This is a genomic window from Pseudoalteromonas sp. Z1A2 (genome assembly GCF_011378755.1).
Lineage (GTDB): Bacteria > Pseudomonadota > Gammaproteobacteria > Enterobacterales > Alteromonadaceae > Pseudoalteromonas > Pseudoalteromonas distincta.
In genome coordinates this window covers 57,672-115,342 of record NZ_WTKX01000013.1, presented here as the reverse complement: position 1 = coordinate 115,342, position 57,671 = coordinate 57,672, and the positions used below count along the sequence as shown (strand labels likewise).

Genomic DNA, 57,671 nt, shown 5'->3' with positions numbered 1-57,671 from the left:
TTCCACAGTTTTGATGTTACCCATAATTCTTCGCGAGTACATAAACCATCGTTTATTGCTTGGGCTATGCCATCGCCTACTTGTTCTTCGTTACCGTAGTCTGATGCGCAATCAAGATGGCGGTAACCTGCCTTAATGGCTTGGTATACCGTTTGCGCACAATCTTCTTGTGCTACTTTCCATAAACCGAACCCTACTGGAGGGATATTATTTAATGAACTCATTGGGAATTCCTGTTAAAAATGCATAATGACTTGGGTCTTGTATAAGACATAAGTTATTATACGAATCAAACAGTGTCAATACTGTGTTAACAGCAAAGTAGTAAATGGGTGGGTTAAAAAACCTACAGGCAGCAAAAAGGCAGCGTTTGCTGCCTTTAAAAAATATTTAATTATTATGCGCTAAAGTGAGTTTTTAGCACTAAACACGCTTTTAATTAATCAAGTTCAATTTGATAGTGGTAATGATCGCTACGGCATTTGCTTTGGCGGTATTCAATTAGCTTACCTTCGATTGATTCGGTAATTCGTGATACCAACAGCAGTGGGTCGCCAGCTTTAATAGCAAGCATTTTGGCATCATCAGCTGTAGCAAGTACAGCTTTAATACTGTCTTGGGTTTTGTGTACAGTTTGGTTAAATTTGGTTTGATAGTAATGGTACAATGTATGCGGAATATCACTACTTTGATGTATATCAGGAAAGTAGCTTTGTGGTAGGTATATAGTTTCGCTCATGCAAAATTCGTTATTAAGAATGCGCCTACGAACAAGCTTGGTAACTTTGTCTTTTTTATTGAGTTGTAACGCTTCTATTACTTCAACTGGCGCTGCACAAAGCTCAACCGATAGCAGTTCAGCCTTTGGCAAATCGGCACCTTTACCGTCTGCTTGTAACGGAAAAAACCTAAATAAGGCATCTTGCGCGGTATGCTCTGATACAAACGTACCAACGCCTTGGCGACGAGTCACTATTTTATTGTCGGTTAATAAATTAAGTGCTTTACGAACCGTACCTTGGCTTACGTTAAATTCTTCAGCAAGGCGAAATTCGCTTGGTAGTGCTTCGCCAGGTACCCAGCGTCTTTCAACAATGAGCTGTTTAATATAATCAGCCACTTGTAAGTAAAGCGGTTGAAAAGCCAAGCTTGGGCCACTTAATTTGTGATCAAACATAGAGTTACTCATTATTATTTACCATTAAATTTAATCCACCTGTAGTTATATCATAGGTGAAACCTTTTACGCATATTTGCGCTAGCTCAATTAAACGTGAACTACTGCTGTAATGTTTTATAGGCGCAGAATATACATTATGCCTAAAAACAAATCGTTACACTACAATAGCTCACCCTTAGGAAATTAAAAGTGCTCAGTATTTCTTTTGAACTCATTTTGCTTATGGCGTTGTGCCTAAGCCTTGCCACTGTAATGCAAACTCTTAGCGGGTTTGGCTTTGGGTTGCTGGTGGTTGCAAGCTTTACGTTGCTTGATGTATTGCCACTTACGGCAACTACATTTTTAGTGAGTTTGCTAGGGTTAGTTAATTCAACAACCGTGGTCGTTAAGAACCGCAGTTCGGTAAAAGTACCCGAGCTAAAACTTATGTTGTATACCGGTATACCGTTAATGCTGATAGGTTTTGTGCTACTTGAGTTTATGTCGTCGCATTTAACGCACTATTTAAACTTTATTTTAGGTGTAAGTATTCTGCTGTGCTGCGCTTTAATGCTGATTGGCCGCGATCGTGCTAATAAACAAAGCCGCCCTCGTTCGTTTTTAATAGCTGGAGGGGTGAGTGGATTACTTGGTGGGTTGTTTTCAACCTCAGGGCCGCCGCTTGTGTTTCAGTGTTATAAACAAAGTTGGTCTATTGAAGCTATTCGCAGTACGTTATTAGCGGTATTTACTATTGGCGGGTTAGTACGTGTAGGTATCGCTTTATTTGGTACTTTGCCGGGGCTCGACATTATGTTTTTAATTGCAGCGGCTATTCCCTTAGTGTTGTTAGTTACGCATTTTGCTCGTAAATTAACGCCTTACGTTGACGCTAAATGGATACGCATTATAGCTATTACGTTACTAGGACTGAGCGGCGTATCGCTGGTGGCTACATCGGCACCTGGCATTTTTTAAAAAATGCGATGTAAATAATTCATCTTGAGTTTATTTACGTTGACATGGGGATTACAATTATTTAACTTGTGTCTTATACAAGACTAATAATTGGTTAAGGAACTCCCATGAATGCATTTGAATTACGTGAGCCAGACTGGAACGCAATAGAACCAGCACGCTTAACCGCACAGCCAAAGTTACAAGGTAATGTGTTGGTTTTGCCCACTCAGTTTGGTGATATTAGCGTAACGATAAGCCAGTTTGGTTTACGTTTAAATGCAGGCACCACGCATGACGAGCAGTTTAAAATATTAACCACAACCCCATCAGAATACCCCCTCACACTTAGCAAAAACAATAATGATTACAGTGTAAGTGGTGGCGAATACCGGCTAGAGTTTTACTGCGACCCTTTTCATTTCAAACTTTATAAAAACGATGAGCTAGTGCAGCAATCAGCAACCGATGGCCACTTTGTACGCCAGCATCGTTTACCGCCACTGGCTAAAACTGATAACGGCTGGATATTAAGCTTAGAGCTTAACTACGATGAGGCCGTGTATGGTCTTGGCGAAAAATGGGGAAAGCTTGATAAACGCGGCCAACTTATTCGTTCATACAACCACGATGCGCTAGGCGTTAACGCCGAAAAGTCTTATAAAAACACACCGTATGCATGGAGCCCAGAAGGCTGGAACTTATTTGTACATACACCTGCGCCGGTAACTCATGGCGTAGGTTACGCACTGTGGTCGCAACGCGCATATGTATGTTTAGTTGAAGATGACGCGCTAGATGTATTTTTATATCAAGAACAAACACCTGCCCAAAGCATTAACCGTTACTGTGAGCTAACAGGTTTTGCACCGGTGCCACCGCAGTGGAGCTTTGGTGTTATTTTATCAAAAGCGTATTACAAAGATGCTGACGAATTACTGAGTGTTGCCCGCGAAGTGCGTGCTAAAAATATGCCGTGCGACGTAATTACTCTTGATGGCCGCGCATGGCAAGACACCGACACCCGCTTTGCATTTGAATGGGATCCAACACGTTACGCCGACCCAAAACCAGTGCTTGATGAACTAAAAGCGATGGATTTTAAAATTTGCGTATGGGAATACCCGATGATCTCGGTAAATAACCCATTATTTGCTAAAGCGGCCGAAAATGGCTGGCTTATAAAAGATAAACGCACCGGTAAAGCGTATCAATACGAGTGGGATTTAAGCCCATTTGGCGAAGTACTTACACCACTACCAGAGTCGGGTATTTTAGATTTTACTCACCCCGACGCTTACGAATACTGGCTCGAATCGCACAAGCCATTGTTTGAGCTTGGCGTAGATATGATAAAAGCAGACTTTGGCGAACAGCTAGAAGACGAAAACATGGTATCGCACAGTGGCGACAGCGGCATAAGATTACACAACGTTTACAGCATGTTGTATAACCGCTGCGTTTTTGAGGCCGCCGAAAAATACTGTAAAACAGGGCCATTTTTGTTTAGCCGTTCAGCATGGACTGGCAGCCAACGTTTTCCTGCACAATGGGGCGGCGACCCACAGGCCGATTGGCAGGGTTTAGCGGCAAGCATTCGTGGCAGTTTAGCGTGGGGCATGTCGGGCGGGCCATTTTTTGCAACCGACATTGGTGGTTTTTACAAAGACACCCGCGACGCAGAACTTTACGTGCGCTGGGCACAAGCGTCGGTATTTAGCGCACATATGCGCTTACACGGTATTGGTCCTCGCGAACCTTGGTCTTACACAGAGCAAGCAAGTGATGCGGTATTTGCAGCGCTTAAACTGCGCTACCAACTTATTCCTTATTTAGAGCAAAGTGCCATACAAGCACAGCAAACTGGCTTACCAATTCAGCGTGCAATGGTTTTAGCATTTCCTGATGATGTGCTAGCGCATAGTTTTGATCAGCAATTTATGTGCGGTGAAAAATTGTTAGTAGTGCCGTGTGTCGTGCCAAACGGTAAAGTGAAGTTTTATTTACCACAAGGCAACTGGATTCGCTTTCCTGATAAACAATCTTACGAAGGTGGTAAGTACTACGAACACACACTTGCACTTGAAGAAATGGCAGTATTTGTACGCGAAGGCGACAGCCTAATGCTTGGCCCAGAGGTTCAACACACAGAACAAGACATGAGCCAATTAACAGCATGGCCTAAATAAAACTCGGCTTAATAAAAAACACACACAACACACATACAACACACAATAATAAAGATATTAGCTTACTTTTTACCGAGTAAAGTAAGCTAAAGGGGGCGCAAGATGGAAGGTATGAACATTACCATGACACTGCTATCGTGCTTGGCGTTTATGGCGCTGGTGGGATATATCTCGTACCAAAAAACCAAAGGGGAAGTTAACACCCAAGATGGCTACTTTTTAGCGGGTCGTGGGTTAACAGGTACATTTATAGCAGGGTCAATGATCCTCACTAACTTATCGGCCGAGCAACTAATTGGCCTTAATGGCTCAGCCTATGGTTACAACCTAAGCTCAATGGCGTGGGAAGTAACCGCAGGAGTATCAACCATCATTATGGCGTTGATCTTTTTGCCTCGTTATCTAGCGGGCGCGTTTTCTACCTTACCTGAATTTTTACGGGATCGTTTTGACGATACCGTACGACGCATGACGGTGATCTTATTTATGGTAGGGTATTGTTTTATAACGATCCCTTCTGTTTTGTACTCAGGATCAATTGCCGTACTTAGACTTTTTGATGTACCCACCTTATTAAATATGAGCTACCAATCAAGCCTAATTGTGACCATTATTACAGTGGGCTCAGTTGGGGCTATTTATGCTGTATTTGGTGGTTTAAAGGCGGTTGCGGTCTCAGATACCATTAATGGTGTTGGGTTACTTATCATTGGTATTTTAGTACCAACACTGGGCTTAATTGCATTGGGTGATGGTAGTTTTTCAGAAGGGTTAAGCACCCTAGTAAACACCGACACAGAAAAGCTCAATGCTATTGGTAGTAGCGATGATCCCGTGCCATTTGGCACTATTTTTACAGGGATGATCTTAGCTAATTTGTTTTATTGGGGCACTAATCAGTATGTGATCCAGCGTACATTGGGCGCTAAAAACTTAGTTGAAGGTCAAAAAGGGGTGTTGTTTTCAGGGTACTTTAAAGTGCTAGTACCGTTTATGATGATGATCCCTGGCGTTATTGCTTACCATCTTTATAAACACGAAAGCCTGCCAACTATCGATTTAGCTTACCCACATTTGGTAAAAGAAGTGCTTCCACAGTATTTATCTGGCTTCTTTTTGGCCGTATTGCTAGGTGCTGTATTTAGCTCATTTAATTCATTGCTCAACAGCGCGGCGACCTTATTTTGCTTAGATGTTTATAAGCCAATGAAAAAAAATAAGGTAACAGACAGCCAACTTATAAAAGTAGCCAAAATTACTAGTATTGTTATTGCCATATTGTCGTTTATAACTGCGCCATTATTGATGTTCGCACCTGAAGGTTTATGGCACATAATTCGTGTGTTTACAGGCTTTTACAACATTCCGGTCATCACAATTGTATTGGTAGGTTTGTTTACTCGAAAAGTACCTGCACTGGGCGCTAAAGTCGCGATTATATTCCATATTATTGCCTACACCTTGCTTAAATTTGTATGGGATGTAGACATTAACTTTATTCATATTTACGCCATTTTGTTCTTAATTGAATTGGTGATAATGCTGGGTATTGGTTACTACAAACCACTTAAAACACCATGGCAATTTACACGCAAAGCTGAGGTAGACCTTAACCCTTGGAAATACGCATTACCTTGCGCAATTGTATTAGTAAGCTTGATTGTTAGCTTATATATATTATTTTCGCCACTCGGATTGGTTGGTGGAACCAGTGTGTACTTTGTACCAAGTTTAGCTGCTGTATGGTCTACAGCCTTAGTGCTTAGCTGGTGGAGTGTACGTCGTTGGCAGGTTAGTTACGAAAATAGCTTAGCGCGTATTGGTGCTAAAAACGCCGCATAACCTGCGGCTATATTCTGTATACCAAACTTAAATCACATTTAATTCACATAATGTTTGCATTAGTAAGATAGTTTGTTTAAATTTAAAGCTCTTATATAAGATATAAGAGCTTTAAGGAAAGTATCACACACTGACACCGCTTTATTAGCAACACACACAATTGCTAGCGCGGTACCACACAGCACACACGCACAATATGGAGAATGACATGAGAGCTAAAAAGTCCGTCTTAAGCTTGGCAGTCACGTTAGCAATGACAACCGGTTTAGCGCTTAGCGCGCAGGTACATGCGCAGCAAGAGCAAACCGAACAAGAACAACAAAAAACAGAAACAGCTAAAAACGATACGTTTGAAAAAATAGTCGTTACTTCACAAAAAAGAACGCAAAGTTTAAACGAAGTACCTGTTGCGGTATCGGTACTTAATAGCGATCAAATTAATTCAGCTTTTGCTAATAACATGGAAGGCTTACAGTCACTTGTTCCTTCGGTTAGCTTTAGAAAAGGCACCACAACCCGTAACTCAGCACTAACAGTGCGCGGTATTGGTACTATTTCATTTAGTATTGCTGCCGAGCCAAGTGTAGCAACTGTTGTTGATGGCGTGGTGCTTGGGCGCTCGGGTCAAGCATTTGCCGATTTATACGACGTAGACCGCATTGAAGTATTACGCGGGCCACAAGGTACATTGTTTGGTAAAAACGCCTCAGCAGGTGTGGTAAACATAACAACAAAAGATCCCTCGTACGACACAACAGGCAGCGTAGAAACCTCGTTTTATCAAGATAACGAATACCGTTTTAAAGGCGTTATAAGCGGCGGTTTAACCGACGACCTAGCGGCAAGCCTAACGGTATTTAAAGGTAAATTTGACGGTTACATTGATAACGTTTACAACAACGAAAAAGTAAACGGTTACGACCGTGAAGGTGCACGTGCTGTATTTAAATACGAGCCAGAGGATGACTTAAGCGTAAAATTTATTGCTGAATTTTATAACGCTGACGATGATTGTTGTGCCGACTTAGAAGCACTACCAAGTGGCCGTAATCCAGATTCAAAATCAGTACCAAATAGTAACGGTATTGTTGATGGCGTAGCCGATATTGATTTAGACCAACGCAGCGTTGATCACGACTACGAGTCGCGCACAATTGACGAACATAGCGCGTTTTCGGTACAGGTTGATAAAACAATTGGCGACTATACATATACTTCAATTACTGCACAGCGTTCGTGGGATAACACAGAGTACCGTGAAGGCGACTTTACCTCTATTGCTGGCGACAGCAGCGAGCCGGTATTTGACGCGCCGTTTCAATTACACGATTTAGGTGCACAGCAATGGGATCAGTTTTCGCAAGAATTTAGAGTCACCTCAAACCTAGCTGGGCCATTTAACTATGTGGCTGGCTTATTTTACTGGAACATGGACTCGCAACGTAACTTTACCCGTGACGCAAGTTGTCAAAATAACGGTGGCCAACTAGACGCTGCAATGGCGTATTACGCGCAAAATAACTTATCGGGCGCTGAGCTTGATACAGCGCTTGCTGATTTAGAAGGTTACACACAAGGCCTAGGTGTTAGCTGTAACGCAAACGATATTGTATCGGCCACTGCTTTTATGAGCACAGAATTTAATAACTGGGCCGCTTTTGCCGATGGTACTTACGATTTATCTGAAGATTTACGCGTATTATTTGGTATTCGTTACACCGATGATGAAGTGTCGTACACGCATCGCCGTGTAAGTAATGATGTATATGGCCGCACCGGTGTAGGCGTGCGCCCAGCAACACTTAATACAGATGATGAAGGTAAAGCCGAAGAAACCAACGTATCGGGTCGTTTAGGTATGCAATACGATTTAGGCGATGGTCAAATGGTATACGGTACTTACTCGCAAGGTTACAAAGGCCCTGGTTTTAATATTTATTATAACTTTAACCCAGACACCGATAGTCGCGAAATAGCACCTGAAGAGTCTGACGCTTATGAAATAGGCTACAAATACGCAAGCCGCGAATTTGTATTTAACATGGCGCTTTTCAGAACCGAAATTGAAGGTTTTCAAGCTAACAACTTTGACTGTTCAGACGGCACTTGTATTACGCGCTTAACCAATGCGGGTGATGTAAGTACGCAAGGTGTTGAAGTTGACTTTATGTGGGCTGCAACAGAGTCGCTAACGCTTACCGGTGGTGTTGCTTACATTAAAGCTGAAATTGACGAGTTTAATTGTCCGGCAGAGGTAGCCGCAGGTTCATGTACTGACCGCTCAGGTTTAGATGTACCATTTTCGCCAGATTTAAAATACTCACTAACGGCTGACTACTTTATTGAAACCGACCATGGCTTTAACGTACATATTAACGGCTCTTACATTTACACCGACGAGCAATACTCAGACCTACCAGACAACGTAGGCGAATTTAACCCAGCCGCTTTGTTACCAGATTACGGTATTTTAAACGCAAGTGTGGGTTTATCGTTTAAAGATGACGCGTTTAGAGTGTCGCTTATTGCTAAAAACTTAACAGATGAAAGCTACGCAACTACCTACAGTGGCGATAACTTCCGTTACCAAATACCACGTGATGCTGAGCGCTACTTTGGAGTATCGTTTAAAGCACGTTTTTAATATTTAAATAACTCCCTCAATAATTTCCCTACAAGCGCAACGTTTTACACGTTGCGTTTTTTTTGTGACTTATCTTTGTAATAGTTTAGTCATTTTACTTTCATTAAAATTACCTTTATCAGTCACATCTGTTTTCTATAGTGCAGCGGTTGATCTTTTTTGTGTTTACACATTTCAAAAAAATAACCACTAAACAATGGGAATTACGGATGAAAATTAAAAAAGTCGCTGCGGCAATCGCGCTAACGTTTACGTTTAGCGCAGTGAGCCATGCTGATGTACTACCGCAAAGCCAAACAGACAGCAGCTGGTATAGCGCTGCGCAAACTAAACTAACAACAAAAACAGCACAAGCGCAGGCTACACAAGCCACTAAAGCTAAAAACGTTATTTTATTTGTGGGCGATGGTATGGGTATATCTACTCTTACTGCCGCGCGCATTTTGCAAGGGCAGCGTAATAACCAATCTGGCGAAGAAGGTTATTTAAGCTTTGAAGAGTTCCCATACTCTGCACAAGTTAAAACGTATAACGTAGATGCTCAAACGCCCGATTCAGCAGGCACGATGACGGCTATTATTTCGGGTGTAAAAACCGATGTGGGCGTTATTGGTGTAGATGAAGATATTGAACGCGGCGTGTGTTCAACAGTAGCAGGTAATGAGCTAATTACCGCGACCGAATTAGCTGAAATTAAAGGGCTATCTACCGGTATTATTTCTACAGCACGTATTACTCATGCAACTCCTGCTGCCACGTATGCTAAATCGGCTGACCGTAACTGGGAAGACGTATCAGATATGCCAGAAGATGCCGTAACGGGTGGCTGTGAAGACATTGCATCGCAACTGGTTAACTTTGAAAAAAACCTAGAAGCACGATTTGTAGGGACCGACGTAGACGGTCTTGATTTTGTAATGGGTGGCGGTCGTCGTCACTTTTTACCAAAAGATGAAACAGCTAACTCAACAGACGCAGTAAGCGCTATAGAAGGCGACCGTACTGACGAGCGCAACCTAGTAACTGAGTGGCAAACACAATACCCAGATGCTACGTACGTAATGGATCAAACAGGCTTTGATTCAATTGCAGATGACGCAACTAAAGTATTTGGTTTATTTAACGAATCCCACATGCAGTACGAAGCTGACCGCGCAAATGATGTAGCGGGCGAGCCTTCGCTTACCGATATGACTACTAAAGCAATTGAAGTGCTTGGTAAAAACGATAACGGATTTTTCTTAACGGTTGAGTCGGGTCGAATTGACCACGCGCACCATGCGGGTAATGCATACAACGCACTTAACGACACCATTGAGTTTGCTAAAGCCGTGCAAGCAGCGGTAGATAACACCAATCCAGAAGAAACCCTTATTTTAGTAACCGCCGATCATAGCCATGTATTTACTATTGCAGGCTACCCTAAGCGTGGCAATCCAATTTTGGGTCAAGTAGTTGCAGTAGGCGAAACTACACCAAGCCTAGCTGCCGACGATATGCCGTACACCACAGTAGGTTACGCAAATGGTTTAGGTTTTAGAAACTTGGGCAGTGAGACTGATGCGGATGCAAGTTACACAAGTGCTGCTGTTGCAGGGCGTGTTGAGCTAAATGGCGTTGATACAACGACCCCAGGTTTTCACCAAGAAGCAACTGTACCAATGGGCTCAGAAACACACGCGGGTGAAGATATTTCACTGCATGCAAAAGGCCCCGGTGCTCAGCTAGCACAAGGAGTAATTGAACAAAACGTAGTGTTTCATCTAATTAATCAAGCTCTTGAACTAACTCAGCAATAATGGCGGCTAACATGAACAAATTAACAGTACTTTCTTTAGCAGTAATGGTCGCGCTAGCAGGTTGCTCGAGTGACGATAACAAAAATGAAAATAATATTATTGCAGTAGATAACGCTATTGCAGTGGGCTCTGATCAGTGCATTAATGGCGGTGTAGAGACTCAAGTAGGCGCAGATACCAATAATAACGACGTGCTAGACAGCGACGAAGTTAACTCAACTAATTTAGTGTGTAATGCACCTGCAACGTCGTTAACAAGTGAGCAGTTAGCCTCGCTCACTAGCAATACGTGGTTTAGTGAAGCACAAACAAAATTAGGTGCTGCACAAACAGCCAGCAGCAACATTGTTACTGAATCAGGCAAAGCTAAAAATGTTATTTTATTTGTGGGCGATGGTATGGGTATTTCTACCATAACCGCAGCACGTATTTTAGCGGGTCAGTTAGAGGGCGAAATGGGTGAAGATCACCAGTTAAGCTTTGAAACTATGCCTTTTTCGGGCTTTGTAAAAACATACAACGTAGATGCGCAAACGCCAGATTCGGCAGGCACTATGACCGCAATGGCATCGGGCGTTAAAACCGACGCAGGCGTTATTGGTATTGATGAAGCGGTTGAGCGTGGTAATTGTGCATCAGGCAAAGGGCACGAACTTGTTACCTCGTTAGAGCTTGCTGAAATTGCAGGCAAAGCAACAGGAATTATTTCTACAGCGCGTATTACTCACGCAACACCAGCTGCAACGTATGCTAAATCGGCAGAGCGTAATTGGGAAGATATCTCCGATATGCCAGAAAGTGCCGCAACGTGTGAAGATATTGCATCGCAACTGGTTAACTTTGAAGCCAACCTAGAAGCACGCTTTAGTGGTGTTGATGTAGACGGTATTGACGTAGTAATGGGCGGCGGTCGTCGTCACTTTTTACCAAAAGATGCCACGTTTAATTCAGCCGATGCAGTAAGTGCTGTTGAAGGGGATAGAACTGATAACCGCGACTTAACTGCAGAGTGGAAAACGCAATATCCAAACGGCACTTACGTAATGGATCAAACCGGTTTTGATGCAATAAGTGACGACGCCACTAAAGTGTTTGGCTTATTTAACGAGTCCCACATGCAATACGAAGCTGACCGTGCAAACGATGTTGCAGGCGAACCTTCGCTTTCACAAATGACCGAAAAAGCAATAAACGTGCTTGATAACAACGAGCAAGGTTTTTTCTTAACGGTTGAGTCGGGTCGAATTGACCACGCGCATCATGCGGGTAACGCTTATAACGCGTTAAACGACACTATTGAGCTTGCTAAAGCCGTTAAAGTGGCGATGGAAAACACCAACCCAGAAGAAACATTAATAGTTGTAACAGCCGATCACAGCCATGTATTTACCATTGCCGGTTACCCTAAACGCGGTAACCCAATTTTAGGTAAAGTGGTTGCCGTGGGCGAAACTGAGCCAAGCCTCGCCGCCGATGATATGCCTTATACAACGGTTGGTTACACCAATGGTGGTGGCTTTAGAAACTTAGGTAGCGAGACAGATGCCGATGCAAGTTATGCCTTTGCACCGGTTACAGGGCGTGTTGATTTAACAGATGTTGATACAACAACACCTGGTTTTCATCAAGAAGCACTGGTACCAATGGGCTCAGAAACACATGCCGGTGAAGATGTTGGCGTTTATGCAATGGGCCCAGGTGCACACTTGGTAACAGGCACAAACGAGCAAAGCTTTTTATTCCATGTAATGGACTTTGCAGCTGACTTTGTAAAAACAGCAGACGAAAAACTAGCGCAATAAATACCGGCTAGTTATAAATTTAGTTAAATATATCTAAATAAAAAACCCCGCATACTGTGCGGGGTTTTTGTCATTAAACTGACATTTATAATCGTTATGTTATTGCCATAAACTTGAAATATAAATAAGAGATAGCTAAATGAAAAAAGCGTTATTAATAATTGCCACGCTTGTAAGTACAAGTAGCTTTGCCTCGCAATGTGATATTGATGCCAAGCATTTAAAAGCGGATTATAAAATTACCAACAGCCATAAAGCGCAGCAAAGTAGCGAGTCACTTACCCTTTGGCGAAACAACCAGCAAGTAGCGCATCAAAGTGAAGTAATCACCGAGCTTTGGCAGCACTTAGCTAATAATCAAATACGACCAATACGTTACTTTAATGCCCAGCAACGCGGTATTGAATACCAACCATCTGAGGTACGCGGCGTACAAAACTGGAGTGCTAAAAACCAGCTGGTGGATAACCATCTAATCGAAAAAATGACCCTAGTAAGCACCCAAGGCAGCGGCTGCGATGAAGTAAAAAACTATACACTGAGCGAAAATGGCAACGACTTTAACCTTGCCTTTTTTACGCATTCAAAATTAGTAAAAACATTTAGTATCAGTAACAAAAAAAGCCAAACAACTACCTTACTTAGCCTTAATAATGTAAGCACTGAGATGCCATTAATTACTGCTCAATTTGCACAGTGGGATCGCTTTCAAACCACCGATTACGCCGACATTGGCGATAACGAAGGCGACCCATTTTTGGCTAAAATGATAAACCTTGGTTTTATAGAACACAGCGCAACAGGTTTTTACAACCAGCAGGGCGAGGCTATTCAAGGCGGACATCATCACTAGGTTTTAGCGTTTTTAAATGTAGTAGCTCATAGCTGAAAATGGCAGGTGGTTATGAGCTACAAGTAGATTAATTTAAGCCATTCCTGCCCAAGTAATACTGCAAACACTTTCCCATTTTATAAAACACACCATCAGCTATATAATATTTATAGTTGGTATTAACTTACACTATTTGATACTAATAAAAGTCCATTGAAATGCTTTCTAAAGTGAAATGATAGAATACTTAAATTCATTCATCAGTTTTTTATACAGAGGCAGTAAAGCCTCTTTGAGTAATTTACCATGAAAACATTTAGTCAGAAGACACGAAAAAACATACAGGCTTGTTGTATGGCTCCATTTGTAGTTTTTCCTGCACTATTAGTGGCATTTCTAATTTTATATAGTTATTCGCTTGCTACTGGTTACGTTGTCTCTACAACAGGCTTTGAAACTTGGATTATAATGGCTTTTGTTGGGTGGCTTTTAGCTGCATTTTTAACTCTTTTTTATGGTTTGCCGATAGCTTTGTTGCTTCAACATTTTAATAAATTCAAACTTCGTTTTTTACTCCCTTTAAGTTTAGTACCCACTTTCATAGTATTGTTAGCCACTAAATCAGAGCATGGGGTGTTATTAATCTATGTTTATAGTTCAGCTATTGTGGCTGTGGCCTACTGGTTTATATTCACAAGGAAAAAGTGTGGAGAATAAAATAATGAAAAAAGTGAATGTGCCGGTAGATTGGGTCGAAAATTCAAATCCCGTTCAGCCTGGTTTATATTTTGTTGCGTCTAGTTATAAAACTGGGTTCGGTTCTTACGATTACCTTAACTGGGATGGTGAAAAGTGGCTTAAAGCTGACTCAATAAAGGTTGTTGGTTGGGTTTCCCTTGGATATTTTTTAGGTTTAATAGAGGCTGGTTGGCCTATGAGTGATGAGCGAGATAAAAAGCTTGAAGAGTTGAGCAATATAAATAAAGAAAAATTCAAAGGAGACGAAGGTGGATTCGTTGAAGTTGAGTAACATACAAAGTTAATTATTTAGAAGTTTTGCCTCTAAACGAGGCAAAACCATTATCTCTAATAACTCAAACCCGACTACCTAAATTACTCAAGATGAGCATCATCAGGCTTTTTAGGTTTACTCGCTACTTCTGTTAAGCCGTCTTCGCAATCGCCGCTATCGCAGGTATTTAAATCGCTTTGTGCTTGTTTATCTTGTTGCAGAACTTGTTTTAAATCTTCCATGCGTTGGCGCACGGCTACGCCGTAGCTGGCGTCGTCTCCCCATAACGCAGCAAGTTGCAGTACTGCAGCGCGGTCGTGGTCTCTAAATAGTTTACCAGCACGTTCTGCATCTTGTTTAGTGTTACCTAGTAACTCGAGTGCTTCTACGGCAAGGTTAATAGCAGAGTCGACTGTTTCTCGGTTAAACGCATCTACTTTTAAATTAAGTAACTGATACGCATGGCGGCGGTCGATTGCGCGAGCAACTATTTTAAGCTGCGGGTAGTTTTTATGCGCGAGCTTAATTATCTCAATGGTTTTATCGGGGTTATCAATTGCAATTACCAGCATTTGCGCGGTGTGCGCGCCTGCGGCTTCAAGGAGTTCTTGGCGTGCGGCATCGCCATAAAATACGGTATTGCCAAAACGGCGTAGTAATTCTATTTGGCTAGGGCTGTGATCAAGTACGGTTATTTCGTAGCCTTGCGCGTGCAGTAAACGCCCCATAATTTGGCCAAAACGTCCGTAGCCCGCAATAATTACGTGCTTAGCGGTGCTAATTTGCTCTGGCTTATCAAACTCAGGCAGAGCACTGCTGCTGCGTTTTTGTATTTGCTCATAAACCATAAGTAATAACGGCGCTATTAGCATTGATACCGCCACAACTAAGGTAACAAGGCTGGTTTGCTCGGGCGTTAAAATACTTAAGGTGGTGGTTACGCTTAACAGTACAAAAGCAAACTCACCCCCTTGGGCAAGCGCTAAGGCAAATAATAATTGCTGTTTACTGTTAATTTTAAAGGTAACGGCAAGGGCAAATAAAATGCAGGCTTTAACCACAATGAGTAAAACCACTAAGCCTATAACAGTACTAAACTCGTTAAATAGCAGTTCAAAGTTAATTGATGCGCCAACAGTTATAAAAAACAATCCTAAAAGTAAGCCTTTAAAGGGTTCTATATCGGCTTCTAATTCGTGTCTAAACTCACTCTCGGCAAGTACCACACCCGCTAAAAAAGTACCCAGCGCAGGCGATAAACCAATACTTTGCATAACCAGCGCAATAGCGACCACTAAAAACAGTGCAAAAATAGTAAATATTTCACGCATGTGCGTTTGGGCAATGTATCTAAATAACGGGGCCGATACATATTTACCGCCGGCAATAATAGCGGCAATAACCGCAACCGATACACATACTTGTTGCCATACAGGCCAGCTCGCAATAATCGAATCGCTGATTTCTTTTGTGCTAGTTTGCGGGGCAAATGCAAGCAGTGGCAATAGGGCTAAAATAGGAATAATTGCGATGTCTTGAAACAGCAATACCGAAAACGCGTTTTGTCCGGCTTCTTGCTTTAGCCAGCCTTTTTCTTCAAGGCTCTGCAACACAATAGCAGTAGAGGAGAGCGCCAACATTAAACCAATGGCGAGTGCGGTTTGCCAATGCATGGCAAAAAACCAATAACAAAACGCAAAAATAGCCGCTGCCGATAGCACAACCTGTAAGCCGCCAAGCCCTAAAATAGAGTGGCGCAATGTCCATAAGCGCGAAGGTTGTAGCTCAAGGCCCACTAAAAACAGCATCATTACTACGCCAAATTCAGCGAAGTGCATTACATCGGTTTGATCGCCCACAACACCCAGCGCATAAGGGCCAATGAGTATACCGGCAATTAAATAACCTAATACTGAGCCAAGTCCGACTCGTTTTGCAATAGGGACAGCTACAATGGCTGCTGCTAAGTAAATTAAAGCAATTTCTAACACGCGTTTATCCTAATAACATCAAGGCTTTTAGAATGGCTTAGCTGCTTATAAAATACAATGGATTATATGGCTCAAAGTTGCTTATTTATCAGTAGTTATAACACTAATGGTTATAACTACTGGGCTAAGAATAGCACTTTATGTTGAAGGGCTTATTTGGGGGGCTAAATATTACAAATACTTATAATTGCTGAGCTTGGTTGGCCTGAATCAGAATGGTAAATAGTAATGTTTGAGCTGATTGTATTTTCAACGCTTGTTTCAATTGCTGTTACTTCAAACTCTGCTGATGCAGGTAGGTCGATATCCAATTCGCTATCGAGGTAAGTACTTCCGCTTTTTTGCAAAGTAAGTGGTTTGGTTTGATCAAAGCTAAATTGAAAGCTATCTGACGCTAAAAGTGTATCTACCATGTTAAAGCGTAAGTTAACGGTGTCGGGGCCTGAAAACTCAGCACACACAAATACCGAAACCTCAACAGCTTGTAAAACGGGCATGCTATTTTGGCCTATATCCACAGTAAAGTTGCTTTGCGTAATTGCTACAGAGTTATATACCCCTGTTGCGAGTCTTTCGTCTGCGGTGGTTATCGTTATTTTTTCACCTTGTGCTAAATTAACCTCTTCATCAAAAAAGCCGTTTGTGTTGGTAGTGTACTGCAGTCCATTAATTGTTAGCTGTGCATTACTTATAGCCGCTTTTTGCACATTAGTGAGTAGCCCTTTAATGCGACCGGTAAGTTGTGCAGAGTTGGTTACTGTAATTGAAAATTGCACACTTTTTGAAAATCCATCAGCATCAGTTGCTATAACGGTTAGCGTGTAACTACCTGTCATATCGGCGATAAATTCGGTAATACTTTGGTTTGCATTGCTTAAGCTGGTGCTCGAGCCTGATGGGGCTGATAGTGTCCAAGCGTAATCGAGAGTGGTTCCTTCTGGGTCGTAACTTTGGCTTACATCAAATTTAACTGCATTGCCCACTACATCGTAGCGTGATTGCTCCCCCGTGAAGCTAATTACTGGCAGTGCATTTTGTATTACACCAATTGTTAGGGTTTTTGTGTCGGAGTACTGCACGCCATCGTTAGTGCGTAACAAAATAACCACTTGCCCCTCGACTGATGCGCTAAACGTTGGTTTTGATATTGTATTACTGCTAAGCGTTGCTTGGCCTTGCGACGAAATGATTTCCCATTGGTAGCTTAGTGGTTGGCCTTCTGGATCGTAACTATTGGAAGCATCAAGTAAAACTTGTTCATCAACCGTTATAGAGGTTTCATAAGTTACCAAAGTGATAGGCTTTTTATTGCTACTGGCATGTAGTGCTGAGGTTGCTTGGTTTGAGCTTAATTGCCCATCAGACACTGTGAGTACTACAACGTAGTCGCCTTCTTTATCGGCAACAATAGAGGGTGTTGCTGATGTGCTGTTAGTCAGTTGTGATGCACTCTTTACAGGCTTAGCTTGTAACTGCCAGTTATAGCTCAGTGTATCTCCGTCAGGGTCGCTACATTGTTGGCACTGCAAAGTGGTAGATTCGTTTAACGTAATATCACGTTCGGATTCAAGTGTTGCAACGGGGGCTTTATTACTTGTGGTAACAGTTAAAGTAACTGATGCGGTATCACTTTCGTTTTGTTGATCGGTAACAGTGAGTGAAAGCGTGTAATCTCCAGCTGTTGACGCTGAAAACCCAGCGGTATGATTTTGCATGTTTGAAAGAGCTGGCGTGCTGCCCTCGGGTTTTGATGTAATTGCCCAAGCATAACTAAGCGTATCGTTTTTATCGGGATCAGTACTTTGGTTACCATAAAGCGTAACAACTTCATTTGGGGCAATTGTATTGTTTTCTACGTTAATAACCGCTTGTGGCGATGAGTTAGAATTAAGCGATTCACTTTTTATGAGTACGACAGTGCTTGCTGTATCACCTTGTGAATTAGTAACGGTAAGCTCAACTTTAAACTCGCCTATTTCGTCGGCAACAAACTGGCTTTTAACTTGAGTCGCATTTTCAAGCGTTGCATTACTTGCTACGGGCTTGGTAATAAATTGCCATTTGTATTGATTAATGGCGCCGCTGGTTGTGCTACTTTGCGCGCCATTTAAAAGCACAACATCACCTTGTTTAACGGTTTGTGTGCTACCTGCGTTAGCAATTAGTTGGGTATTTGCAGTAACGGTGAGTTGTTTTTGTGCAGGTGTGCTTGAAAGCTTGCCGTCACTCACGGTTAATACTAATTGGTACTCTTGTGCTTCAGATACTGAAAACTCAACGGTACTTTCATTATTAACCGTAATCGGTATTTCTACTTGTTCGTTTTTGCTGGTTAATTGCCATTGATAGGTGAGTGCATCGCCATCGGGGTCACTACTTTGTGCTGCGCTAAAAACGAGGGTGGTATTTACTTTAAACTCCGATTGCTCGGTAGTAATAACTGCAATAGGCTTTGTGTTAGTGCTGAGCGGTTTAGTTACTGTTTTGGAGTCTGAACCTCCAGAGCCACATGCAACAAGCGTGAATAGAGTAGTGATTAGAATTAAGAGTTTCCATTTCATAGTATTAATATCCTTTTAAAAAGTTGAATATTAATATGTACCGAAATTAGCTATAAAGCAAAAAAATAAATCAAATAAGTAAATTTTCATTATTTTAGGAAATAGTTAACGTGAAACAGTGCTGCTTTTAAATAATTTATACTTTGAGGGAAGTGCCTTATGCCCAGATTGATAGGGCATAAAGTATATTAAATGGCAGTTGAATAACGCTTAAATAAAGTTAGTCAGCTACTTTTACTGAACCGCTAATATTATCGATACTTACATCGCCCGAGCCCGACTCAGTAATAGTCAGCCCCTTTGCATGATTAACGCGAATATCACCCGAACCGTCTTCAATTGTTACGCTTGAACCAATATGCTCAATAAGCAGGTCGCCAGAGTTATCATCAACATTAACAGCACCGCTTATATGGCTTATCACTAAATCACCCGATCCATCTTCAACGTTTAGCGAACCGGTTATGTTGCTCACGAGCATTTCGCCAGAACCATCGTCAATAGTTGCATTGCCGCTTACGTTATTTACATGAATGCTGCCAGAGCCGTCGGTTAATTCTAAATTACCCGCGATGTTTTCAAAGTTTACTTCACCTGATCCATCGTCAACAGTTAGGTTTTTAGCACCGCTTATAGTTAAGTCCCCCGAGCCGTCTTTTACATCAATATTGCTTTGCATAGCATTTATTAAAATGTCGCCTGAGCCATCATCAATATCTAAATTTAGATTACTTGGCACAGTAACCACTAAATTAATACTTGGAGATTGACCACTGTAAAAGCTAATACCATTACGGCTTTTATTTTGGGCAACAAGCTTTGCTTGTTTACCGTCTTGCTCCAGCGTTAGCTCGTATTCGTCTTCAATGTCGGCTGTGTAAATAGTGGCATCAACACTAATGCTGGTGGCCGTTTTTGAGCCTTTTATTTCAAGGCTACCTGCACCGCTTAATACATTTAAATATTCAAGATTATTGCTTGGCAGTGATAGCTGTTGAGTTTGCTTTACTGAGGCAACGCTTGGCGATATGTGAAATACACAGCCACTTAATAATAAAATGCCGCCAATAAGTGAAAGTGGTTTTGTAATGTTAGATACAGTTGATGAGCTCATGTTTAGTCCTTTGTATTTTTGTTTGTATTTATATAAACAATATAGAGCAAAAATGAGGCCGAAATGTAAGCTGTTGTTTTATATATGGTGGTGGTTTTTTATGAAAGTTTAAATACTAATAAGTGGTTAAAATAACTAACTATTAATAAAAAAGGATGCGCGATGCATCCTTTGTTTAATTTAGAAACTTTAACTGTGGTATTAATGTGCTCTGAAGTAGCTTATTTGTTGCTTAATTTTTTCAGCTAATGTCATTAGTTCACTTGCCGAATTTACAGTACTTTGCGTGCGAGACTCACCCTCTTTAGCGAGTTGGCTTATAGAGTGTAGGTTTTGAGTGATTTCTGCAGCAACGGTGCTTTGTTGATCTGTTGCCTCAGCTATATTATTTGATGAGCGAGTTAGATCACCAATACTTTGAGTGATTAAGTTAAGTTGCTCTCCTGTTTTTTCGCCCTCTTCAGCTGATTTAATACCCAACTGACGGCTTTGTTCCATTTGTTTAGTTGCGGCGGTAACTTGTATTTGTAGCTGTTCAATTGTTTGGCTAATTTCTAAAATTGATTTTTGAGTGCGCTGCGCTAATGTTCTAACTTCATCGGCTACAACTGCAAACCCTCTACCTTGTTCGCCAGCTCTTGCCGCTTCTATTGCTGCATTAAGTGCTAGTAAGTTTGTTTGCTCAGCAATCCCATTAATTACTTCGGTTACTTTACTTATTTCGTTACTCGCGGTGTTTACTTTTTCTACAGAGTTATGGCTATCATTTAACTGTTGGCTTAGTTGCATTAAATCATTAACAACTTGGGTTAATTGTGTTCGACCTAATTGAGCTTCTGCATCAACTTGTTGGGTTCGTTGAGCGCCTTCATTTGCGTTATTGGCTACATCTTTAATGGATACTGACATTTCTTCGATGGCGGTGGCTATTAGATCTGTTTGCCCCATCATTGCATGTGCTTCTTTGCCGTTAGTGAGTGCAATTTTTTTGGAGATGCCCGCTTGCTTTTCCAGCTCAACTACAGAGTTTTGTAAGGCGAGTATTAGTTTTTTGAGTTCAACCGACATGCTGCTTACACTCGCGGTAATTTGGTCTATTTCATTTTCACTATTTGTGTTGGTATTTAAAAAATGTTGTGACAAATCACCTTTACCTAATGCATCAACGCTACGTGTTAACTGTCTTAATGGTTTAAGTGTTTTTACTAGCACCCAAAAAAGTAAAATTGAGATAGCAAGGATCCCCCCAACAGACGTTATGCTGTTAACTACCATTAGTTTTATGCTTTCTTCAGTGAGTTCGCTTTCTTTTACACGACCAAGTAAGGTCCAATCCCACCCAGGTACCGTTTTACTGTAAGCAAACATCGGGGTGTTATTTTCACTATTGTATTTTAATGACAGACCTTTTTTAATTGCCTCTAGATTAAGCCCATCAAGTGCTTTGGAGTTCACTTTTGAGTCAACTGCGGCCTCTTTACCCGCTATAACTACATCATTTGTATTTCTGAAAACAAATAAGTTACCGCTTTCTTCAATTACTATTTTATTAACAGACTCTCTCAGCGATGCCAGTGCATCGTTTATATTAAAACCTATGTATAAAATACCAATTACTTGGTTTTGTTTATTTTTAATTGGTTGGTAAACAGTCATATACTCGTTGCCGAATAATTTAGCGTAACCTTCATAGCTTTGACCGTTCATAAGAGGCTGATAGCCTGGGTGTTTTTTTCCTAGGTATGTGCCAATAGCCCGTTGCCCATCACTCTTTTTTAAAGAGGTAGTAATACGAAAAAAATCATCCCCATCTCGCATAAATACCGTGGCGTTACCTCCGGTTAATTTAGCGTAATTTTCAACAATATCGATATTGTTATTAACCTGTGCACCATCATGTAAAAGAATAGGAACCATAGTATCTACGACCATTACTTTTTGATCGCTTTTTTTAAATTCACCAGGGTACATACCTTTAAATACGGTCGCATTGCGTTTTGCTATTGCAAGTAGGCTGTCGTATTGGAGTTCTAAAAGATCTGAAATAGCGGTTATTTCAGACTTAATCGCAGTTTCACTTTTTTCAGAAAGTGTATTAGCCGAGATTAAATAGGTAGATAGTCCCACTAAACTAAAAATACATAACGTTAAAGTGAATGCTAGGGCACCAATTTGTTTTGATATTGACCAGTTTTTATAGCTCATACTTCACTCCAAAGAAAGACGGTATTTATGCGTACTTAGTTTAATTATAGGCGTTTTAAGTTGTTTTTTGATGACTTACTAGCAACTAAATTAACCTAATAATCAATTTATCATATAAAAAAAATTTAATAATAATAAAAAGTTAGCAATTTATGTTGAAGGTGTTATTGCTGAATTTATTTGATTATAGCTAGGATGGTTATTTTTATTACTATTTTTTAAATATAAAAAATCCGATATGGCATGCCATATCGGATTTTAATTTAACTCATTAAATTTAAATTTAAATTAAAAGCTGTAAGTAATATTACCGTATAAGAAACGCCCGTCTAATCCGTAAGGTGCATACGGTGTGTACGGGAATATTTGACCAAAGTCAGAGTAACCAATGTTATCCACGGTGGCTTGTGGGTACTGATCGAACAAGTTGTTTGCACCAACGGCAAATTTCCAATATTCGTCTGGACGGTATGCCACTTCTAGGTCGGTGATCCATTTAGGGTCTAGGTATTCATCGCGATCAGCTGTAGTTGATATATCAGCGACTTCACCATAACGTGTGGCACGAAGCGTTGTTTGCCATTCGTTAAAGTTCCACACTGCTGATAGGTTCCATTTGCTATCTGGCGTGCCTTCTTCAAAGCGACCTACTTCACGACGTGCAAACACTACGTAGTCGTCACCTAGTGAGTTTAGCTCGCTTGGGTTGTCGTTTACGTGCGTTACTTCGGTGTCGTTAAAGTTAGCTGCTACGTTTAAACGTAAATCACCTAAGTTGTCTAAATCTAGGTTATAAGTGGCAACTATATCTACACCTTGCGTGCGTGAGTCGATAGCGTTGGTAAAGTAACGTACGCTTTCGGTATTTAGCTCACCTGCATTTTGTAGTATTTCTACTACGGCATCGCCCTCTAAGTTTTCAGACAATACAATACGGTCATCAATATCAATACGGTACGCATCAACGGTTAAGCTAAAGCTGCCTTGCGTGTACATAAAGCCCGCAGTAACGTTTACTGACTCTTCAGCATCTAACGGCTGAGCACCGAGTGCTTGCGCTGCGGCTGAATCGGTTGGGAATAAACCAACTTCAAATGGTTGGTTGTTCTCAAGTACAGTAGAGATTTGGCGGTACGAGCTTTGCGCTAAAGATGGCGCACGGAAACCGGTGCTAATTGCACCGCGCAGCGATAGGTTTTCAGTAATGCTGTAACGCGAGGCAAGTTTAGAGGTAAATGTGTCGCCAAAGTCGCTGTAATCTTCATAACGACCCGCTAAAACGACGTTCCATTTTTCTGTTAAGTAGGTATCAAACTCAACAAATAAAGCGATGTTATGACGGCTTTCGTCAGTCGCACTTTCTGGTCCAAAACCAGCAAGTACTTGCGCGCCACCGGCTGCAATTGGGTTACCGTCGCTATCAAGTGCGGTGATGTAAGACGCTTCTTCGCCTTCTTCTATTTTGTAGCTTTCGTGGCGGTATTCAGTACCTACGGTAAAAAATACGTCATCAGGTAAGCCTAAATCGAGTGTGGTATTGGCTGTTGCGTTTACTAAAAACTGATCGTAAACCAATGCACCGTTGTCAAATTCGGTTGGGCTGTCGGCACCTAGTGATGTGTTTATACTATTTACAACACCAAAGCCAAAGTCGTTACGGCCGTAGTTGGTACTTACATCCCATGTCCAGTCGTTAGTTTCGCCTTTTAAGCCCAGTGCAAATGAGTAGTCTTGTACGTCTGTTTCAATCTGCGGCAAAAATCCATCTGGGTACACTTCTAAAACGTTACGGCTGTCTTTTGCACGGCGGTAAAAACCACCTGAATTACCTTCACGCTTTGAGTAGCTACCAAATGAATAAAGGTTTAAGCCGTTATCAAAGTCGTAACCCATGTTGTAAAACAACGCGTAATCTTCAAGGTCTGCTTTACCAAAACGGTGGTTGTAACGATCGATAGTAAATTCGCGTGGGTCTAGGCTGCCATCATCAAGACGGCTGTATTGTTCGCGTGGGTCAAAGCCTGAGCGCTGCGTTGAGTCGTTATCGCGGTATTCAATTGATACGTTTACAAAGCCGTTATCAGATAACGCAAAACCAGAGTTTGCGCTAACAGTGCGTGTTGCACCGTCGTTTACTTCTCTGTCGCCACCGGTATTAAAGGCTAAGTCGCCGTTTGCATCTGCGTAGGTGCTTTCTAGCTGAGGTACGCCAGCCATTTGAGTATCGTATTTACCGTACGTTACGCTAACGCTGCCGCCTTCTGAGGCATCTTTAAGTACAATGTTAATTACCCCAGCAATTGCATCAGAACCGTACTGTGCGGCTGCGCCATCACGAAGTACTTCAACACGTTTAATTGCAGAGGTTGGGATCATGTTCAAATCAACAGCGGTAGAGCCTCGACCAACAACACCTGCTAAGTTTAATAGCGCACCGGCATGGCGGCGCTTACCGTTTATAAGTACTAATGTGTGATCGGGTGCTAATCCACGTAAAACAGCTGGTTTTGCATGGTCAGTACCATCACCCATAGTGGCACTTGGGTAGTTAAAGCTAGGTACTTGGTTTGCTAGTATTTGGCTTATTTCTAGCTGACCCGTACTTTGCATATCACCGCTGGTAATAATATCTACAGGTACTGAGCTTTCGGCAATACTGCGTAAGCTACGGCGAGTACCTGTTACTGAAATCACTTCAATGCTTTTTTCGGCTTGAACATCTTGTTCTGCAGCAAATACAGAAGAATAGGGTGCACTAAGTGCAGAAGAAACGGCCAGGCTAAGTGCTACTTTTTTGGCTGATAATGGCTTTAACATGATGTTGATTCCCTTGAGGGCTGCTGACTATTGATTTTAAAAAGGAGCGCATCATATAGAAGCGACTACCCTAGTGCAAAGATAAAAACTATCTAAGATATTCTAAGTTGTTAACAAGTAAGGTCACTGTCTACGCGTGATATAGGCGTTTGGATCGTTGTAGTTGCAATCTTGTGTCGAATGGTTGCGAATTCAAGGGGATTTTAGATAAAAGTTAGTAAGACGTAAAAAGGCCAAGCAAATGCTTGGCCTTTCAATTTTTTAAATTTAGTAATTTAAATTATTCAGGGGCAACTTCAAGCGTTGTAAATAATGCATAACGTCCTGCATCTACGCCTTCTTCATTTACGGTAACCTTGTTAGAGGTTTCGATTAGGTATAGGCCTGGCTCTTTCCACGTAATTGTAAACATACCGTCTTTATCGGTCGTTACTTTTACTTCGCCACGCTCGTTACGGTAGCGTGTGTCGCCTTTTAAAATACTTACTTCAACGCCTTCACCAGCAGATTTACCATCTTGTAGTAACTGAAAACGTGCTTGTTCACCTACAAATAAATCGTTTGGATGCGTTGGACCGCTAAGCTCAAGGCCTAAACCAAGTTGTGCAGGTTTTGAGGTGCCATTTCGGCTTACAAATGTATCTACTGTTGAAACAACCTTCGTTGTGGTTACATCTTTTGCATTGCTAGGTAACTCGGCTTCTGTTTTTTTACCAAATACGCGCTTGCGCTTACCTTCTTCGTTTTTATAGAAGGTCATGTACATTGGCTTTTGGGTCATTGCAATGTGGTAAGTGCCTTGCTCTGTTAAGCTTACCGCAGCTGAGCTTTTACGCTTTAAGTAATAAGCACGAATGGTTTCAGATACTGGCTCACCATTAGGCGCAAGTGCCATTAATAATGTGTCGTCGTACTCGGCGCCTTTTTCTTTAGGTTTAAAGGCTTTGTCTGGTGCAAACATTTCGTTAGAGATACTAGCGTCAATCATTACGTAATGCGCTTTATCGCCTGATAAAGATGTATGCGAAGGTAGTAACCAACGTCCGTGTGCACTTGCTGAAGTTGACACTAAAGCAGATAAGCTCAATGCGCCGATTAATGCCGTTTTTAATAAATTAATTTTCATTGTATTTCCTTAAATTCAAATGATTAAGTAGCAGCTACTTAGTGCTTACAGTGACGAAGCTTTTAGAAAACTCGTTTTTACCATCAATTGTTAGTTTGCCTGATTTAGTTAAATCGAGCTCAACGCGGGTGTAGTCTCTGCCGCCTTCTTCGCGTACAACTTCAATATTTAGTAAGTATTTACCTGGTTTTACTGGGTTACCGTCTAAATCATTACCTTGCCAATTTATGGTGTAAGTACCTGCGCGTTTTGTTGCGCCGCTAATGCCGTCAAAGTTGGCATCGCTTTTACCGGCTTTACGCCACCATTGGCGTAAGTCTTTAAACCATTCTGCTTTTTGCACCCAAAGTGCAAGCGTTGTAACGTGTTTGCGCTCTGGTGTTTCAAGCCAAACTGCAACGTATGGGCGGTGATACGGTTGTACTTCTAAGTCAGGAAGTGTTAATTCAACCTCTAGCTGTGGTGTTTTTGCATGCGCCGTTGTTTGAAAAAACGCAGCTACGAGCAGTAATGCGGCGCTTATAAATAATTTAAATTTAACCATTAAGACACTCCTTTTATTTGTGGAACCCAACATAAATAAATAACCAGTGGAGTTGCCACTCCGAGTACGGTTATCCATATTCCTGCTAAGCGTTTTTTTCTATTTTGAAACAAAATAATCATGCCGGTGATGGCAAATAAAATCATTAGTACGGCAGATATATCAATTACCCAACTCCATACTTCACCGCTGTGGCGGCCTTTATGTAAGTCGCCAATAAGGCTTAAAAAGCCACCTGTTTGGTAATCAAGATTTAGCTCGCCAGTTGTAAAATCAAGCTCTGCGTAGGCAAACCCAGCAGGCAGTGGGTAGTCGAGCATGACAAGCGCGTCTTCTTTTTCCCACTCAATGCTTTTTACTTTTGTAAGTGCATATTGCTCGGCTAGGTAAGCTTCTATTTCAGGGTAAAGCGTTGGCAGCGTATTTAGCTGCTCATTCGCTTTGGTAACTAGCTCTGCTGGAATTACCGCCGTTACTTGGCCATTATTTTTATCGTTTTTAAGCCAATCAATATGGTTGAGCACAATGCCGCTAACGCAAAATAAGATAAGCAAAAAAAACAAAGCTGTAGAAATATAAATATGTAGAGCACGGCTTGTGCTATACAAAGCCCGCTTGTTAATAAACGACATAAAAACAGTAAATAAATTAAATTTACAGCATGATAATGATTTGCATTAGCTATTACAAATTTACTTACTTATCTTTACATAAAAACTTTAAAACAAAGGCGGTAAGCAGGTAAAAAATGAATATTTAACGCTTAGGAGGGCTGGAAGGTCTTAAAATAAGGTAAATCATTACCAATACTTCTATTACTGCAACGAGATAAATAACCCAAATAGGGGCGGCTGAATACAGTAAAAATGTAAATCCAATTAACATGCCAATGGCGGCGTAGCATTTGGCTTTTACAGGCACTACTTTATGGGCTTGCCATTGCTGCAAAGTTACACCGTAACGAGGGTGGTTTAACAGCCATTGTTCAAGCGCGGGTGATGAGCGAGTAAAGCAGGTGAGCGCTAAAATAAAAAATATAGTGGTAGGCATGACCGGCAGCACAATGCCAATAATACCCAAGGCTACAAGTATTAAGCCAAGTGCTTTAAACCATAAGTTTTTATAACAAATAAACACTGCTTTTATATTCACTTAGGCTCTTTTTAGTAATGGCTGATACTTTCGATTGTAGGCCAAATAGTTATAAAATCGAAGTGTAAAAACATAAAAAAGGGCAAACTAAGTTTGCCCTTTTAAATTTATAAAATAGGTTTTACTTATCTAGAAGTAGTAACCTACGTTGATGTTAAAGCGACGCTCTGTATCGCCATCACCAATAATTGTTCCGCCAATAAATGGCTGGTTACGTGCTTGAATAAAGTCAAAGTACGTAAATAACGGGCCTGCTGATACGCTCATACCTGTTACGTTCATCCATGTATCTGCACTGTCGTCAGATTTGTCATAAATGATCCCGTAATCGTTGTAAAACTGTACGCCTGTTATAGGGCCTAAATCAACCGATAGGTCGTAAGCTACGTTAAAGTTAGTCATGGTAGCTTCGCTTGATACGGTGTCGTAGTAGTCAAACGCACCTACAACAAAGCGGTTGCTGTTGTCGTCTAGGTCGTAGTCGTACTCACCGTGCTGAAATTGAATATTCCAGTTATTTATTTGGCTGTTTACGTGGAACGCCCATGCGCCGTAGTTACCTGCACGGTCGTTACCATCATGTAAGCCACCGCTTAATAGTGATACACCCACATCGGTTTTAGCGTTTTCGCCATGCTCAATTTGGTACACTGTACGAGCTGCAAATGTGTTGTATTCACCAAGGCGAGAGCCAGGTGCATCGTATGTGCCTTCGGTTGTTGCACGGCTACCAACTATATCAAAAGAGTAACGCTCGTTAACTTCAGAGCTGCCATCAACGCCGCCTACTTCATCATTTTTGAAAAAGCCTAGGTCTAGTTTCCAGTTATCTTTTAGTTTACGGTTTACTGTTACACCCAAGTCAAAGTCGTCTTCTAGGCCAACATAGTAGTTAGTGCTAAAAAAGTAGCTGTGTGAGTTGTATGGGCCATTACCAAAAGGGACAGGTGCAATACCAGCTTGTGCTTCCCAGCCATCAGTAAATTCGTAACCTAAGTATGCATACTTAACAATGGTCATGTAATCGTAAAAGCGAAAATCACCATTAACAGAAATATCGTTTATTTCGCCAGATAAGTTAATGCGAAATACTTCAAAGTCTAAGTCGCCGCTACGATCTTGAGTGTCTTCATCGTATGAATTAGTGCTGTAATTAAAACGCACTGCGCCACCAATTTTAACGCCTTCGTCTTTTTTCTCAGATTCGGCGGCAGCAACAACAACTTCTTTGTTATCAGCTTTTTTACTAATTTTTGCAACTTCTTGCTTGTGTTGCTCATTAATTTTTTGCTGTTTTGTTTTTTCATCAGCTAACTTATTTTCAAGCAGTTGCATTTGTTGCTTTAACTGCTTAAGTTGGCTTTGTAACGTGTCTAGATCATCAGACGCATAAGAAGTACTTGTAACACCACCTAGAACTAGTGCTAGTGTTAATTTTGAGAGTTTAGTCATAATTGCCGCTCAGATTTTGATTAAAAAATAAAAAATTCAAGACGTAAAAAAACGCCTTACGTTTAGGGTAAGTACAAAAACTATGTATTTTTTTTATTATTTATTCTTTAGGAGCTTGAGTAAGCGCACCAACTTCTAGAAGGGGCGATGCATCTAATTTATCTGCATCCATCATTGCGGCTACACGCTGCATTGATGAGAGTAAAAGGCTCTGTTCCCATTCAGCAAGTGCAGAAAACTTTTCAATAAAGTGTTCTTGCAATGGCTGAGGTGCTTTATCAAGTAACTCTTTTCCTTTATCGGTGAGGTATAAGCTCACTCTGCGTTTATCCATTTGACTGCGTACGCGTGTTACTAAGTTTCTGCTTTCTATTCTGTCGAGAATATTGGTGACCGTTGCTGGGCTTAAATTTACATTTTGAGCAATACGGCTCGCCGTTATTCCATCGGTTTTTTGCACTTCTTGCATTATAAGCAATTGTGGGCCAGTTAAACCCGAAGTTTTATTTAGCTGCTTAGAATGTAAGTCAATCGCGCGGATAACTTTACGTAAAGAAACCAATAACTCGTCATATTTTTGCATTTGCTTATCTCGTCGATGGGGCGGTAGTTTGCCGTAATCGCGAAATGTTACACATCAAATAAATTGAATTCAAATAATATATTGTACTTTAGCCCGCTTTTATTGGTTTTTAATAGTTAGAGCAGTAACTAATGTAAAATTATATTGTTTAAATATTGGTAAATTTTCTTAGCACCTTGTGTGCATTAAGTTGCGCACAGTACGTATGTTGTGAATAATTGGCAAGTCTTATTGTATAGACTTTAGTATTATTCATTTACAGCTGTTAGTACAAAGTAATTGTTTGTGAGTTTACTGTATATGTATTAATCGGCAATGAACAAATTCAGCAATCAATATTTAATATCAATAGCGTATACTTTAAGCATGCATTATTGTTTAGATGTAAACATTAAAAATCTTTAGTATCAGTATTATAGGGGAAGGTATGAAATTATCGCCATCAGTTAGCATTGAGCAAAGCGAATCCGGACTTGAGTTTATTAAAGTAGCTAGTGAAAAGTGCGACGCAAAAATATTTTTGCAAGGTGGGCAAATTACCGAGTTTATCCCTAAAAATAACAAGCCACTTATTTGGGTTTCACAAGAGGAAACCTATCAAGAAGGGGCGAGTATTCGAGGCGGTATTCCTATTTGTTGGCCGTGGTTTGGTACACACGCTAATGATGGGTGGCCTGCCCACGGTTTTGCGCGCACAAGCGTATGGCAAGCCGATGAAGTACACGAATCTGATGAGCAAATTACAGTTAGTTTAAAGCTCCCTATGAAACTTGTTAATACAACGTATTGGCCGCATCAGTCCGCATTAAAAGTTGAGTTTATATTAAGCGATAAATTACAGGTTCGCTTAACGACCACTAACTTAGGAAGTGTGCCATTTAGCTTCACTCAAGCACTGCATACCTATTTTCCAACCTCAGATATTACAAACACCCATGTTGATGGTTTGCAAGGCGCGCAATATATTGAGTTTAGTGAAGGGCCATTTGTACAAAATGATGTTGTAAGCTTTAATCGCGAAACCGACATGGTTTATACACAAGCAAGTACAATGCAAAGCATTAATACGCCAGAAGGTGTTATTAATGTGAGCCGCGAAAACTCAAGTTCGTGTGTGCTGTGGAACCCATGGATAGAAAAGTCAAAACGCTTATCTAACTTTGCTGATGATGAATATAAAACAATGCTGTGTCTAGAGGCCGCTAATGTACTGACAGATAAAGTAACGCTTGAGCCAAAACAAAGCCACACATTAATAACCACCATTAGTTGGTAAGCTAGTCATAATTAAAAGCAGAAATAGGGACAAATAGTGTTTAACAATCAACAAATAATGGATTTGCCAAAGCATAGTGATATTAGCTTTAAGCCATTGGCTGATAAAGCCTTATTACATACACAACTTAGCTCGCTTCTGTTTTATGTACCGCTAATTGGAGCGCTTATTGCTGTTTGTTATTTTAATGAAGCCTTTGCTAATAATGCACAAACGTATTTGCTAATTGGTATGCCAATTTTGGTAGCCGTATCTATGGCGTACAACATAATAAGTGTGAGGTTGCGAGGTTTTGCAGTACGAGAACATGACATTGCTTTTAAAAAAGGCGTTATTTGGCAACAAGTGACGGTATTACCTTTAGCGCGTGTACAGCATATGGAAATACACCAAGGGCCAATAGAGCGAAAACTTAGTCTTGCGAGCATTAAATTATTTAGCGCTGGCGGTGTAAGTGCCGATTTACAAATTAGTGGGCTAACCCATGATGATTGTAAAAATATGCGCCAATTTGTACAAAACTACCGCCAAGACGATGCAACTACTCAGGCAGCTTTAGTCGATGAGTAATACAACTATCGAAGATAAAGCCAGCCCTATTTACTGGCAGAAAGTATCGCCCTGGGCACTTTTATACTTTGTTGTGCACTTTGGTGTGCGCTTTGTAAAAGATGGCCTTTTAAACTTACTGCCCATGCTTGTCGTGTTTGTTACTCAAGTAGAAAATAAGTTGTTTTGGGCGCAGGTTGCAGGCGGTATTGCACTAATTTTGCTACTTGTTTACTCATTTTTATATTATTTAAATTTTAAGTTTAGTATTAGTAGCGACAACGAAATATTGCTTAACAAAGGTGTATTTAAAAAAGAGCGACTTACGCTTAAATTTGGCCGTGTGCAAAACGTTAATATTGCCGAGCCGTTTTATTTTACCCCCGTAAACTTAGTTAATTGTATTTTTGATGCCGCTGGCAGTGTGTCGCAAGAAGTTGTTTTACCTGGTGTTACTAAAGTTTATGCACAGCAAATGCGTAAACAAATATTTGATTTTAAAGCGCAGCAACAGCAAGAAGCACCAAATACTGAACAAAGCGAAACAGACACTATCGAAAACAGCCTAAGCATTAGCAATAAAGAAATAGCCAAATTTGGTTTAATGTCGAATATGGCTATTTTAGCAATCGCTGCTTTTGCCCCTTTTATAAACCTAATTGTTGATTTTTTAGAGAAGCAAATTATTGCGAAAGTAGAAGGCTTTTATCAACAAGAGCTTGGTATGCTGGCAAGTGCTGCTGCTTTTGCGATGATCACCTTAATTGTTTTGCTAGTTTTGGTAGCGGTGATGCTATCGGTGACTATGTCGCTTATTCGCTTTTATAATTTTGAGCTTTATTTTAAAGGTCAAAAATTTAAACGTATTGCTGGCTTGTTAGAGCGCCATCAGCTTTCAATGAGCATGGACAAGGTGCAATCTATTGTTATTAAACAAAACCTAATGGGGCGATTACTAAAGCGATTTACCGTTGAGTGTTTACAAGCAAGTAGCGGCGGAATAGCAGCCGGTGTTGCAGCTAAAAAAAATAAACAAACGTTAGTATTACCTGTATTAAATAGCGAACAAGTTGATAGTGTATGCCAATGGATTTACCCGTGGTTTAATAGTAAAAAACTCGCTTTTAAGCGCGCAGAGCGAGCGCTTTTGTATAAAAATTTAGGTTTTTATTCACTGTTACCCAGTGTATTAGTGTTTGGCTTTTGTTTTATTGCTGATATTAATACTTTGATAAGCCTTGGTGTTTTGGTGGGGTTTTCTGGCTTGGTGACTTTGTCGTATCAGCGTTATGGTTATTACATGCATGAGGATAATGGTCGATTTTACATGGTTGTACGCAAAGGTATGATTGGCGTTCATTACCGTGTTTTTGAGCTTTATAAAGCGCAAAGTGCGCGCAGTATAAGTACGTACCTAATGAGAAAGTCAGGCTTAAAAAGCCTGTATATACAACTTGCTTCAGGCTTTGTATTTATGCCCTACATAAAGCAGCAAGATGCTGACTTTATTATTGATTTTACAATTAAGCAGATTGAGTCAGATACTCGCAGCTGGATGTAAATTCCCCTAATAAAACATGTGGAAATACCCATTTTAACATGTTTTATTACATTTTCTTACTGCCCATGAAAGACATTTAATAATACCCTAGATGGTATTAAGGAATTATTTTAGGGACGCTCATGAAAAAAACACTTATCGCATCAGCTTTATTACTAGCAGCACCGATCTTTGCAGCCGATTGGCAAACTATTCATACCGAACATTTCAACATTCACTACAGTGTTGAGCATGCTGATTTTGCTAAATCAACTGCAGCAGAGCTTGAAATAGTACGCACCAAAGTGCTTGAGCAGCAAAACCGAGCACTTGATAAAACAGTTGATGTAGTGGTGTTTGATCCCCTAAATGCGGCAAATGGCTTTGCGCTACCTACCTCAAATAATCCTGTAATGGCACTTTTTACAACCCCACCACAATCCGACACCGTTATATCAAACAGCTCTGGCTGGCAGCAGTTGCTTGTGTTGCATGAATATATTCACTTAGTGCACTTAGCACAGCCTACACGCAATCACTGGCAGCAGAAAGTACGTGGTATATGGGATTTATACGACTTAACCTACAGTGATACGCCGCGCTGGGTAGCCGAAGGTTATGCCACATTGATTGAGTCTAAAATGACGGGGCGTGGACGTTTGTTTGATAACTACTCAGAGTCAATACTGCGAGAATTTGCTCAGCAAGGTGCTTTGCCAACCTATGGGCAATTAAATGGCGAGCAGGGCTTTATGGGCGGCTCAATGGCGTATTTAATGGGTAGTCGCTTTTTAAATTGGCTAGAGCAAAACTATTCAGAGCAAACACTCGATAGTGTTTGGACGCGAATGCAAGGCGTAAAAACGCGTGATTTTGATGAGGCATTTAGCGGTGTGTTTGGGCAAAGTGCAGCCAAGCTATATCGCCGATTTATAGCTGAATATACCTATAAAGCAATGCAAATAGAGCAAGGGGAGGTGTTACTTAATAGTGAACTTTGGCTTGAGCTTAACTTATATGCAAGTAACCCAGCACTTTCAAAAGATGGTAGTAAGATTGCGATTGTTGAGCGAGATAAAGAGAGTAATACCAAGCTTGTAATTTATAGCACGGACGACAACATAAAGGCGCAAGAAGAGTTTACTAAAGCGCAAAAAGAGCTACTCGAAAACGATGCACAAGACATCCCCGATACAGCGCCAAGTGTGTTTAAGCGCGAACAAAAACAAGTGCTTAATCAAATTAATCGAGCCGGTATTGCAAACCCGCAATGGGTAAATAACACAACGTTGTATTTTAATGCGTACAGCAATGAAGAGTCGGGTATTTATAACAAAGTGTCTGACATATTTAGCTATAACACTGACACTGGATATATCACACAGCTTACCAAACTTGCTGGTATACGACGATTTAGCGTAACCAGTAACGGTGATACCTTGTATGGCGAGCAAATAAGAGATGGCTACTCTGAATTAGTAAAGGTTGATCTCAATACGCAAACCACCACACCATTATTTACAAAAAGCCTTGAGACAACTTACGATTACCCAATACTCAGTCCTGATGAAACTAAATTAGCTTATTTATCAACGTCATTAAATGAAAATTGGCAATTGTATATACAAGGTATAAACGGCGAACAACAGCTGTCAGTACCTATGCCAAACGGGTATCAATATTTAAGTCAGCCTAGCTTTAGCCATAATGGCGAGTCACTTTACTTTGTTGCAGGCTTAAATAGCGCTACTGATATTTATAACTACAACATAGAGAGTAAAAAACTCACCAAGTTAACCCAAGGGCAGGAAGCCGTTGCCCACCCGATTGAAATGGCCGATGGCTCGTTACTCTATTTTTCGATAACCGCAGATGGGCCAAATGTAAAAACATTGCCAAAAGCTATAAACAGCACTGTAGTTACTGAATTTTCGGCTAATAAAAAAGCACCGCTGCTCATTGTAAACGAACATACGCTTCCAAAAGCTAAAATATATACGCATCAAACAACGCAGCAAACAAATTACAACGTGCTCGAGCAGCACGCTACTTTTGCACTAGGGACGCAGTATTATTCGGCTTCTACCAGTTTGTTAGATTTAAGCATTAAAAGTAGCGATTTATTAAAACAGCTCGACTTGCAAGCGGGATATAGCACTGATTTACACGATGGAGCACTGCACGGTGGTTATGTGCAGGCAAAATATAATGCGCTTGATGTAAAACTGAAACTTGCACTGTTTGACTATAATTTAAATACATCGCGCCAGTATGAGCAAAGTCTAAATGCAGATATGGATGCCCGTGGTGGTTTTGCTGCAATAAGTTACCCTGTTAAATTTGGGCAGCTAAGTTTAACGCCGGAGCTTGCCTACAATTACACTGATTATAAACAACACCATAAAAATTGGACGCGCTTAGGCGTTGCCCAAAGTTGGCAATATGATCGTCAAGACTTTGTGATAGGCCAAAGCCTTTATGCAAGTTGGTACGATGGCAGTAGTAAAAGTAATAGTTGGCAAGGTTACGATTTAGTCGCCAAAATTTTTGGTAAAGCGTTTGGTATTCCTCTTTATGCAAATTTTTCTCAAAAACAACGTGATGACAGCAGCCTTGCATTAGGTGGCTTTAGCTCAAATCTTATTAATCAGCAGCAAGATAGTGAATATGTACTTTCATCTGAGCTGCCTTTTTATAGCGCAGCTGCAAAGCGCTATCAAGGTTACGGTGGCGGCTTTAGCTTTAAAGAAGGCATGCCGTGGCTTTATTACAAGCAGCATCAACTCGACGGCACCGTATATGCACAAAGTTACGGGATAAAACACCAAGGTGATTTTAGTTTTGGAATGGGGCCTGCTGGTATAAATGACTTAATATTTAATATGGGACTGTCGCGAGTAGAAGGCGACAGTTTTGAGGATGAAATGCGAGCGTGGCTGAGCTTTTATTATTCGCTATAAATATTAATTGGCTAAGTTACTTATCCATCTGCAAGGATAGTAACTTAGCTTGATATACATCGATTTTTTGGTTATCACGTTCTAGTTCGATAGCTTTCTCAAGCAAGGTTTGTGTTTGTTTAATATTACCTTGTTGATAGCGAACTTTTGCGAGTTCCAAGTATAACTCAGCAATGTAAGGCGCTTTAGTAATAGCTTGCTCAAGGTGTGCTTTAGCCTGATGAGCATGGCCAGCTTGTAAGTTGTTTTTAGCGATTACTAGTAATTCATATGGGTCTTTTTCTTTATTAACTAATTGTGACGTGAGCTCTTTAACAAGCTCTTTGTCGCCTAATTTTTTAGCTAAAAGCTGATAGTTGCTGATTAAATTAATGCTTATTTCATTATTACTAAGTGCTGTTTGATAGATATTTTTAGCGCTTTGTAAATCACCTGCCCGACGATGCAAAACGCCCGCTATATTAAATAATTCAGGATCATTGGGAGTGTATTTGTTTGCTTGTAGAATAAGTGAGTAAGCAATATCCAGCTGTTTGTCTGCTAGCGCTGTTGCAGCTAAATTACTGTAAAACTTAGAAACTAAATCGTTATAATCTGCACTGCTTGAATAAAAGCTGCGACGGGTAGGAAAGTAGTCGATTAATGTGCCAGCTCTGAAAAATTCAACAATATTATCATCTTTTTTCTCTACTTTTGGGGCGTATACTCTTGTTCTAAAGTGGCTTGCTACATAAACAACATTATTTTCTTTTGCGTATACAGGCTGACTTGTTACTTCTTGAAAGCTCGTTTCTAATCCGAGAGCTTGTGCATAGCTTTGTGTTAAAACAGCTAAGCTAATGCAGTTGCCTTGCGAAAGTTTTAAGGCTTGGGCTGAAGTAAGTGTATCGCCGTGGTATTTAAAGTTAGCTAAGTTGCTTTCGAGGTAGTTGTAAATAATGCGGTCATGACGGATTTCAGACTGTTTTTGTTTTTCGGCATAGGCTAAAAATTTTTCTTTTTCAGCATTTGGCAGCTCGAAAATACTGTACTCAGAAGGAGTGTCGAGTTTATTAAACAAAGAATGGTTTAATAGTTGTTCAAGCTCTATTTGTTGTTCTACTTGGTGAACCTTGGTTGTGTTACATCCAACTAAATATAAAAAAGTAATACAGACTGCTATTTTATAAAACATCATAAACCCACTCCATTGTTAAATTTTACATTACAATGTGGTGGGTTTTTAATCAAGCACTTGCTGTACTGCGTTTACTTGAGCGATTTTTTTGTGATTGTTTTTTACGTTTACGGCGGGTAAACCACAAGTAAAAACCAGTACCTGCTAGCCACACTGGGCTCAAACCAATTACGCACCACAGTATTTTACTTATTAGCCCTGCAAAGTAGCCAAAATGAAGTTTTCTAAAGCTATCAATTACTTGCCAGCCAACGCCTACTTCGCGAATATCCCAGTTAGTTAAATGTTCGCCTGTATGCTTATCGTAGCTAACCGTATTAGCGTATTCGCTCGCAAGCGGGTTATTTGTATCGACTTCGCCGAATAAGGTGATATTTTCGTCAGGCTCGAGTGGCATAACTAAAAACGTACCATTAAAAGTGGGTATTTGCTTTTTACTGTCATCGAGTATGTGTTGAAACGAAATATCGCTACTGTGCAAGTTTTTGGTTAGTACAAAGTGCTCTTCCTCAGCGTGTTCAATAACTTCGTGATACCACACCGCCCAGTTAAAGTAGCCACCTGTAATAGCTAAAATAATAATGATGGGCGACCCTATCACCCCAGTCATTTTATGAATGTCGCTAAGTACAATTTGCAGTGTTGCACGCCAGCGCACACTAAATAGGCGCTGCCAAAATTTACGATAAATAATAAGTCCTGTAATACCTAATACCAATAAAAACAGAGCAAAAAAGAAGCCTAGTACTGTGCCTGTTTGCCCTGGCAGGTTTTTAAAGTCGTTAAGTAAAAAGGTGTAATGCAGTTCTAAAAACCAATCAGTAAAATAATGGCTGGTACCAACAGGCTCTGACAAAATGTCACCCGTATACTGGTTTAAATGAAACTTATACCATTGCTCTGTCCCGCGTTTAACTAAGTAAACCCGATCAGCAGTATCATCGTTAAATATCTCCCAACTACCTACTACATACTCAGGGTAAGCAAGCTCTGTTTTTGCGATTAATTTGTCGATTGGCATGCGCTCTGGCAGTGCTTTTACAACATAGTGACTGCTTGGCATAAGTAAGCCATCTATTTCACTTTTAAAAACTAATACGCTCCCTGTAATACTAATAACAACCAAGGGAATGAGAGCTATAAGAGCGATCCAACTGTGAATTTTAAAAAGAGTTTTTCTCATAGATAGTTTTATATATTGCAGTTAATGACTTGCGCATGATAACAACTATCATTTTCATTTAATAGCTTGTGAGTAGGTTTCCTATTAAATAAGTAAACCGTGAACTTAATTCTACGGTTTTTGTATACCTAGCTTGCCAGTACCTAAAATAAGAATGTCTTATTTAGTTGAGTTAAATTTACGCGGCTCTACAATGCCGCGCTCATAGTAAAAGCCTTTTAAAAACAGATGTTTATTAAATGTTTTTATTTCTGTTTTTAATTAACATTTATATAACGAGCGAGGTTGCTTTGGCGCATTATTTGCCTATATTGTCTTCTTTTATTTTGGTTTTTAGTTTTTTACCATTACTAAACAAAATTCGAAAAAATCGTAGTGTCTCTGGTTTGTCACTATTAATGATGACATTTGGATTAGCACAAAGCCTTTATTTTATAACCTACAATATTTTCTTTGAGCGCTATTATATTGCGTTACCATTTATTGTAACCGGTGCGTTAAGCGGGCTTATTTTATATTTTTTTGCACGTTTCAATGCAGCTAAACGAGAACGTGTACAGCTGGTTACTATGCTAGGTTTTTCGTTACTGCCTTTTTCACTGCTTTTAAATTCAAGCCTTGATACTGCAACGGTATTAAGCGCTTTAACGTATGTTGGTCTTGTGATGAGTTCGGTACGTGTTATGCCGCAAACTTATAAAACATTGCGTACGGGTAATGTGAGTAATTTAAGCGCGCGATACTTTAGCTTGCAGTTTATTGCTGGTATTTGCGGCTTAGTTGTTGAGCTTACAACAGTTGCTCCAAGCACGGCGCACTTACTTATGTTTATTATGCTATTGCTTACCAATGCTGTGCAATTTGGTTGTATGCAATATTATAGAATGCGACCTGTAATGGCTTAAAAACAAGCTACTTAAGTTCCTATTTAACCTAATTTATGGCAAATTACTTTATCTAACAAAAGGATAAAGTATGAATTGGAATCAGTTTGGGTATATATGCCGTGTTAATAGCTCTAAAACACTAAGTACAGAGCAAAAAGATGAGCTAAGTACACAGTCCCATTTAAATATGTATGCCAATAGCGGGTCGCATAGTAAATTAGCGCATAATCTGGTGACGCAAATTGCATCTCAAGATGAAGCAACATCGCAAAAGCAAGCTGTGTATTATCAATGTTTACCGGAATTAGTTAACGAATTTAAGTTTGAGCACAAGGGCTGGCTTAGTTACTTAACCATTGTATTTGTTATTTATGTTTTATCCTCTTTGTTGTATCAGTCTTTTGTTGTGCCTACTTTTGTAGAGATATATAGCAAGCATACTATTTCTTTAAATCATGTATTTGATGATTATTTTACGTACTGGTATGTGCCAATTATTTTACTCGTTTTATTGCTGAGTGTTATTTTTACCGTTATTTTAAAGCTAAAAAATGTAAGTGCTCTCACAGAGCTAAAGCCTTTTTCGGGTTTATTTAAATTTCTTATTCCTCGTCAATTAATTAATGAGTATAACTCTTTAATTACCACGCTATTATTTCCAAGTAATCATAAAAAGGGTGTTAAAGCCTCTACACCTCAAACCCAGCACTTAGCTCAATGCGAGCTGCTAGGTTTAGAAACCCAAGAAGAATTTAAAGTGTTATTAAAGCAGCAGCTAAAGTTACTTAATACACATATTAAAAGCTTTATAAGTAAGCTCGTTATTGTTTATGGTTTGGTCATTGTTGTGTCTATTTGCTTATTTGTGAAAGCTGCTTATCAACCACTATTTATGCTAGGAGAAGTGCTATGAGAACAAAAGGATTTACGTTAATAGAGTTGATGGTGGTGGTGTCTATTATTGGTATTTTAGCTGCGGTTGCGCTACCTCAGTACAGTAAGTATATACAACGAGCAGAACTTGTTGACCCACTTGCAATGGCTGCTGCCATTAGAGAAGACGTTACGGTTTATTATCTTGAAAACAGGCGTTTTCCAGCAAGTAATGAACAAGCAGGTGTGCCAGCAAGTAAATTTTTGATTGGCAATCGGGTAACGGGTATTACAGTTGATAATGGTGCTATTCATATTAGCTTGGGTAATAAAGCTTCACAGCTTTTGAAAAATACAGTTTTAACATTCAGACCGGCTGTTGTAACGGGAAGCCCTACAAGCCCAATTGCGTGGTTATGTGGGTTTGACGAGCCGGTGACTGGCATGCAAGCGGTTGGCGAAAATAAAACAACAGTACCAAAAGAAATTTTACCTTCAGCGTGTATATAAAATAGTTTGGGGAATTAAAATGCAATTAGCTATTCATCAAATTGATGCGTTTACGAATGAGTTATTTAAAGGTAACTATGCGGCAGTGATCCCACTAGAATCGTGGTTAAGTGACGATTTAATGCTAAAGATTGGCGCTGAGAATAACGTATCTGAAACTGCTTTTACCTACCAGCAAGACGATGGAAGTTTTGTTATTCGCTGGTTTTCGCCGTTGATGGAAATCGACTTTTGTGGTCACGCCACACTTGCGGCTGCCTATGTTTTATGTGAAGAGCATAACATATCGCAAATTCGCTTTGTTGCTGATGCGGTGGGCGAGCTAATCGTTAATAGAAACGCTGATGGCAGCTTTGCAATGACCTTTCCTAAACAAGCACCGGTTGAAGTGCAAAATGTACCGCAGCAATTGCTTGATGGCTTGTCTATACAACCGATTAAAGTGCTTAAAAATCGCCAAGCTTACTTTGCTATTTATGAAAATGCCGATCAAATACTTGAATTAAAAACTAGCTCAGAGCTTTTAAAAACGCTTTATCCACTTGATGTAGTGGCTACAGCACCTAGTGATGATTACGATTTTATATCTCGTTATTTTTGGCCTGCAAGCGGTGGCGATGAAGATTATGTAACGGGCTCAATTCATACTGGCTTGGCACCTTACTGGGCGCAGCAATTGGATAAAACTACGTTAAGTGCTTATCAGGCTTCAAGCAGAGGCGGGCATTTAATTTGCAAAGTGGATGATACAACCGTCACTTTGACCGGGCATGCTGTAAGGTATTTAAAAGGCACTATTTATATTTGAGCTGTGAATTAAGTTATAAAAAAGGCCACGTAAATCGTGGCCTTGGTTTACTCAATTAGTAGAGGTATTATGCTTCTAGCGCTTTTGCAATTAAGCGATCAATATATTTTTTATGCGCTTTAGTTGCTGTATCTGCACCCCAAGCAACACTGGTATCGGCTATTTGAGTTAGCTGATATAACGCGGCTGTTTTAGCCAAGTTATCGTATTTGCTTGCTTTGCCAAGACCTGCAATTGCAATTAACTGGTTAACATACTCAATTTGTAAGTTGTGACTAATAGAGTTTGCGTCTTTGCTTTTCACGAAAATGCTGGCGGTTAAATCTTCCATAAACTGAGTTAGGCTATATTCGTTACCGTACAGAGCTGTGTCAGAAATACGCAGTAATACCGCTGGGTGTAATAGCTGTGCAAGTACAGACTTTTGCATCCCTAAAATCATTTGGTGTGCTTTAGGGTCTTCATTTTTGCCGTAGTGATTAAAGCCACGACGTTGCAGCTGTAAGTAGCTATAAAGAGGTTGCATATTTTGTAGTACATCTGGCGCAAATACAAACTTGGCAAGTATATCCATTGCTTGTGTTTGACGCTCAAGCGATACCGGTGTAAATGGTTTATCTGCATTTGTATCACCCACTACAGCGCGCTCAACGTATACGCCACCAATCTGGCGAGAAACCACACCTGCTTGAGCTCGGTACTGACCAAATAAGCTATTAGCAGAGGTAACAAGCTGTTGGTAAGACTCACCTTTAACCGTTGCTTTATCTTTTAGCTCAGTAAATAGTTTATTAATTAGTGCCATACGATCTGCGCCATAGGCAGCAGGGTTTGATGACAAATCACCAATCATTACACGTGGATCGATATGGCGACCTGGTGCGCGCATATCGTCTGCATCGTTACCAAAGGCAAGGGCATGTTCACTTGAACGAGCAAGTATTTTTTCAAGTCGAGCTTGCTCAGCAGCTTCATCTGCAAGCGCTACGCTGTACCCATAGTTAATTGCCCAATCATCGTAAGGACCAGGTTTTGTTTGAAAAATATCACCTTGCTGCATACCAATTGGGGCAATGTTAGCGGGTGCATAATCCATAACAGAACCGGTTACTATGCCTTGTGTTTTGTTTTTATCGTGTACTTCTTTTTCATCCCACAAAATTGATGATTTCATATTATGGTTAAGACCTAAAGTATGGCCAACTTCGTGAAGTACCAATTGCGTTAGACCTTGGCGAAGCATTTCTTTATCTTCAATTTTGTCGCCGCTAGCAAGGCCTTTGGCAAGCATTAGATTTTGTTGAATCTCATGCCCAAGAGAGCAATTTAGCTCGCCGGTATTTGTTGTTTCACCGTGGCTCATTGTTCCTTGTGTGAAAAGTGTGTCGTAAATCCAGCGGTTTTTCATAAATACAAACTCAAGCATAATGTCTGAGCCCAGTATTTCGCCTGTTAATGGGTTAGCAAGTGCTGGCCCGTATCCGCCAAATGGAGGCTTAGGTGACGAAGTCCAACGCAGTACGTTGTAATTGATATCGCCCGCATCCCAGTCTGCATCATCTGGTTGTACTTTTACCTCTAAGGCATTTTTAAAGCCGGCTTTTTCAAAAGAGGTATTCCACGTTAAAACAGCGTCACGAATAGTATCGCGCCATTCAATGGGTGTGGTGTTTTCTATCCACCAAGTAATCGGTTTTACTGGCTCTGAAAGCGCTGCACTTGGGTCTTTCTTTTGTAAGTCCCAGCGTTTTATAACATCTTGATAAGGTGCCCAATCGGTAGATGTCATTTGATCAAATTGATTTGTAAAATAACCAATGCGCGCATCATCCATACGTGGTACGTAGTTATTGCTAGGTAGAGCGACAAACGAGTGCTGAACTTTTACCGATACGCTACGCGGGTCGCTTACTGCATTTGAGCCACGTACCGTTGGGCTTGGGTTAGTAAATACGTAATCAACAACTACGTCTAAGTTATTAGGATATGGACGTTGTTTAATAATGCGTGATTTTTTATCGTCTAGTTTACCTACTTTAAAGCGTTTTTTAGCGTTTTTATCTGCTGGATTTGGCGTAGGTGATACTTTATGAAGTGCTTCGCTTAAAAATAACTTATTTACATTAAATGCTATTTTACCGTCTTCTTCTTTTTCTATTTTAATGCTCGCAAGTACCGCTTCACTAATATTGGCATCACTCGCTTTTGAAATTGCACTGCTTTCGTCAAATTTGTAGCGAGGTGTTTTGCTAATAATATCGATACGGTCAAAGTATTTTCTAAATTCAATTAATTTAGTTTCGCGGTACGAACCACGATAATGGCCTGCATCTGTAACGCCATCGACAGTGTGCGCAAAATACACAAACGGCGTATTGAGTTGGGATTCGTTAATCACCATAAGGTGCTTACCGGTTTTTTCGTCTTGATAAAGGCTAAATATACCGGCAAATTCGGTTTGTCCTTTGATCATTTCGCTAAGTGTTTTTGACTCTTTTTCGTCTTTTTTATCGGCTGCAAATGCATGGCTGCCAAACGCTAAGCTAAGCGCAAGGGTGATGGTCGTTAATTTCATTTTGAGACTTTTAATATTTGTTAATTTAATTGGACTGTACGTAAATTAATTTAATTTCGCACATCTTCGCGATGAAATTTAAGTGTTTAACGCTAATAAACTGATATTAATGAATAAAAGTTTGTAACAAAATATAACGAATGAGGTGAGCTGCATGTGAAGTTATATTCTATAGCCCTAAATAGCAGCGGTTTATATGTATTTGCAACAGTTGCTTACAAATGTCACCTTAATGTTTCATATGGCTCTGGTATTATGGCGTTAATAGAATTTTGGGGATAATAGGATATGCAAACAAATTCACTTAGATGGGTTTTTCCATTTGTGGCGCTCATTGTTGGTGTTGTTGGCTTTATGGGAATCAATGCCATTGCAAAAGATCCAGAAAAAAAAGAAGTAATTGATACTCGTCCAACAGTGCAAGTTGAGCCAGTGATTGCAAACGATCACCAAGTTATTATTAATAGCTACGGTGAAGTAAAGCCTCTTGAAAATACACTGCTCTCGGCGCAGGTGTCGGGCGAGGTGTTAAGTTGGCATCCTAATTTTGTAGCCGGTGGCATAGTTGCTCGCGGTGAAACCTTATTCACTATCGAAAAAGACAACTATGAAGCAGCAGTACTTGTTGCAGAGGCCGAGCTTGCTCGCGCACAAGCGGGTTTAATAGAGGAACAAGCTCAAGCTCAAGTAGCCGAAGACGAAGCCAAGCGCTTTCCAAGTAAAGCGCGCACAGATTTATTTTTACGTAAACCTCAAGTGCTCAGTGCACAAGCATCTGTTAAGTCGGCGCAAGCTGCATTAAAGCGCGCGCAACGTGATTTGGATAATTGTGATGTTACAGCCCCTTACGACGCATTGGTTATTAGTCGAAATATAGGTGTTGGACAATTTGTCACTATGGGTTCGCAAGTTGCTGAACTCAATAATATTGAGACCGCTGAAGTGATTATTCCTATAGCAGGGTTCGATAGCGTTTTTTTGCCAGAGCGTATTAAAGGTATTACCGCAACGATTATTCAAAAAGGCCTAAACAGCTTCACCCGTGAAGGTGTAATTGACCGCGACCTAGGGATTGTTGATAACGCTACGCGTATGAGCAGTTTAGTAGTGCGTATAGAAGACCCATACGGTCTTAAGAATATACAACCAGCCATTAAGTTTGGTAGCTACGTACAGGTAAATTTTGCAGGTGCAATGCTCAATAATATTTACCGCTTACCGCAAGAGTTAGTTAATAACAAAACCGTATGGATCGTTAATGAAGAGCAGCAACTTGAGCCGCGCAAAGTCACAGTTATTCGTGAAGAGGGTGAGTACTTTTACATCAGTGATGGTTTGCAAGCAGATGATAAGTTGGTGATTACTTTGCCAGAATATCCGCAAAAAGGCATGGCTGTAAAAATTGCGGGCCTTCAAAATACTAAAAATACAGAGGCACTTGAAAATGCTTCCACTGAAAAATTATAAAGGTAGGCTGAGTTATGAGTAACACTGAACTACCAAATACAGCGCCTAACGCTGAAAAACAAACCGGTATTATTGCTTACTTCGCTAATAACTCCGTTGCTGCCAACCTAATGATGATTTTTATTGTGGTGATGGGAATTATTAGCTTTCTAAATATCCAACGCCAAATGTTTCCTAATGTAGAGATTAACTACATTAATATTGAAGCTAACTACCCCGGCGCTTCACCACAAGAAATAGAAGAAAGCATACTTATAAAAATTGAAGAGTCGCTAAAAGATGTGACCGAAATTAAAAAAGGTGTGTACAGGGCATTTAGAAATGGCGGTAGAGCAAGTCTTGAAATTAATACTGATGTAGAGCTGACCGATATACTCGATAAAGTTAAATTACGGGTTGATGGTATAGCAACGTTCCCTGCCGGTATGGAACCGGTCACCATAAGTCAAGTTGAGTTTAGGCAAGATGTTATAGGTATGACACTCGTTGCCGACATACCGCTAACTGAGCTTAAGCCTATAGCAAACCAAATAGAAGATGAGTTACTACAGCTATCTAACGTGTCGTTAGTGGTAAACGATGTTCCTCTTGATGAAATAGCAATTGAAATCGAACCCGATACGCTGCGTCAGTATAACCTAACCCTTAGTGATGTAATGAATGCAGTGCGTCGTTACTCAGCTAACTTTTCGGCGGGGCAGCTAAAAACAGACGCAGGTGTTATTTCTGTTCGCGTCGAAAATCAGTTTTACTCTGGTGAAGAATTTAGGCAAATACCGGTAAAAATAGGGGCTAATGGCGCTAAAGTGTTACTGCAAGATATTGCCGTGATTAAAGATCAGTTCACTGAAGGTGAGCGTTACTTTAAATTCAATGGTGAAAATGCAGTTTATATATCGGTAAAAGCGACTGAAGAGCAAAGTATTATCCCAGTTGCTGATTCAGTAAAAGCATTTATAGAATTAAAAAACAAAGAGCTACCACTGGGGGTTCGTTTAGAGCCACTAATGGATTTTACGTATTACCTAAATGCCCGCTTAGACATGATGGTTACAAACCTCATTCAGGGCGCTATTTTGGTTGCAATTATGCTATCAATCTTTTTACGCTTTAAGTTGGCATTATGGGTGATGATTGGTTTGCCAGTGTGCTTTTTGGGCGCAATGATGATGATGCCATTGTTTGGTGTAACCATTAATATTTTATCACTTTTTGCCTTTATTATGGTGCTAGGGATTGTGGTGGACGACGCCATTGTCATTGGCGAAAGTGCCTACACCGAAATAGAAAAAAAAGGCGGTGGTGTTGTTAATGTGATTAATGGCGCAAAACGCGTAGCAACCCCTGCAACTTTTGGTGTACTAACTACCATTGCAGTATTTGCTCCGTTTACGTTATCTACAGGCCCAGAAAGTGCCTTCTTTTATGGTATAGCAGTGGTGGTAATGTTGTGTTTAGTTTTTAGTTTGATTGAATCAAAGTTGATACTGCCAGCCCATATTGCTCACACTCATTTTTCACCAATAAAAGAGGGTGGCTGGCGCGATCGGTTTAATACGCGATTTTTTGGTTTTGTAAATGGCCCATATAAACGCTTTGTTATACGTTGTGTTGAATGGCGTTGGTCAGTGTTATTTTCATTTATTGCTCTATTAATCGTAACCTTTGCTTTAATCTCATCAAATCAAGTTCGTACCGGGTTTATGCCAAAAATCCCGCATGACTACCCGCAAATAAATCTAGAAATGAATGACAATGTATCTGACATACAAACAATAAATGCTATTCGTGAAATAGAAGCGATGGTGATTGCGATTGATGAAGATACCGAACGCAAATATGGTCAAAAACTCATAAGAGATATTTTAGTATTTAACCAAGGGCGAACTGAAGCACAAGTGCTTGTTCCCCTTGTTGATGAAAGTATAAGGCCTTATAACGCGTTTGAATTATCACGACGTTGGCGCGAGGCGATGCCCGATATTGCCGGTGTTAAATCATTAACCATTTATGATGATGTAAATGGAGGGAGCAGTGACGGCGAATTTGGTTATTTATTATATGGCTCTGATATTGATACATTAAATAATGCAGGACGTCGTTTTATAGAGTTGCTGCAACAGCAAGAAGGTTTGTTTGATATTAGCTCAACAATAGATCCTGCAAGTAAAGAAGTGCAAATGAGCCTAAAACCGGTCGCTTACGACTTAGGTTTAGACTTAGCTTCTATTGCAAATCAAGTTGGGGCAAGCTTTTACGGTGGTGAGGCTCAACGTGTTATTCGCCGAGGCGAGGAAGTACGTGTAATGGTGCGTTACCCTAAACTGACTCGAGAGGCATTTTCGTCACTTAAGCATGCGGTTGTTACTACCCCGCAGGGCCGTGAAGTACTGCTTGGTGATGTAGTTGAACTTACTGAAACACCAGGTATTAGTTATATCCGCCGTGAAGGGGGATATCGTACTGTGTATGTTTATGGAAACATAGATGAAGAAGTGATTGAGCCAAACGAAGTTGTAGATCAAATTAAAGAAAAGCTACTACCACAACTCAAAGAAGAGTATCCAAGTGTTAAGTCAGAACTAGGTGGCGCCATTGAAGAGCAACAAGATCAGGCTAATCAGCAGAAGATGTTTTTCTTCGGCGGTATGATTTTGGTGTATATTTTATTAGCCGTACCCCTTAAGAGTTATGCGCAACCACTTATTGTTATGTCGGTGATTCCATTTAGCTTAACGGGAGCAATATGGGGGCATTACTGGTTTGGTTTGGATATAACTTTAATGTCTGGCTTTGGTATTATTGCAGCAGCAGGGGTGGTTATAAACGACTCACTCGTTATGACCGATTATGTGAATCAAGCCCGTAAAACAGGTGTTAGTATTAAAAATGCTGTAATAGATGCCGGTTGTGCTCGATTCAGACCTATATTACTTACTTCAATTACTACATTTGCAGGTGTATTGCCCATTATGTTTGAAACAAGCCTGCAGGCTAAGTTTGTAATACCTATGGCGGTAGCGCTTGGTTTTGCAGTGATGTTTGCAACATTAATAACACTTATATTAGTGCCATGCTTGTACATTATATTAAGTGATATTGGTAAGGTGTTTACACGCATTTTGGGTGGGATTAGGACTGTATTTAAACGTCGCCCGCAGAAGGTTTAGCTCAATAAATAACATACGGGCTTAAATGCCGGGTACAAAAAGCACTGAATGATTAACCATTCAGTGCTTTTTATCATTTGTTGTTACTACATTAAGTATTAAAACAACAATAATTAATCTTTAAATTGCTTATGGCAATCTTTACAGCCTTTAGCCCATGCGCCAAAAGCTTTACCAATTACGGCCTTATCGCCTGATTGAGCCGCTACTGCTAGCTCATCTGCGTATTGTTGGAATGCAGTTGCTTTTTTCATAAAAGTATCGTTTTCAGACCAAACAGCAGCAAGTGCAGCTGTGTCGCCTTTATCTGTTCCTTCATAAAACGCTTCCCATGGCATTTTTGAAAGTGCAGCTGCGTTGTTAGCACGCTTTTTAAATTGCTCTGCGTCAAAAGGTACTTTACCTTTTAGCATTGCGCCCATGTCACCAATTTGTACTGAGATCATTGAAAATGCTGCTTGGCGGTATTCAATCGCGTCACTTGGCTCTTTAAATGCAGAATTTGCCGATACGCTAAATGCACACGTTGCCAGTGCTATTGTTGCTAATACTTTTTTTAATTTCATGTTTGCCCCTGTTGAAAATTGTAATTCTTAATTCGGTATCTTGTATCTAACATCGTATTTATTCAAGTGAATACGATAGATTTAACTAAAACTTAATCGTTTATATCAATATCTGCAAATATCATCCCGCGACGCATGCTTCTAGTTGCTAAGAATACCTCACCAAGTAACGACATAAATGCACATATGAGTAATGCCATTGCTGCTACAAAACAACAAGCAATAGTCACGCCTAAGTTTATAGATTGAATGTGCGATAAAAATAACAACATAACCACAGCGCATACAAGTAATGCGCTTAATACACTTAAACTAAAAGCAATATGAATACATCGAGAACGCTTTAAAAGAGCGCGCAGCTCTGTAGCGAGTGATTTATTAAAGTCCTCGTCAGTACTTACTTTTAATCTGCGTTCTAACTGACGTGCCCTATCGGTAATACGTGCCAAACGATTAGATAAAACACCTAAAGTAGCGGCAATACCCGTGATCAAGAATACTGGGGCAACAGCTGTTTGAATTACTTTAGCCATAGTTAAAATATTTATTACTTCGTTATTCATTCCTACCCTTAATCAGTTGAGCTTGAAAATGACTTATATATCTACAGAGTACCTGATGTAGGCTTATTAAGAAAAGAGGAATTACGTTGATTTACTTTACATAGCTTCACAAAGTAAATCACAACACAGGTTATTTTTAGGTATATTTAATTACTTAATAAAAAATAAAAACCAACAAGGACTTTGACTGATGAAACGTACTCCATTCGCACTTGCTGCATTATCGCTAGCTATTTTAAGTGGCTGTAATCAAGCCCCTGAAGAAACCAAAAAAAATAATACACAAGTTAAAACGGTTCAAGTAGCCCAAGCTATTGCCCCAGTTGCTAAAAAAGTGCCTCATGAGATGACTATTCATGGTGACACACGTGTAGATAATTACTATTGGTTACGTGATGACGAACGTAAAGCGCCAGAGGTGATTAACTATTTAGAAGCTGAAAATACATACACAGATGCAATGCTTGCACATACCAAAACGCTGCAAAGTGAATTGTTTGAAGAGCTAAAAGGGCGTATCCAAAAAGACGATGATTCAGTCCCAGTTAAAAACGGTGATTATTTTTACTCAACGCAAACACGCGGCGATAACGAGTACACTACTTACTTACGCAGCAGCGATTTTGCAGGTACCGAACAGCAAGTTATTTTAGATGTAAATGAGCTTGCGAAAGGCCATGATTATTATGCAGTAAGTGGCTTAAATGTAAGCCCGAATGGCAATTTAATGGCTTATGGGGAAGATACTGTTAGCCGTCGTATTTATAGTATAAAAATAAAAGATTTAACAACCGGTAAATTACTCGAAGATACACTTGAGGGCACCAACGGCGGTATAGTTTGGGCAAACGATAATAAAACGGTTTATTACATTAAAAAAGATTTACAAACTTTATTAGGTTATCAAGTTTATCGTCATACATTAGGTACACCACAAGCTGATGATGAGCTAATTTACGAAGAAACTGATACCAGTTACTACATGGGTATGAGTAAAAGCAAAGATGAGTCAGAAATTTATATTTGGCACAGCAGCACAGCAGCATCAGGCGTATCGGTACTAAGTGCTGATGATGCTAAGGCAATGCCTAAACGCTTAATTGAGCGCGAAGCAGGGCTTGAATATGAAATTTCGAAGCTAGGAAATACTTACTACATTGTAACTAACTTAGATGCTGTAAATTTTCAGCTGATGAAAGTGGATATTGATAAAGCTGGTGACAAAGCAAATTGGCAAAGTGTGATCCCAGCGCGCGATGATATTAAGCTCGAAGGCATTGATTTATTTAATGACTACTTAGTTTACCAAGAGCGTGAAATGGGCCAATCAAAGTTGATTGCGCGTGATTTAAAAACAGGTAAAGAGTTACCACTGAGCTTTAACGATAGCGCTTATACAATTGGTACTTATGGTAATAACGATATAGATAGCAGCACATTACGTGTTTACTACACAAGCATGACTACACCTGGTTCATCGTACGATGTAGATTTAGCAACTGGCGATAAAAAATTACTTAAACAGCAAGCTGTATTAGGTGATTTTGATGCTGATAATTACGCCTCAGAGCGTATTTTTGTAACAGCACGTGATGGCATAAAAGTACCGGTAAGCTTAGTTTATCGAAAAGATGCGTTTAAAAAAGATGGTACTAACCCGCTACTGCAATATGGTTACGGCTCTTATGGCGCAACCATGGACCCTACTTTTTCAAGCACGCGTTTGAGTTTACTTGACCGTGGCTTTGTATTTGCAATTGCCCATGTACGTGGCTCGCAAATGCTAGGTCGTCCTTGGTACGAAGACGGCAAGCTACTCACTAAAAAGAATACGTTTAATGACTTTGTTGATGTAACTAAAGCATTGGTTTCTCAAAAGTATGGCGCAAAAGATGAAATATTTGCGTTAGGTGGTAGTGCTGGTGGCTTATTAATGGGCGCAGTAGCAAACCAAGCGCCTGAGCTTTATAAAGGCATGGTTGCTGCGGTACCGTTTGTAGATGTAGTAACAACGATGCTTGATGCAAGCATACCACTTACAACAAATGAATACGGCGAATGGGGTAATCCGAACGAAAAAGCGTATTACGATTACATGCTATCTTACTCGCCATACGACCAAGTATCTAAGCAAGCATATCCTAATATGTTAGTAACGACTGGCTTGCACGATTCACAAGTTCAATACTTTGAGCCTGCAAAATGGGTTGCTAAGCTGCGTGACTATAAAACTGATGACAATAAGTTACTGTTTAAAATAGATATGGAAGCAGGGCACGGTGGTGCATCAGGTCGCTTTAAACGCTTAGAAGATACCGCGCTAAACTATGCATTTATGCTTGATTTAGCGGGTATTAAAAAGTAATTAATTTATATATTTAAATAGATTTAACTCAATAAGGTGCTTTTTAAGAAAGCACCTTATTTTGTGGTAAATTAAAGCTAAACATAGTGCCTTTACCAATTTCACTTTGTACGTAAATTTCACTATCCATCAGTTTTAATAAACCTCTGCAAATGGCCAATCCTAAACCACCTTGCTGGCGCCCTTCTTTATTAGAATTACTTGCTTGGTAGTGCGGGTCAAAAATAGCATTCAGCTCATCTTCTTTTATACCTACGCCTGTGTCTGATACATGCACAAATAGTTGATTATCGTCACTGCGTTTTACATGTACTGCAATGCTGCCGCCGCGAGGGGTATGCCTAATTGCATTATCAATTAAGTTACTTAACACGCGCTCTAATTTAGCTATATCGGCAACCACAGGAAAGTCACAAATCGAAGGTTCTACCGACAAACTAATGCCTTTTTTATCAACGGCTAAACTAAATTTTGCCATGCAATCGTAAATAAGCTCACCTAAATTAAAGGTTTCTTTATTTATACTTATTTCGCCATTTTCTAAGTGAGCAAGTTCAAATATTTGCTCTATGAGTAGCTTTAATTGCCCACAATTATTAATCGATACCTGTAAGTATTCTTGTTGTTCTTTTTGACTTAATTGCTCACCTGACTGATTTAAAACTTCTAAAAACCCCTGCAGTGAAGCAAGTGGGGTGCGTAGGTCGTGCGATAAGTGAGTCAGTAACTCTTTGCGTTGCTTATCGCCTTGCTCAAGTGCTTTAAACTGCTCGTTAATACGGGTAAGCATGGCTTGAATACTTCGCTCTAAACTATGCACTTCGTTACTTTTTTGCGTTGAGTAGTTACTTAGCTTGGTGTCGGTAAGGCTGTAGTTAGCGGCTTCAATATTACTAACATCGCGGGCTAAGCGCTGAATTGGGTTGGTAAAAAAGCGTAGCAAAATTAGCATCGCAATAAATAAAAATGCGAGTGCAGAGCCAAGCCATAAAGCGGCTAGCCATAACTTATCATTATTTTTTACTGTACTTAGTGAGGTGTCGTAAGCCTCACCACCAATAATTACATATAAATAGCCTTGTAGCTTATCTTGATTAAATACTGGCGCGGCTGAAAATATTTTTTGTTGCTCTTTATTACGAGGATTATCACCATAGATAGGTGCAGCGCTTGGGTCGTTAATCAGCCTTTTTAAAGGCGTTAAACTAATATGCGTGCGTTTAACTTTACCCGGCTTTGCTGAGTAAGTAAGAATTTTTCCGGTTTCGTCTACAAAATAAAATTCAAACGCAGGGCCTAATAACATCAAGGTATGAAAGAGGTTTTCAAGCGCTTTATAGTCGTAAACACCTTCTTTTATTAATGGGTTATCTTGTACTAAATGCTCGGCAAGCGCCAAATGTAAATTTTGCTCAGCATGATGTTTTGAGGTGAGTTCTAATTGCTTGCTCCAGCCGTAAACTAGGGCGCAAATAAAACAAAAAATGACAACTAGCGATATAGCTAATTTTTGATACAAAGATAATTTCATAATAGGTGTCTTAATTGAGTTGGCTAGGGTTTAGTTTGTAACCAACCCCCCAAACTGTTTCGATGATAGGCGCTTGTTGGTGTTCTTCTAGCTTGGCACGTAAGCGGTTTATATGTGAATTAACCGTGTGCTCGTAACCACTGTGTTGGTAACCCCATACTTTATCGAGTAACTGCTGACGGCTAAAAACATGATTAGGATGGCGTGCAAAGTAAACGAGTAAATCAAATTCGGTGGCGGTAAGGTTAAGGGCTTGCTTGCCTAAATACACTTGGTGCGAACTAAATTCTATATTGAGTGAGCCTACATTTAGTGTTTGTTCGCTATCAACGGGGGAGTTGTCGTTGTTTTGGCCTGCGAGTAGTTGTGATCTGTGGCGTAATTGGGTTTTGACTCTGGCTTGTAATTCGCGTGCAAAAAAGGGTTTACAAATATAATCATCGGCGCCCATTTCAAGGCCAATAACTCTGTCCATATCGCTACTCAGCGCGGTGAGTAAAATAACGGAGGTAGTAGGGTAATGCTCTTTTATTTTTCGGCATAAGCTCAAACCATCCATTTGGGGTAAGTTTATATCGAGTAAAATAAGTCCGTAGGGATGCTTAGCTATTTTTTTTAAAGCTAGTTCTGCGCTTACAACATGATCAACATGTAAGTTAAGCGACGTTAGCTGCGTGGTAATTAACTTACCTATTTCTCTGTCATCTTCTACTACTAATATTTTTTCGTGACGCATGTATAACCTCGTAAAAAGGGGGGCATCCGTGCTCCCTTACTTCCCCATTACAAGCTGGAACGTTACTGCGTGCGCGTAATTACTATTTTCGATACTGGGTTATCAAACTTATGTTCAACACCAAGTGCTGATGTAGATAATCCATCTTGATTTGAAACAATGCCTGGATGCATCGTTATTATATCGGCTGTATCGTCACGTATTTCGTTAAACCCTTCACCGCTAGCGGCAGGACCTGGCACAGTTTCAGCTGTTTCTGTATTTGCTTCCGTACCCGCATCATAAGCAGTCGTAGTGCGTGATAACGAACCGCCAACTTCTAATGTTGATACATCTAAAGAACTAAGACCGGTAAAAGCATCATTTGTATTCCCAAGCATGGCAGCAAATGACAAATTAAGCGTTTCTTGCTCTTCAACAGTAATGATTACTGTGGTGGTTTCACCAGGGCCAATAGCGCCTTCAGCTGAAACTGCAGCAAGTGCACTTTCGTAGCTGAGGTATTCTTCATTTGCACCGCTTTCTGCAAGCATTTCTAAGCCAACAGAAGCTGTTGTACCGAAGGTCCAAGGTGCTTCATCTTCAAAAGCAATGACAGAGAGTGGTGACAAAGGCTGTCCTGCAGTTAAGTTACTAAAAGTAATAGTAAACTCACTGATCACAGGTTCTACAACAATTGGCTCAACAACGACCGGCTCTTCAACAACTGGGTCGTTATCATTATCGCTACACGCTGCAAGTGTGGTTGCAAGTGCAAGCACTAGTAGACTTTTTTTAAGGTTGTTAGCAGATGACATAATCATGCTCCTACTTAACTGTAACGGTTAATTGTGCTACTGGGTTTAACCATCTGTGTACTGTATTACTTAAATCGCTATTACCCGCTTCTAAATCGTCATCACCTAAGCTACCCGGGTGAATATGAATGTTAGTGTTTGTATCACCACTTAATACACCTGTACCGCCAGTGCCAGCGTCGCCACCTGGAGCAGCAGGAATACCCGGAGTACCTGGTGCGCCAGAGCCTTCAACTACAAGCTCATTGTTTTGTTCTGTGCCTGCATCGTAAGCATTTAAATTAATTGTGTAAGTACCCGCTTCTGTTGGGATTTTCCAGCTGTTTAAGCCTACAAAGCCATCATTAGTTGGTAGCATCATTGCAGTTAAAGATAGGTACTCATTACCGTCAGTCGTGCTCAGTGTTGCCGTTGTAGATGCGGCTGGTGCAAGTAAACCTTCAGCTGGGTTTGCAGCCATATCACTACCCGCAGCAGTTGCTTGTGCAACTAACTCTTCAATATTGCCGCCTTCAGCCATTGTTTGTAGTGCTGTAGATGCTTGCGTTGCTACTTCAAACAGTGTGTCTTCGCTGTTGTGTGCTGTAATTAACAGTGGAGTAAAGTGAATACCTTTGGTTAAGTTAGTTACTTTTAGGTCTAATTCTGCGGCCATAGTCGATTGGCTAGCTGCCGCTAAAAGAATTGCGATTGTTAATGTAGAAGTTTTCATTATTATTTCCTGTAAGTGATGATTCGAGTTGAGTATTGAATAATCGTCTCCAGAAACTCTCACAAACTTATCACTTTTTTATCACAAGATTTCACGCTGTGATTTTTAAACATAAATACGTTGGTTGATTTGTAGACATTTGTTTAGTTAAGAGGCAACATACATAAAACAAAAAGGAGAGTGTTATGGAAGAAAATCAGCAGGTTGAACCAGTTAATAAAGATGACCGTACGTGGGCTATGTTATGCCATTTAAGTGCGCTTGCTGGGTTTGTTGTGCCGTTTGGCTCAATAATTGGGCCATTAATTGTGTGGTTAATTAAAAGAGATGAAATGCCAATTGTTGATGTGCATGGTAAAAAGGCGCTTAACTTTCAAATAACGATGGCAATTGCATATGTAGTTTGTTTTGTGCTGATGTTTGTAGCAGTCGGCTTAATATTACTACCTATAGTGGCAATTTTTGGGTTTGTAATGGTTGTAATGGCAAGTATTAAAGCTAATGAAGGTAAAGAGTTTAATTACCCGTTTAGTTTAAATTTGATAAAATAAACACACAGTTTATTTTTATACCAATTGCATTAAATTAGTGACCTATTATAGCGATAAGAAAATAGCTCAATAACAAGGCTAAAATTATGATACATAGTTGTTCTATATAAATAATTTTTAACGTAGTTAGTGAGTTATTTAATACGCTAGAATGATCATGTTTTTAATAAAATTGGTATTATAAACCCAGCTATAGGCTGGGTTTTTACGTTTAGCCATAAGGGCATTATGCTTTATCTCACGTTATTTATTAGCGCATTTATATCTGCGACATTACTGCCTAGCTCTTCTGAGGTGATAATGGTGGGAATGATTACTCAAGATAAAGTTAATTTATGGCTTATGTGGTGCGTAGCAACACTTGGAAATGTGTTAGGGAGCTGTGTTAATTACTGGTTAGGCACGCAGGTACTGCGTTTTAAAGATAAAAAATGGTTTCCTGTATCGCAAAAAGGGCTTGATAGCGCACAAAAGCAATTTAATAAATATGGAGTGTATAGTTTGTTATTTGCTTGGTTACCGGTTGTGGGGGACCCATTAACGGTGATTGGAGGCATATTTAAAGTACGACTTAGTACCTTTTTATTGTTAGTAACACTAGGCAAAGGCGCTCGCTATTTAGCGGTTATCGCCCTTGCCGTAGGATTCGAAAAGCTTTTTTAAATAAGTTTTTAAGTGCTTATTTAGCCCAATCAAGCGTTAACGACACTGAGTCGGCAAAACGCAGTGCATGTGGTTTATCAACACGTGCTTTAGCGTAATGAACGCTTGGGTGTGCGTGACAAACGGCAAGAATTTCAGCAACTAATTTTTCTAGCAGTAAAAAGTGCCCTTGCTCTACTAAGCTAATAACTTCTTTGGTGATCACTTTATAATTAAGTGCTTGGTCAACTTCATCCGTTTTACACGCATCATCAGCAGGGTAGTGAATCTCTAGATTGATCACTACATCTTGCTTTTTTTCACGCTCATCGGGGTTAAAGCCAATAAACGTACGCAGGCGTAAATTAGTAACGTTAATAATTGCATTAGCCATAGGGTTAACCTTTTATAAGCTGCAAAAATTCGTTACGTGTTTTAGGATCGCTTCTAAA

47 protein-coding genes (2 of these 47 cut by a window edge) are annotated in these 57,671 nt (G+C 40.2%); 23 read left to right on the top strand and 24 right to left on the bottom strand.

Features of this window, described 5'->3' with window-relative positions; translation table 11 throughout:
- A protein-coding gene (locus GQR47_RS11010) for an aldo/keto reductase (protein ID WP_024595866.1) crosses the window boundary here: on the bottom strand, positions 1–224 show its beginning. The gene continues 739 nt to the left of window position 1, outside the view; 224 of the gene's 963 nt are visible here — the first part of the coding sequence; it begins with the start codon at positions 222–224; its stop codon lies off the left edge, out of view.
- A gap of 215 nt (positions 225–439) precedes the next feature.
- On the bottom strand, positions 440–1,189 hold the full coding sequence (locus GQR47_RS11005; RefSeq protein WP_024595865.1) for a GntR family transcriptional regulator: 750 nt from the start codon (positions 1,187–1,189) through the stop codon (positions 440–442).
- A 180-nt stretch (positions 1,190–1,369) separates the two neighbouring features.
- On the opposite strand from GQR47_RS11005, the gene GQR47_RS11000 reads away from it, so the two are divergent.
- From GQR47_RS11000 to GQR47_RS10960, 9 genes are all read left to right on the top strand, one after another.
- A complete protein-coding gene (locus GQR47_RS11000) occupies positions 1,370–2,137 on the top strand; it encodes a sulfite exporter TauE/SafE family protein (protein ID WP_024595864.1) in 768 nt (255 codons plus the stop codon).
- Positions 2,138–2,244: 107 nt separating this feature from the next.
- A complete protein-coding gene (locus GQR47_RS10995) occupies positions 2,245–4,305 on the top strand; it encodes an alpha-xylosidase (RefSeq protein ID WP_165723771.1) in 2,061 nt (686 codons plus the stop codon).
- A gap of 102 nt (positions 4,306–4,407) precedes the next feature.
- Positions 4,408–6,147 (top strand): solute:sodium symporter family transporter, encoded by a 1,740-nt coding sequence (locus tag GQR47_RS10990; RefSeq protein ID WP_024594848.1) that lies wholly within the window; start codon positions 4,408–4,410, stop codon positions 6,145–6,147.
- Positions 6,148–6,355: 208 nt separating this feature from the next.
- Positions 6,356–8,791, top strand: coding sequence for a TonB-dependent receptor (locus tag GQR47_RS10985; protein WP_024603488.1), 2,436 nt, complete (start codon positions 6,356–6,358; stop codon positions 8,789–8,791).
- A gap of 209 nt (positions 8,792–9,000) precedes the next feature.
- Positions 9,001–10,590 carry an alkaline phosphatase gene (locus tag GQR47_RS10980; protein WP_024595529.1) on the top strand — a complete coding sequence of 530 codons (1,590 nt, stop codon included), beginning with the start codon at positions 9,001–9,003 and terminating at the stop codon, positions 10,588–10,590.
- Positions 10,591–10,601: 11 nt separating this feature from the next.
- On the top strand, positions 10,602–12,392 hold the full coding sequence (locus GQR47_RS10975) for an alkaline phosphatase (protein WP_024603489.1): 1,791 nt from the start codon (positions 10,602–10,604) through the stop codon (positions 12,390–12,392).
- 139 nt (positions 12,393–12,531) lie between these two features.
- Positions 12,532–13,245: a hypothetical protein gene (locus tag GQR47_RS10970; protein ID WP_024594893.1), complete on the top strand. Its 714-nt coding sequence runs from the start codon at positions 12,532–12,534 to the stop codon at positions 13,243–13,245.
- A 333-nt stretch (positions 13,246–13,578) separates the two neighbouring features.
- Positions 13,579–13,941, top strand: coding sequence for a hypothetical protein (locus GQR47_RS10965; protein WP_024594894.1), 363 nt, complete (start codon positions 13,579–13,581; stop codon positions 13,939–13,941).
- Positions 13,942–13,945: 4 nt separating this feature from the next.
- The gene (locus tag GQR47_RS10960; protein ID WP_139015400.1) at positions 13,946–14,254 is read left to right on the top strand and encodes a hypothetical protein; all 309 of its coding nucleotides are present in this window, start codon (positions 13,946–13,948) and stop codon (positions 14,252–14,254) included.
- 83 nt (positions 14,255–14,337) lie between these two features.
- On the opposite strand, the gene GQR47_RS10955 is transcribed toward GQR47_RS10960, so the two are convergent.
- From GQR47_RS10955 to GQR47_RS10905, 11 genes are all read right to left on the bottom strand, one after another.
- Positions 14,338–16,227 (bottom strand): monovalent cation:proton antiporter-2 (CPA2) family protein, encoded by a 1,890-nt coding sequence (locus GQR47_RS10955; protein WP_010554522.1) that lies wholly within the window; start codon positions 16,225–16,227, stop codon positions 14,338–14,340.
- 164 nt (positions 16,228–16,391) lie between these two features.
- A complete protein-coding gene (locus tag GQR47_RS10950; protein WP_024596103.1) occupies positions 16,392–18,788 on the bottom strand; it encodes a PKD domain-containing protein in 2,397 nt (798 codons plus the stop codon).
- Positions 18,789–19,008: 220 nt separating this feature from the next.
- Positions 19,009–19,902, bottom strand: a complete 894-nt coding sequence (locus tag GQR47_RS10945) for a hypothetical protein (protein ID WP_024596102.1) — start codon at positions 19,900–19,902, stop codon at positions 19,009–19,011.
- 201 nt (positions 19,903–20,103) lie between these two features.
- Complete coding sequence (locus tag GQR47_RS10940) at positions 20,104–22,107, bottom strand: methyl-accepting chemotaxis protein (RefSeq protein WP_024596101.1); 2,004 nt, start codon at positions 22,105–22,107, stop codon at positions 20,104–20,106.
- A gap of 288 nt (positions 22,108–22,395) precedes the next feature.
- Positions 22,396–24,927: a TonB-dependent receptor gene (locus GQR47_RS10935; RefSeq protein ID WP_024596100.1), complete on the bottom strand. Its 2,532-nt coding sequence runs from the start codon at positions 24,925–24,927 to the stop codon at positions 22,396–22,398.
- A 277-nt stretch (positions 24,928–25,204) separates the two neighbouring features.
- Positions 25,205–26,050, bottom strand: coding sequence for a DUF4198 domain-containing protein (locus GQR47_RS10930; protein WP_024596099.1), 846 nt, complete (start codon positions 26,048–26,050; stop codon positions 25,205–25,207).
- A gap of 34 nt (positions 26,051–26,084) precedes the next feature.
- Positions 26,085–26,594, bottom strand: a complete 510-nt coding sequence (locus GQR47_RS10925) for a DUF2271 domain-containing protein (protein ID WP_024596098.1) — start codon at positions 26,592–26,594, stop codon at positions 26,085–26,087.
- Complete coding sequence (locus tag GQR47_RS10920) at positions 26,594–27,226, bottom strand: PepSY-associated TM helix domain-containing protein (RefSeq protein ID WP_024596097.1); 633 nt, start codon at positions 27,224–27,226, stop codon at positions 26,594–26,596. The genes GQR47_RS10925 and GQR47_RS10920 overlap by 1 nt, the downstream gene beginning before the upstream one ends.
- Positions 27,227–27,350: 124 nt before the next feature.
- Positions 27,351–27,746, bottom strand: a complete 396-nt coding sequence (locus GQR47_RS10915) for a YbaN family protein (RefSeq protein WP_024596096.1) — start codon at positions 27,744–27,746, stop codon at positions 27,351–27,353.
- A gap of 129 nt (positions 27,747–27,875) precedes the next feature.
- Positions 27,876–29,198 carry a hypothetical protein gene (locus GQR47_RS10910; protein WP_002960190.1) on the bottom strand — a complete coding sequence of 441 codons (1,323 nt, stop codon included), beginning with the start codon at positions 29,196–29,198 and terminating at the stop codon, positions 27,876–27,878.
- A 100-nt stretch (positions 29,199–29,298) separates the two neighbouring features.
- Entirely contained in the window at positions 29,299–29,781 is a 483-nt protein-coding gene (locus GQR47_RS10905) for a MarR family transcriptional regulator (protein WP_002960189.1), read from the bottom strand.
- Between the two features lie 427 nt (positions 29,782–30,208).
- Here GQR47_RS10905 and GQR47_RS10900 point away from each other — a divergent pair, with 427 nt between their 5' ends.
- The 4 genes from GQR47_RS10900 (at position 30,209) to GQR47_RS10885 (ending at position 36,106) form a co-directional block, all read left to right on the top strand.
- On the top strand, positions 30,209–31,057 hold the full coding sequence (locus tag GQR47_RS10900) for a D-hexose-6-phosphate mutarotase (RefSeq protein WP_024596095.1): 849 nt from the start codon (positions 30,209–30,211) through the stop codon (positions 31,055–31,057).
- 36 nt (positions 31,058–31,093) lie between these two features.
- Positions 31,094–31,627 (top strand): PH domain-containing protein, encoded by a 534-nt coding sequence (locus GQR47_RS10895; protein ID WP_024596094.1) that lies wholly within the window; start codon positions 31,094–31,096, stop codon positions 31,625–31,627.
- A complete protein-coding gene (locus GQR47_RS10890; RefSeq protein ID WP_154903802.1) occupies positions 31,620–33,167 on the top strand; it encodes a PH domain-containing protein in 1,548 nt (515 codons plus the stop codon). The genes GQR47_RS10895 and GQR47_RS10890 overlap by 8 nt, the downstream gene beginning before the upstream one ends.
- Positions 33,168–33,289: 122 nt before the next feature.
- Entirely contained in the window at positions 33,290–36,106 is a 2,817-nt protein-coding gene (locus GQR47_RS10885) for a PD40 domain-containing protein (protein ID WP_024596093.1), read from the top strand.
- 16 nt (positions 36,107–36,122) lie between these two features.
- Here GQR47_RS10885 and GQR47_RS10880 read toward each other — a convergent pair whose 3' ends face one another.
- Together GQR47_RS10880 and GQR47_RS10875 are read right to left on the bottom strand one after the other, a co-directional pair.
- Positions 36,123–37,283, bottom strand: a complete 1,161-nt coding sequence (locus GQR47_RS10880) for a tetratricopeptide repeat protein (protein WP_024596092.1) — start codon at positions 37,281–37,283, stop codon at positions 36,123–36,125.
- Between the two features lie 49 nt (positions 37,284–37,332).
- Positions 37,333–38,466 carry a PepSY-associated TM helix domain-containing protein gene (locus GQR47_RS10875; RefSeq protein ID WP_154903803.1) on the bottom strand — a complete coding sequence of 378 codons (1,134 nt, stop codon included), beginning with the start codon at positions 38,464–38,466 and terminating at the stop codon, positions 37,333–37,335.
- 290 nt (positions 38,467–38,756) lie between these two features.
- Between GQR47_RS10875 and GQR47_RS10870 the strand changes: the two genes are divergently transcribed.
- From GQR47_RS10870 to GQR47_RS10855, 4 genes are all read left to right on the top strand, one after another.
- Positions 38,757–39,371 carry a PQ-loop repeat-containing protein gene (locus GQR47_RS10870; protein WP_033013459.1) on the top strand — a complete coding sequence of 205 codons (615 nt, stop codon included), beginning with the start codon at positions 38,757–38,759 and terminating at the stop codon, positions 39,369–39,371.
- 70 nt (positions 39,372–39,441) lie between these two features.
- Complete coding sequence (locus tag GQR47_RS10865) at positions 39,442–40,266, top strand: hypothetical protein (RefSeq protein WP_024596841.1); 825 nt, start codon at positions 39,442–39,444, stop codon at positions 40,264–40,266.
- Positions 40,263–40,736 carry a pilin gene (locus GQR47_RS10860; protein WP_154903804.1) on the top strand — a complete coding sequence of 158 codons (474 nt, stop codon included), beginning with the start codon at positions 40,263–40,265 and terminating at the stop codon, positions 40,734–40,736. The genes GQR47_RS10865 and GQR47_RS10860 overlap by 4 nt, the downstream gene beginning before the upstream one ends.
- Before the next feature lie 19 nt (positions 40,737–40,755).
- Positions 40,756–41,544 (top strand): PhzF family phenazine biosynthesis protein, encoded by a 789-nt coding sequence (locus tag GQR47_RS10855; RefSeq protein WP_024595580.1) that lies wholly within the window; start codon positions 40,756–40,758, stop codon positions 41,542–41,544.
- Positions 41,545–41,611: 67 nt separating this feature from the next.
- On the opposite strand, the gene GQR47_RS10850 is transcribed toward GQR47_RS10855, so the two are convergent.
- Complete coding sequence (locus GQR47_RS10850; protein ID WP_024595581.1) at positions 41,612–44,119, bottom strand: zinc-dependent metalloprotease; 2,508 nt, start codon at positions 44,117–44,119, stop codon at positions 41,612–41,614.
- A 156-nt stretch (positions 44,120–44,275) separates the two neighbouring features.
- On the opposite strand from GQR47_RS10850, the gene GQR47_RS20590 reads away from it, so the two are divergent.
- From GQR47_RS20590 to GQR47_RS10840, 3 genes are read left to right on the top strand one after another with little or no spacing between them, the layout of a single operon-like run.
- Positions 44,276–44,401, top strand: a complete 126-nt coding sequence (locus tag GQR47_RS20590) for a hypothetical protein (protein WP_259395782.1) — start codon at positions 44,276–44,278, stop codon at positions 44,399–44,401.
- 6 nt (positions 44,402–44,407) lie between these two features.
- Positions 44,408–45,586: an efflux RND transporter periplasmic adaptor subunit gene (locus tag GQR47_RS10845; RefSeq protein WP_024595582.1), complete on the top strand. Its 1,179-nt coding sequence runs from the start codon at positions 44,408–44,410 to the stop codon at positions 45,584–45,586.
- Between the two features lie 14 nt (positions 45,587–45,600).
- Entirely contained in the window at positions 45,601–48,756 is a 3,156-nt protein-coding gene (locus GQR47_RS10840) for an efflux RND transporter permease subunit (RefSeq protein ID WP_024595583.1), read from the top strand.
- 113 nt (positions 48,757–48,869) lie between these two features.
- Here GQR47_RS10840 and GQR47_RS10835 read toward each other — a convergent pair whose 3' ends face one another.
- Positions 48,870–49,322: a cytochrome c gene (locus GQR47_RS10835; RefSeq protein WP_024595584.1), complete on the bottom strand. Its 453-nt coding sequence runs from the start codon at positions 49,320–49,322 to the stop codon at positions 48,870–48,872.
- 92 nt (positions 49,323–49,414) lie between these two features.
- Positions 49,415–49,885: a DUF2721 domain-containing protein gene (locus GQR47_RS10830; RefSeq protein ID WP_007377300.1), complete on the bottom strand. Its 471-nt coding sequence runs from the start codon at positions 49,883–49,885 to the stop codon at positions 49,415–49,417.
- 190 nt (positions 49,886–50,075) lie between these two features.
- Between GQR47_RS10830 and GQR47_RS10825 the strand changes: the two genes are divergently transcribed.
- Positions 50,076–52,250 carry an oligopeptidase B gene (locus GQR47_RS10825; RefSeq protein ID WP_024595585.1) on the top strand — a complete coding sequence of 725 codons (2,175 nt, stop codon included), beginning with the start codon at positions 50,076–50,078 and terminating at the stop codon, positions 52,248–52,250.
- 43 nt (positions 52,251–52,293) lie between these two features.
- Here the strand turns inward: GQR47_RS10825 and GQR47_RS10820 are convergent, their stop codons facing one another.
- The 4 genes from GQR47_RS10820 to GQR47_RS10805 all read right to left on the bottom strand — a co-directional run bounded on the left by GQR47_RS10820 (position 52,294) and on the right by GQR47_RS10805 (position 56,026).
- Complete coding sequence (locus tag GQR47_RS10820) at positions 52,294–53,781, bottom strand: HAMP domain-containing sensor histidine kinase (RefSeq protein WP_024595586.1); 1,488 nt, start codon at positions 53,779–53,781, stop codon at positions 52,294–52,296.
- Positions 53,782–53,791: 10 nt separating this feature from the next.
- Complete coding sequence (locus tag GQR47_RS10815; protein WP_024595587.1) at positions 53,792–54,517, bottom strand: response regulator transcription factor; 726 nt, start codon at positions 54,515–54,517, stop codon at positions 53,792–53,794.
- Between the two features lie 62 nt (positions 54,518–54,579).
- Positions 54,580–55,314, bottom strand: a complete 735-nt coding sequence (locus GQR47_RS10810) for a spondin domain-containing protein (RefSeq protein ID WP_024607274.1) — start codon at positions 55,312–55,314, stop codon at positions 54,580–54,582.
- Positions 55,315–55,324: 10 nt separating this feature from the next.
- On the bottom strand, positions 55,325–56,026 hold the full coding sequence (locus GQR47_RS10805) for a spondin domain-containing protein (protein ID WP_154903805.1): 702 nt from the start codon (positions 56,024–56,026) through the stop codon (positions 55,325–55,327).
- A 185-nt stretch (positions 56,027–56,211) separates the two neighbouring features.
- On the opposite strand from GQR47_RS10805, the gene GQR47_RS10800 reads away from it, so the two are divergent.
- Both GQR47_RS10800 and GQR47_RS10795 read left to right on the top strand, forming a co-directional pair.
- Positions 56,212–56,577: a DUF4870 domain-containing protein gene (locus GQR47_RS10800; RefSeq protein ID WP_024595771.1), complete on the top strand. Its 366-nt coding sequence runs from the start codon at positions 56,212–56,214 to the stop codon at positions 56,575–56,577.
- A 228-nt stretch (positions 56,578–56,805) separates the two neighbouring features.
- A complete protein-coding gene (locus GQR47_RS10795) occupies positions 56,806–57,240 on the top strand; it encodes a YqaA family protein (RefSeq protein WP_024595772.1) in 435 nt (144 codons plus the stop codon).
- 16 nt (positions 57,241–57,256) lie between these two features.
- Here the strand turns inward: GQR47_RS10795 and folX are convergent, their stop codons facing one another.
- Both folX and folE read right to left on the bottom strand, forming a co-directional pair.
- Entirely contained in the window at positions 57,257–57,613 is a 357-nt protein-coding gene (gene folX, locus GQR47_RS10790) for a dihydroneopterin triphosphate 2'-epimerase (RefSeq protein WP_002962340.1), read from the bottom strand.
- A 4-nt stretch (positions 57,614–57,617) separates the two neighbouring features.
- Positions 57,618–57,671, bottom strand: the final stretch of a protein-coding gene (gene folE, locus GQR47_RS10785) for a GTP cyclohydrolase I FolE (protein ID WP_002962341.1). It continues 501 nt past the right edge of the window; 54 of the gene's 555 nt are visible here — the last part of the coding sequence; its start codon lies off the right edge, out of view; the stop codon is at positions 57,618–57,620.

Coding starts and splice junctions, on each gene's coding strand:
- GQR47_RS10960 (WP_139015400.1), top strand. CDS start 13,946: ATGAAAAAAGTGAATGTGCCGGTAGATTGGGTCGAAAATTCAAATCCC.
- GQR47_RS10945 (WP_024596102.1), bottom strand. CDS start 19,902: ATGAGCTCATCAACTGTATCTAACATTACAAAACCACTTTCACTTATT.
- GQR47_RS10840 (WP_024595583.1), top strand. CDS start 45,601: ATGAGTAACACTGAACTACCAAATACAGCGCCTAACGCTGAAAAACAA.
- GQR47_RS11005 (WP_024595865.1), bottom strand. CDS start 1,189: ATGAGTAACTCTATGTTTGATCACAAATTAAGTGGCCCAAGCTTGGCT.
- GQR47_RS10920 (WP_024596097.1), bottom strand. CDS start 27,226: ATGTCGTTTATTAACAAGCGGGCTTTGTATAGCACAAGCCGTGCTCTA.
- GQR47_RS10875 (WP_154903803.1), bottom strand. CDS start 38,466: ATGAGAAAAACTCTTTTTAAAATTCACAGTTGGATCGCTCTTATAGCT.
- GQR47_RS10950 (WP_024596103.1), bottom strand. CDS start 18,788: ATGAAATGGAAACTCTTAATTCTAATCACTACTCTATTCACGCTTGTT.
- GQR47_RS10805 (WP_154903805.1), bottom strand. CDS start 56,026: ATGAAAACTTCTACATTAACAATCGCAATTCTTTTAGCGGCAGCTAGC.
- GQR47_RS10905 (WP_002960189.1), bottom strand. CDS start 29,781: ATGCAAAAATATGACGAGTTATTGGTTTCTTTACGTAAAGTTATCCGC.
- GQR47_RS10830 (WP_007377300.1), bottom strand. CDS start 49,885: ATGAATAACGAAGTAATAAATATTTTAACTATGGCTAAAGTAATTCAA.
- GQR47_RS10985 (WP_024603488.1), top strand. CDS start 6,356: ATGAGAGCTAAAAAGTCCGTCTTAAGCTTGGCAGTCACGTTAGCAATG.
- GQR47_RS10815 (WP_024595587.1), bottom strand. CDS start 54,517: ATGCGTCACGAAAAAATATTAGTAGTAGAAGATGACAGAGAAATAGGT.
- GQR47_RS10970 (WP_024594893.1), top strand. CDS start 12,532: ATGAAAAAAGCGTTATTAATAATTGCCACGCTTGTAAGTACAAGTAGC.
- GQR47_RS10850 (WP_024595581.1), bottom strand. CDS start 44,119: ATGAAATTAACGACCATCACCCTTGCGCTTAGCTTAGCGTTTGGCAGC.
- GQR47_RS10975 (WP_024603489.1), top strand. CDS start 10,602: ATGAACAAATTAACAGTACTTTCTTTAGCAGTAATGGTCGCGCTAGCA.
- GQR47_RS10820 (WP_024595586.1), bottom strand. CDS start 53,781: ATGAAATTATCTTTGTATCAAAAATTAGCTATATCGCTAGTTGTCATT.
- GQR47_RS10980 (WP_024595529.1), top strand. CDS start 9,001: ATGAAAATTAAAAAAGTCGCTGCGGCAATCGCGCTAACGTTTACGTTT.
- GQR47_RS10885 (WP_024596093.1), top strand. CDS start 33,290: ATGAAAAAAACACTTATCGCATCAGCTTTATTACTAGCAGCACCGATC.
- GQR47_RS10925 (WP_024596098.1), bottom strand. CDS start 26,594: ATGGTTAAATTTAAATTATTTATAAGCGCCGCATTACTGCTCGTAGCT.
- GQR47_RS10900 (WP_024596095.1), top strand. CDS start 30,209: ATGAAATTATCGCCATCAGTTAGCATTGAGCAAAGCGAATCCGGACTT.
- GQR47_RS10890 (WP_154903802.1), top strand. CDS start 31,620: ATGAGTAATACAACTATCGAAGATAAAGCCAGCCCTATTTACTGGCAG.
- GQR47_RS10795 (WP_024595772.1), top strand. CDS start 56,806: ATGCTTTATCTCACGTTATTTATTAGCGCATTTATATCTGCGACATTA.
- GQR47_RS10855 (WP_024595580.1), top strand. CDS start 40,756: ATGCAATTAGCTATTCATCAAATTGATGCGTTTACGAATGAGTTATTT.
- GQR47_RS10865 (WP_024596841.1), top strand. CDS start 39,442: ATGAATTGGAATCAGTTTGGGTATATATGCCGTGTTAATAGCTCTAAA.
- GQR47_RS10860 (WP_154903804.1), top strand. CDS start 40,263: ATGAGAACAAAAGGATTTACGTTAATAGAGTTGATGGTGGTGGTGTCT.
- GQR47_RS10910 (WP_002960190.1), bottom strand. CDS start 29,198: ATGACTAAACTCTCAAAATTAACACTAGCACTAGTTCTAGGTGGTGTT.
- GQR47_RS10845 (WP_024595582.1), top strand. CDS start 44,408: ATGCAAACAAATTCACTTAGATGGGTTTTTCCATTTGTGGCGCTCATT.
- folX (WP_002962340.1), bottom strand. CDS start 57,613: ATGGCTAATGCAATTATTAACGTTACTAATTTACGCCTGCGTACGTTT.
- GQR47_RS10930 (WP_024596099.1), bottom strand. CDS start 26,050: ATGAAAATTAATTTATTAAAAACGGCATTAATCGGCGCATTGAGCTTA.
- GQR47_RS10810 (WP_024607274.1), bottom strand. CDS start 55,314: ATGTCATCTGCTAACAACCTTAAAAAAAGTCTACTAGTGCTTGCACTT.
- GQR47_RS10835 (WP_024595584.1), bottom strand. CDS start 49,322: ATGAAATTAAAAAAAGTATTAGCAACAATAGCACTGGCAACGTGTGCA.
- GQR47_RS10940 (WP_024596101.1), bottom strand. CDS start 22,107: ATGAGCTATAAAAACTGGTCAATATCAAAACAAATTGGTGCCCTAGCA.
- GQR47_RS10825 (WP_024595585.1), top strand. CDS start 50,076: ATGAAACGTACTCCATTCGCACTTGCTGCATTATCGCTAGCTATTTTA.
- GQR47_RS10990 (WP_024594848.1), top strand. CDS start 4,408: ATGGAAGGTATGAACATTACCATGACACTGCTATCGTGCTTGGCGTTT.
- GQR47_RS10995 (WP_165723771.1), top strand. CDS start 2,245: ATGAATGCATTTGAATTACGTGAGCCAGACTGGAACGCAATAGAACCA.
- GQR47_RS10880 (WP_024596092.1), bottom strand. CDS start 37,283: ATGATGTTTTATAAAATAGCAGTCTGTATTACTTTTTTATATTTAGTT.
- GQR47_RS10800 (WP_024595771.1), top strand. CDS start 56,212: ATGGAAGAAAATCAGCAGGTTGAACCAGTTAATAAAGATGACCGTACG.
- GQR47_RS10965 (WP_024594894.1), top strand. CDS start 13,579: ATGGCTCCATTTGTAGTTTTTCCTGCACTATTAGTGGCATTTCTAATT.